This window comes from Heliobacterium mobile (genome assembly GCF_009720735.1).
GTDB lineage: Bacteria > Bacillota > Desulfitobacteriia > Heliobacteriales > Heliobacteriaceae > Heliobacterium > Heliobacterium mobile.
This window is the reverse complement of sequence record NZ_WNKU01000003.1, coordinates 1-57,671: the sequence shown is the minus strand read 5'-3', so window position 1 is coordinate 57,671 and position 57,671 is coordinate 1. Positions and strand designations below refer to the sequence as shown.

Sequence of the window (57,671 nt, the reverse complement as noted above, 5' to 3'; positions counted from 1 at the left end):
GAGTGAAAGATCAGGATTTACCCTTTGGTTGACGGGATTATCAGGCAGCGGCAAAACGACGATTTCCAAGGGTGTCGCAGAAGAACTACGCCATCGCGGTCAACCGGTAGAAATTTTGGACGGTGACGAGGTGAGGGAATACTTATCGTCTGATTTGGGATTCGAAAAAGCCGACCGCGACCGGAACGTGAAACGGATTGGCTATGTGGCTCGCTTGTTGGCCCGCCACGGTGTAGGTGTCATCACCGCTGCTATTTCTCCCTACCGAGATACTCGTAAGGTGATCCGAGAGCTCCATGGGCCTGGATTTCTGGAAGTACACGTGAAAACATCTCTGGAAACTTGTATTCAGAGGGATGTAAAGGGACTTTACAAGCGTGCATTAAATGGAGAGATCCCGCACTTTACCGGCATATCTGATCCCTACGAAGAACCGGAACATCCGGAAGTGGTGATAGAGACGGAAGGACAGACAGTAGCAGAAAGTGTGGCTGTGATTATTCAGTACTTGGAAGAAACCGGTTATATAAAACCGAAAAATGTGAGTGGTATAGCGGTATAGTGGATCGATTCGTACTATCACGATGTAGAAGGGGTTCGAAATATGGACGTATTGGATACAGATTGGCTCATCCTCGGTGGAGGGGCGGCAGGCATCATGGCTGCGATCCGTGCCAAAGAACTGTGTCCGACATGTCGCGTCACCGTCATTGAAAAAGCCAACGTCCAGCGAAGTGGTTGTCTGGCCGCCGGAATCAACGCGATCAATGCCTATCTGAATCCCGGTGAAACGGCAGAAAGTTTTCTTAGCTATGTAAAGGCCGAATTTGCCAACCTGGTTCGAGACGATCTGGTTTATACATTGGCGGAAAGGCTCAATGAAATGACAGACCGGCTCGTCGAGTGGGGGCTTCCCGTCTTCCGGGACGAACAGGGACGGTACTTACGACGAGGGCGAGCCAGCGTACAGATCAACGGGGAAGCTATCAAACCGTTGATGGCGGCGGCCTTACACCAGTGCGGTGCCGAAGTGCTCAACCACCGCGTAGCTACTGATCTCATCGTCATCGATGACCGGGTTGTCGGCGCCCTCGTGTTGAATCTAGCCGATGGAAGCTTTACGGCGGTACGGGCCAAAGGTGTGCTTATCGCCACGGGAGGGGTATCGGGCATCTACGGACCGAATGCCGGAGGAGCGGCCCGGCATAAGCAATGGTATTCGCCATTTAATGCCGGTACCGGCTTGGCCATGGCTGCCCGAGCCGGGGCGGAACTGACCAGCTTGGAGATGCGCTTTATCGCCCTTCGCGTCGCCCATACGATGGCTCCCACGGGAACACTGGCCCAAGGCGTCCGCACACCTCACATAAACCGGCTCAACGCTCATTATTTAAACGATTATACATACGAACAGGTTGCACCGACGACGGCAGAACGGCTTTGGGCAACGCTGCAAGAAGAGAAAAAAGGACGAGGGCCTTGTTATCTCGATACGCGGGGACTCACCTCGGAACAAGGGGAACGTCTGCAAAAAGCATACTTAAGCATGTGTCCGACGCAGGTACTGCAGTGGAGTGACGCTGGGAAAAGACCGGAAGAAATGCCTGTACCGATCACAGGCAGCGAGCCGTACCTCGTAGGAGGCCATGGGATGGCCGGCTTATGGATCGACGAGCGTCGGCGAACCACCGTCACCGGGCTTTATGCGGCCGGGGACGCCGCCGGGGGGGCGCCGAAAAAATACGTCACCGGCAGCATGGCCGAAGGGGCTATCGCCGCCGAAACATTCTTCAATGAGATTCAGGATTGGCGAGAGCCGCGTCCGGATGCCTGGCAAATTGCGGTATGTGCCGCGTTGCAACGGGCAAGACAGCCACTGGAACCAAAGGAGGATTCCACAAAAGGAAACTGCGAAAACAACAACAAAAGCCAGATTCGTCGATTGGAAGAACAACTACAGGCGGTTATGGATCGCTGGGCTGGCGGTCGACCGGCAGGATATGAGTACGACGCCAAGGGTTTGCTCCGGGCACAGCAAGAAGTGGACTATTTAATCGAAGCGGGACGAGAGATCAAGGCTAGTGAGGCCTATGAACTGATGCGTGTTCACGAAGTCTGGGACCGTCTCCTTCTGGCACGGTTACTGCTCGCACATATGCTCTACCGGCAAGAAAGCCGCTGGCCTGTTTACCAAAGCCGCCTCGATTACCCAGCCAGAGACGATCAACGGTGGCGGATATTTGTCAACTCGCGCATACCTGCCCAAAATACAGTAACAAAGATCGACCTTGAGATCATCGAACGGCCTCCGGTAGATTCACACGGAAGAGATGGGCAGACCGCTCTATCCTCGTTCGGAGGTGGTGCAGCGTGACCTTATTGATCAACTCGCAGCGCTGCCGGAGATGCGGTGGACACCCGCGATGTGCCGATGTGTGCCCAGGAAATTTGTTAGTCCTACCTGAGAGGGGTCATATCGTCTCCCGGGAACCGGATGACTGTTGGGACTGTGGCGCCTGTATCAAAGTATGTCCCCAACAGGCACTCGCTGTATCTTTACCCCCGGAAGCCGGCGGACAGGGTTCTACGCTTCGAGCAAAACAAATCGCTGGGAAAATCCGTTGGACCCTTGAACATCCCGACGGTCGGTTGGAAACCATTGATTTGTAAGTGCCCTTGCACAGTGAAGTCATTACACCCCCGATTTAGCACAACGCACACTAAACAGAAGGCTACTTTAAATAACAACATGAGGTGATACCGCAACCATGGAACACCTAGAGCGACTGGAAAGCGAGAGCATCTATATCATTCGTGAGGCCTATCGGAAATATAAAAAAATCGCTATGTTATGGTCCATTGGCAAGGATTCGACCGTACTACTACATCTAGCCCGCAAAGCTTTTTACGGGCATTGCCCCATACCGCTCGTCCACATCGACACAACCTTTAAAATCCCCGAAATGATCACCTATCGAGATAAAATTGCCCAGGAATGGGGGCTGAAACTCGTCGTTGGAAAAAATGAAGAGGCCCTGCGGGACGGCATGAACCCGGAACGGGGGCGCTTAGATTGCTGCACCGCCCTGAAAACAGAAGGATTGCAGCAGATCATGGCCAAACACGAATTTCAAGGTCTGCTCATGGGAATTCGCCGTGACGAAGAAGGATCCCGCGGTAAAGAGCGCTACTTCAGCCCCCGCAACAAAGACTTTGAATGGAACTTTAAAGAGCAGCCGCCAGAATTATGGAACCAGTTCCAGACCGAGTTCCCCGCCGGCACCCATGTCCGTGTTCATCCGTTGCTGCACTGGACGGAGCTGAACGTATGGCAATACATACTGCACGAAAACATCCCTGTCATCGACCTCTATTTCTCGAAAAACGGGAAGCGTTATCGCAGTCTGGGCTGTGCACCTTGCACCGCTCCGATCACCTCGGAGGCGAAAAACGTAGAAGAGATCATTGAAGAACTGAAAAACACCCGCGAGACGGAACGCAGCGGCCGTGCCCAAGACCAGGTTGACGCCTATGCAATGCAAAAACTGCGGGTCAGGGGGTACATGTAAAATGAGCCGGATACAAGAAACCCTAAAAATCGTCATCGTCGGCCATGTGGACCATGGGAAGTCAACACTCATCGGCCGTTTGCTGGCCGATACAGCCAGTGTGCCGCAAGATCGGATCTCTGCCGTTCAACGCCGCTGCACAGAACAAGGCAAGGAAATGGAATACGCCTTTTTGTTAGATGCCCTCGAAGAAGAGCAATCACAAGGCATCACTATCGATACGACTCGAATCCAGTTTCATAGCGAAAAGCGAGACTATGTCATCATCGATGCGCCGGGCCACAAAGAGTTTTTGAAAAACATGATCAGCGGTGCTTCCGATGCCGACGCCGCCTTCCTCCTTATCGACGCACAGGAAGGCGTACGGGAGCAAACCCGGAGGCATGCCTCGATTCTCAAGCTGCTGGGCGTTCGTCAAGTCCATGTGGTCATCAATAAAATGGATCTTCTCGACTACGATCAAGAGTCCTTCGACCAAATTGTCACAGACTGCCAAGCTGCCCTCGCCAACGCCGGTCTGGTGGCCCGGTCCTATATCCCCATCGCTGCCAAATTCGGTGAAAACATCGTTCACCGCTCATCAAATCTGACATGGTACGCCGGTCTGACGATCATCGATACGATGGATGCGTTAACGATCGAACACAGCAGTCACGATGCGCCCGTTCGCCTGCCTGTGCAGGATGTATACAAATTCGATCACCGGCGGATCATCGCAGGCCGCCTGGAGAGCGGAACGCTGAAAGCTGGCGACGAAATCGTCTGCTGGCCCCAAGGCACCCGAACTCGCATCAAGACCCTGGAATCATGGAACCTTTCGGAACCTCCGATCGAACTGGTGCAGGGTTTGTCCGTCGGTGTCACACTTGAAGATCCAGTCTTTTTAGAACGGGGAACATTGATCACCAATAGCGATGCGCCGCCGCTGGTGGGTACTCATCTTACCGCCAACGTCTACTGGCTGGGCCGCAACCCCTTGGTCATGGATCGACGCTACACAATTAAAATTACGACGCAAGAAACCAGTTGCGAGGTAAAGACCATCCATCGTGTCTATGACTCCGGTGATTTGTCGGTCATATCTGTTGAAGGGGGCGTTCCGGCCAACTTCGTCGGTGAAGTCACCTTGGAAGCAAAGCAGCCACTGGCCTTTGACCCCTTTGCCGGCGTTCCCGAAACGGGACGGTTTGTGTTGATGGATGGATATGAGGTATGTGGTGGAGGTATCATCACCGGACTCGCCGGCGAACAATCCACCGATGACCATCAGGAGAAAGAGAAAAGCCCGGCCGGTGCGGCGAAGCCCTTAGTGCTACGAAAAAAATTGAAGCGCAGTATTGTCGTCAATCAATAGTCAATCAGTCGTCAATCGCCCATTACCGCCTATTTAAATAGAGAGTCATCGGCGCATTGGCGTAAAAACAAAGTACGAATAGGGAGGCGTAGGAAGATGAAAGAGGTCCGTAAAGGATGGTTATCCAAATCGGCCGCCTTGATAGCGATCGGTGGCCTTGTGATGAGTGTGGTGCTGACCGGTTGCGGTGGCGGCGATAAAACAGGTGCCGCAAATACTTCGGCAACCTCTGGAGATGGAAAGACTGCCGAGATTGTCTTAGCTGCCTACACCGTTCCGAAGGAAGCCTACCAAAAAGAGATCATTCCGGCTTTTCAGAAGAAATGGAAAGAGAAAACCGGACAGGACGTGAAATTTTCCGAGTCTTATGTGGGCTCTGGAGCCCAAGCGAAAGCGATCGCTTCAGGCTTAGAGGCGGATGTGGCCGCTTTATCGCTGGAAGGGGATATTGATGTGGTCACCAAAGCAGGCCTCATCACCCACGATTGGAAGGCGAAACAACAAAAAGGGATGATCACTCGTTCCGTCGTAGCCTTCGGTGTGAAAAAGGGGAATCCCAAAGGAATTAAAGACTGGGAAGATTTAGCTAAGCCGGGTGTAGCTGTGCTCTATCCGAGTCCTCGTACTTCCGGCGGTGCCATGTGGGACGTGAACGCGATCTACGGAGGAGGTCTCAAAAAGTCTGAAGGCAAGAGCGGTACCCCTGATAAGCAAGCAGCCAAAGAACTGCTGGCGAATATTCAAAAGAACGTCAAAGTCATGGATAAGAGCGGCCGCGAATCGATGACGACCTTTGAAAAAGGGTTAGGTGATGTGGTCGTTACCTATGAGAACGAACTGCTTTTGCGCAATATGGAATCGCCGATCTACGATATCATCTACCCTAACGCGACGATCCTGATCGAAAACCCCGTTGCTCTTGTCGACAAGAACGTCGATAAACACGGCAACCGGGAAGTGGTGGAAGCATTCGTCGATTTCCTCTGGTCCAAAGAAGCGCAGGAAGCTTTCGCGAAATACGGTTTCCGTTCTGTTGACCCGGAAGTGGCCGAAGCCAACAAAGCCAAATTCCCACAACCATCTCAACTATTCACCATCGATTATTTGGGCGGCTGGCCGAAAGTACTCGAAACGCTCTACGGACCGAATGGTGTTTGGACGGAAGTGGCCGAGCAACATCAGTAAAAGTAGTTTCGCAGTAATCAAATGGTTGCGGAACGGTTGGTTTTTACTTGGGAGGGACATCGATGAGAGAACAGCCACTGTTCCGGCGACGTTACGATCTTTCGAAAATGGTCATGGGCAGCGTGGTCATCGGCTATGTATTGTTGTTGATCCTGCTGCCCATTGGGCAACTCGTTCATAGTACCTTCGGGCAGGGGTGGAGCGGTTTCCAACGGGCACTGCTCAACCCCTCCGCTTTATTTTCAATGAAATTAACCATAACGCTAGCGCTGCTTACGGCCGTCATCAATACCGTTGCCGGGACCATTTCAGCCTATGTCCTCGTTCGCTACCCATTGCCGGGGAAGAAGATTCTCAATGCCATGGTCGATCTTCCCTTCGCCATCCCTACAGCTGTCAGTGGTTTAATGCTGTTGGTGATGTTCGGTCCCAAAAGTATCTTAGGGGGAGCTTTACAAGCGAAAGGGATCGAAGTCGTCTATGCGCCGCCAGGTATTGTTCTAGCGATGATCTTTGTGACATTCCCCTTTGTCATTCGATCGGTACAACCGATTTTGGAGGACATGGGTGTCGAAATGGTCGAGGCGGCGAAGATCCTGGGTGCGGGCCGCTGGCAAACTTTTTTTCGTGTAGTACTGCCCACGATCTTGCCGGGCATTCTGTCTGGATTTACGCTGACCTTCTCTCGAGCACTCGCCGAGTTCGGTTCTGTCGTGATGGTGGCCGGCAACATTCCCTATAAGACGCAGACGGCTGCTGTCTTCATCTATGGAGAGATCGAAAGCGGGAACTTGAACAACGCGGGTACCGTATCGTTGCTTTTGCTCATCTTGTCGTTTCTGCTCTTGTTCTATCAGAACTATCTCCTGAATCGCCAACGCTTTGGCTGGTGGCAGCGCTTGTTGGCGAAAGCCGGCATGGGCAGAAAGGGGAAAAACAGTGAATTTGAGAATTGGGCTATCTAGCTTTACCTACCTCTGGTTTCTGCTCATGCTGTTTGGACCGATCGGTGCGCTCATTTGGAGTGCCTACGGGGAAGGTGCGTCGGCCCTTTGGAGGGAACTGCTACGGCCGGAAGCGATTTTTGCGTTGAAACTTACCCTTTTAATTACCGCCATCGTCGTGGTTCTTAACACGCTTTTCGGAATCTTGACGGCACTGCTGATCGTTCGGCATCCTTTCCCCGGAGTGACGATTCTCAACACAATCGTCGATCTTCCCTTTGCTGTTTCGCCGGTCATCGCTGGATTTATGCTCGTTTTACTGTACGGACCGAACAGCCTGATCGGCGCCTTTACCGGTCAGATGGGGTTTAAGATCATCTTCGCTTTACCGGGGATGATCTTGGCGACCTTGTTTGTGACGTTCCCATTCATGGTCCGAGAACTGGTGCCGGTGCTTCAGGAAGCCGGAACGTGGCAAGAGCAGGCGGCTCATATGCTTGGGGCTGGGAACTGGACGACCTTCTGGCACGTGACCCTTCCGTCGATTCGCGGCGGTATCCTCTATGGGATCGTATTGACTGTGGCCCGGTCTCTCGGTGAATTCGGTGCAGTGCTCGTCGTTTCAGGCAACCTGATCAAACAAACTCAGTCGGCGACGCTCTATGTGTATCAAGCGGCGGCTGACTTTAATTCGGCCGGAGCTTATTCGGTTTCGATTCTCTTATGCACGATCTCCGTCATCATTCTCGTGCTCATGGAAACGCTAAAAAAATATGGGGAGGGGAAACGTGCATGAGTATCGAGGTGCGCAAGTTAAGCAAAATCTTTGCAGACGGTCATCGGGCTGTGCAGGATGTGAGTTTTGAGTTGCTCGAAGGGGAAATGACCGCCTTTTTAGGGCCTAGCGGCGGCGGAAAAACAACGATGTTACGGATGATCGCCGGCTTAGAGACCCCTTCCAGCGGAGAGATTTACCTTTCCGGCCGTCGGGTCGATTACTTGCCGCCCCAAGAGCGCCAGATAGGTTTCGTCTTCCAAAACTACGCCTTATTTAAACACATGAATGTCTTCGAAAACATCGCCTTTGGGTTGCGGGTACAAAAAAGGAACTCTGCCTATATCCGGGAGCGGGTATCAGAATTGCTGCGCCGTGTCGATCTGAAGGGATTAGAACAGCGGCTGCCCGATCAGCTTTCGGGCGGTCAGCGCCAGCGGGTTGCTCTAGCGAGGGCTTTGGCAACAGAACCGCGGTTGCTTCTTCTCGATGAGCCTTTCGCTGCCATCGATGCGCAGCTGCGGAAGGAATTGCGGGCATGGGTCCGTAACCTCCAAAAAGAAATGGGCATTACGAGCATCTTCGTCACCCACGATCAACAAGAGGCCCTGGAGATTGCCGACCGGATCGTCGTGTTTAAACAAGGACAGGTCGAACAGTTGGGAACCCCGCAAGAAGTCTACAACAGCCCGCAAACCCCCTTCGTGGCCGGGTTTGTCGGAGAGATCAATCGTTACCAGACAGGCGTTAAAAATGGATTTACCGATTTAGGTGTATTAAAATTTCCGATAAAACATCAAGATGGTCGGAATGTGATCGTCGTGATCCGACCGGAAGATGTAAGCCTAGTCCCTTGGTCAGCCCAAGAAGATATCCAGGCCATGGTACTGCAGACAACTTTTCTTGGCGAGTTCTTTAAAGTCGATTTGGAATTAGCCGATCTCATCCGTATCACTGCCCATGTGCCGAAAAGCCAGGGAATCGGGTTGCATCCCAAAGATCGAGTCGCCCTTCGAATAAAATCGTTCAAAACCTTTGATGGTCTGAGCCAGTTGGAGACGGTTTTTGACCCAACCCGTAGGGCCGTGCAAGAGGAATCCATATTCCCTGTCGGAGAGGCGGTATAATTTTCTCCAGGTAACTCGCGATCAGGCGAATCGAAAAGCTTATTACATCGCTAACATGGGCGAAAAAAGCAACATAGTAGGATTAACAAAGTAAGATCAAGCGTAGGGCCAATCTGCTGGCGTACGCTTGATTTTGCTTTAAAGAATGACCGATTTGCTTGGGAAATGTGTCAATCAACTCAGCCGGCTAACATGCAGTGTCAATTGCGTTTTGATAAAAATTTACTGGTAACTGATTGACGGTTTGCGTGGTCCTCTCTATACTAAACATAGTAAACACATCGGTATAGTTTGCTGACTGGATCTCCAGAGGCCGACTTCTTCCTGACGAAAACCGGGACTTAACTGGTTTTCCGAAATGCAGGGAAAAGGCGGTCTTTTTTTTACGGAAAAAGAAAGGAGCGAAAGAACATGGGAAAGCGATGTAGAGATAAAGCGCATATAGCCACCATATACAAAAGGGCGATTAGGGAGGACACACATGATGCGCATCACAGTAGGGATGAAAATCAGCCTTGGGTTTTTTGTGATTCTGCTGATGGTTATCTTTTTGGGCGGAAACGCCTATTTATCGTTGAGATCGATACAAGGGAATACAGAGGCGATCTTTTGGGCGAACCGAAATAAAGATCTTCAATCTCACATCATAAACGATTATCTTAGTGCCGTACTGGCCGTCCGGGGATTTGTCTCTTATGGAGACGAAAAGTTTTGCCAGCAAGCAGAAGAACATATCTTCGGCAGTCTAGAAAAGCAAAAACAGTTATTAGAAATAGTTCCGCCAGACAGAAAAGAAGATGTGGAGGAATTAATTAGGGTTACGAATCAATATCGCTCTTTACTTCTCGTAGAACTTTTTCCTGTCGTCCGCGCCCAACAAGAACAACTGCAAAAAGGGGATATTGAACAAGCAAAAAAACTCAAAGAGGACACTTTTGCTATCGCTAAGAAAATGATCCCACTCACAGAACATATCACGAAAAAGCTAGAAACTTACTCTGCTGAAAATGAGCAGATCGCCGAAGCAAATATTGCGTCGACACAAGAAAAAGTGACCTTCTATGTGACCCTAGCCTTTATCAGTACGGCCTTGACGACGATCCTCGGCGTCGTCCTTGCATTTATATTTACCCGGATGATTTATAAACCGATCACCCGAATGGTTTCGGGCGCACGACGATTGGCGGGGGGAGACTTACGCCAATCGATGGACATCCTCGGTCAAGATGAATTTGCCGAATTAGCGAGAGCTTTTAATGAGATGCAAAGTGCCCTGAAGAACGTGATCAATGATATTAAATCTTCGTCCACACGATTAAACGAATCATCACTTCAACTGTCGATGGCAGCGGATCAATCAGCGAGAGCTTCCAAACAAGTATCCGAATCCATGGTTACCGTTTCTCAAGGCGCCGAAGATCAACTACACTCCGTCAACGATGCGTCCACTGTCGTCGATTACATTTCCGCTGGTATGCAACAAATTGCAAACCATGTTGGTGAAGTATCCAGTTTATCCAATCAAATGGCCAATCTGGCCCAAGAGGGTGGCAAAGCAGTTAATGCGGCTATTTCCCAGATTGGCAGCCTGGAAAAGACGGTGACCCATTCGGCCCAGGTGGTCAGTCACTTAGGTCAGCGTTCGAAAGAGATTAGCCAAATCGTGGATTTGATATCGGGCATCGCTGAGCAGACAAATCTATTAGCTTTGAATGCGGCCATAGAAGCGGCCCATGCGGGAATCATGGACGTGGTTTTGCTGTCGTAGCTGAAGAGGTCAGAAAGCTCGCCGAAGAGTCCCAATTGGCGACTAAGAAAATCGCGACTCTCATCGGGGAAATCCAACGGGAAACGGTCCTGGCCGTTCAGGTCATGAGTGAAGGAACTCGAGAAGTCCGGGAAGGGACGGAAATCGTCAATCGGTCAGGCCGAGGCTTTATGATTATCGCTGAATTGATTGGAAAGGCAACGCCACAACTGCAGGAAGTCTTTTCGGCGATACAAGAAATGGCAGAGGGCAGTCAGCATATCGTGACTTCCATGGGACAGGTTTTTTCTATCAGCAAAGATACGGCTGCTCGCTCCCAAGCGGTGGCGGCGGCTGTCGATGAACAGAGTGCAGCGATCCAAGAAATTTCCGCTTCGGCAACTCGCTTAAACCGGATGGCCGAACGATTACAGAACACCGTGGACCACTTTCGAATGTAGCTTTTCGATTTATCGTCTCGTCGCTTAAATTCCGTGTAGAGAAGAGCGTTAGGATTACTTAAAAATGGGGTAGCTTTATTACTTTACAGAAAAAGTGACAAGCCTGTTCCACTGTGGAAACAGGCTTGTCTTTTTTAAATGGATCATATTAAAACGAGTATTAAGACGAAAGAGAAGTCTTTGAAGGAATAGATAAACACTAGCCCTGGGCAAATAGCCCGGAAGCTGCCTTCGCCTTTTCTAGGGCTTTGTCCAGTATTTGCTGTCTCTGATCGACGAAATGATCGGCTCCTTCGATGATCACCGAATCTGAAACGTCAACACCGAGAAATGTCAAGATCGCCCGGAGATACCGATCGCCAAACTCGAAGTCCTTTGCCGGTCCCTCACTGTAAACGCCGCCGCGAGCTTGGACGTGAACCGCCTTTTTTCCTTGCAACAAGCCAACGGGCCCTTGCTCGGTATACTTGAAGGTTTTTCCCGCGATACAGATCGAGTCGATGTAGGCTTTCATCCTCGGCGGAATACCGAGGTTCCATAGCGGAGTTACAAAGATATATTTGTCGGTAGCGATGAATTGGTCCGCCAATTCGTTCATATGGGTTACTTTGCGTTTCTCCTCGGCGGAAAGTCGTTCGAAGTCTTCGCCTTTCTGCAGTTTGCCCCAGGCGCTGAAAACGTCTGGATCAATCAGAGGAAGGTCTGTATGGTAGAGATCTATTTCCAAGATTTGATCTTGCGGGGCTTTTTGACGATAGGTATCTAAAAAAGTGCGGCCGACGGTGAGACTCAGCGATTCCTTTTCGGCTTTTGGATTCGCGGTGATATAAAGTACCTTAGCCATTGTCGTCCCCTTTCAAACGAAAGCCATCCATCGTTAGGCAGCATCTTTAATCTACACTCCCTGTCATCGTGCTATTCTGCCAAAAGTGATTGTGGTCCTCTCCTAAACTTGGTGACATGTCCCATTAGATAAAAGAGCAACCGAAACTCATTTGGACGAGAGTCCTCGCAGGGGGATGTTTTTTTATGTCCGTAGATAGGGTGACCTAGGACTTCCTTTATTTGATCTAACAATAACAGGTTGATATTTTATATAATTAAGTTGAGATTCCCGAAAGGAGGCTGCAACCAAGTTTGAATCATTTCACAAAGAAGTCGAATTTCATGCGCTTCGGATTGTTTTTGTGTATGTTCTTCTCCTTGGCTCTGTTTTCAGCCGTCATCCTTCCCGGGCAAGCACAAGCAGCCTATTCCTGGTCAAGAAGCTTGCAAGTAGGTGACCAGGGTAGTGATGTGAAAGAATTACAAATCCGGGTGGCGGGATTTGCGGCAGACTGGCCTTCTAATAGCTATGTCGATGCCGATGGTGTATTCGGGGAACAGACGAAAGCGGCGGTTGTGCGCTTTCAACGGGCCTACGGATTGACGGGGGACGGCGTCGTCGGACCGCAGACAGAACAGGTTCTGAACAATCTGGAAGACAATGACCATTCCACGAAGCATTTTGACTGGAGTGAGTTCTACTCCCAAGACGGCAGCCAGTTCTCCGGCGGTATGGTCAACGCCAGTACGGTGAAAGAGAATGTTCGTCGTATGATGTGGAAGTTAGAAGCCTTGCGCAAAAAAGCGGGCGATCAGCCAGTAATTATCAACTCCGGCTATCGCAGTGTCAGTCACAATACGGCTGTGAGCGGATCCGCTGACCAAAGCCAGCACCAGTTTGGGATCGCAGCCGATGTTGCCGTCGTCGGTCAAAGTGCATCCAAAGTCAGCACACTAGCCAAAACCTGTGGTTTTAGTGGAATCATCATCCACGATGACTTTGTTCATCTAGACAACCGAATCGAATATAACTACGGGGCCACCTTTTGGTGGTGGGAATAGTGAAGCTTTCTTACGCTCAGGGGTTTACCTCTGAGCGTTTTCTCCATTTCAATTACTAAATCAAGGAATTTAAACAAGCTTCTGTATATTCTGACAATTATATTGATGCTGAACTTATGATTTATAATAAATAGTACATAAAATACGAAAAAACGAGCAAAACTGACCTTGTTGGTTTCGCTTTTTATTTTTATAGTGCAAAGAAATGTTAGGTATGGTGAAAGAATTGAAAAAGTGGGTACTCACAATCCTCCTACTGGGTCTTTTCGTTACTCCTTGTCAGGCGAAATCCTTAGATATCGTCTTGGCAGGGAAGGTGCTTCAACCGGATGTTCCCCCGATGATCGTCTCTGGACGTACCTTAGTCCCTTTGCGGATCATATCGGAAAATCTCGGTGCTACGGTGGATTGGTCTTCAAAGAAGCAGTCAGCGATAATCGCAAAGGACAATGTACATATTGAAGTCAAAATCGGCAGTAAAGAAGTTTTGGTCAACGGTACGGCAAAACAAATTGATGTTCCCGCCAGGATCGTCAATAACCGGACCATGGTGCCGCTTCGAGTCGTAGCGGAAATGCTCAACTGTCCCGTATTTTTTGACGCCCAAGATTATCAAGTCATCGTAGGAAAGAGTAGAAACACTCCCTATAAGGTGATGATCGATGCGGGGCATGGCGGTTATGATACAGGCGCTATCGGTCATAGTGGTGTTAATGAGAAAGATGTGGTATTAGCCATCGCTAAAATCGTACAAAACCGGTTGTCGGCAGACCATATCAACGTGGCCGTGACCCGGTCTTCCGATATTTTTGTAGGGCTTCAAGAGCGCGTCGACGCGAGTCAAACTTATCAGCCCGACATATTTGTGAGCATTCACGCCAATTCCTCTGATAATGCCGAAGCAAAAGGCACCGAAACTTTTTACCGCTATGATACCTTTCGCTCCCTGGCGCAGACGATTCAGTCGACTGTCATAGATCGAACCCAGCTTACTGACAGGGGCGTAAAGCGCGGAAACCTTTGGGTGCTTTGCAGGGACGACTTACCGTCAGTCTTAGTAGAAACGGCATTTATCAGCAATCCTACCGAAGAAAAACTGCTTCGATCTCCTGCCTATCAGCAGAAGGTGGCCGATGGGATTATTGTTGGTATAGAGAAATATTTGACTTCTTCAATGTAAAAAGTTCACCAGAATTTCATGGTAAGTAACGAGACGTTTTTCAGTTTTATCGTCAATATCACCAATGCCACTGGAAGAAAAACCCCGCAATTGAGCTTGCGGGGTTTTCTCGTTATAAGGTGCTATATTATTAAAATTCACAGGCCTTTCGTCTCAATTCAGTAAAAACCCAGCAAGAAACAATCCGCCCTATAAACGAAGTTACCCCGCCTTCTGCTGGGCACTTCGAGTTGCAAACTGGCTGTTGTAAAGGTCGGCATAGAAACCGCCTTTGGCGAGTAACTGTCCATGGTCGCCTTTCTCGATCACACGACCCTGATTCATGACCAGAATTAAGTCGGCGTCCCGAATGGTCGACAAGCGGTGGGCGATGACGAAACTGGTCCGGCCTTTCATCAGACGTCCCATCGCTTTTTGTATCAGTACCTCTGTGCGCGTATCGACACTGCTGGTGGCTTCATCGAGAATCAGGATGGCCGGATCGGCCAGCAGGGCCCGGGCGATCGTCAGCAACTGTTTCTGACCTTGGGAGATGTTCGAAGCTTCTTCATTCAAGATCGTGTCATAGCCCTCAGGCAGGGTACGGATGAAGTGATCGGCGTTTGCCGCTTGAGCGGCTTGAATGATCGCTTCCTCTGTAGCTCCTTCCCGTCCATAGGCGATGTTCTCCCGTATGGTGCCGTTGAAGAGCCAGGTGTCCTGAAGGACCATGCCGAAGAGACTGCGCAGATTTCCCCGAACGAGACGGCGGATATCTACCCCGTCAACGGTGATCCGGCCATCATCCACCTCATAAAAGCGCATCAACAGGTTGATCAGTGTCGTTTTACCGGCACCGGTAGGGCCGACGATAGCGACCGTTTGACCGGGTTGGACGTCGATATCCATATCTTCAATGAGCGGTTGGTCTTTTTTATAGCTGAACTTGACCTTTTCGAAGCTGACTTTACCTTCCGGCTGGGTGATCCTTTCAGCTTCGGCTGCCTCGGGAATCTCTTCGGTCTCATCAAGCAGTTCAAAGACCCGTTCGGCCGACGCAATGGTGGACTGGATCACGTTGGCGATATTGGCGGTCTGGGTGATCGGTTGTGAAAACTGGCGGGCGTATTGGATAAAGGCTTGCACATCGCCGATTTGAATTGAGCCACGCGTGACGAGGATACCGCCGACGACACAGACAAGGACGTAACCGATGTTGTTGATAAACATCATCAGCGGCATGATGATGCCGGAGATAAACTGGGCACGCCATCCCGCATCGAAGAGCTTTTCGTTGATTTCGTTAAACTTCCCGAGCGCTTGCGGTTCCTGCCCATATGCTTTGACGATGGGGTGCCCCGTGTACATCTCTTCGATGTGGCCGTTCAGTTCCCCTAGTGTTTTTTGCTGGTTCATAAAATGAGTCTGGGAACGGGTGGCAATGCCTTTTACCACGAAGACGCTGAGCGGTAACGTCAACAAGAGCATCAACGTCATGAGAGGGCTGATCGTCAGCATCATGATGATGATCCCGAGAATGGTCACTACTGATGTGATCAACTGGGTCAGGCTTTGGCTCAAGGTGTTGCTGATGTTGTCTACGTCGTTGACGGCTCGGCTCAAGGTTTCGCCGTAGGCGTTGCTATCGAAATACTGCAGGGGAAGACGGGACAGTTTCTCGTTCACGTCCTGCCGCAGCGCGAAGACTGTCTTTTGGGCTACACCGGCCATGATATATTGCTGCAAATAGCCGAAAAGAGCACTCAGTCCGTAGAGCCCGGCCAGGAGGAGCAGGATTTGGGAGATATAGGTGAAGTCAATCCCAGCACCGGGGACACCGCGAAGCTTCAGCATCAGTCCTTCAAATAGCTTGGTCGTTGCAGTGCCTAAGATTTTGGGACTGACGATATTGAAGAGCGTGCTGAGCATCGCTGTGACAAGCATGGAGAGCAAGGGGATTCGATGGGGAAGCAAATAAGCGCTCAAACGGCGCAAGGTTCCTTTGAAGTCTTTCGCTTTTTGCACGGGCATCCCCATGGGAGGGCCCGAGCCGGGACCGGATCCGGACCCAGGACCGACAGGAGGGCGTGGATTGCTGCCACCTCGAGATCTTGAAGCCCCCATTTTACGTTCTTCACTCATGCGATTTCCTCCTCGGAAAGCTGTGATGCGACGATTTCTTGGTATACCGTGCAGGCTCTCATCAATTCGCGGTGCGTACCGATCCCGGCAATGCGGCCCTCATCCAAAACGATAATGCGGTTGGCATCCATTACGGTGGAGACCCGTTGCGCGACGAGAAGTACCGCAGCATCTTTTGTTTCAGATTTCAGGGCTGATCGTAGCTGCGCATCGGTCTTAAAGTCCAAGGCGGAAAAGCTGTCGTCAAAGAGGTAGATTTGTGCCTTTCTCGCCAAGGCGCGAGCGATGGAAAGGCGCTGTTTTTGTCCGCCTGACAGATTGGCACCGCCTTGGTCGATAAAGGAATCCATGCCGTCGCTCATGCTGGCAATAAACTCGGTCGCCTGGGCCGTTTGGGCAGCACGGCCGATGGCTTCATCGGAAGCCCCATTGTTTCCGTAACGGATGTTTTCGGCAATGGTTCCCGAAAAGAGAAGCGCCTTTTGCGAAACATAGCCGATCTTTTGGCGAAGCTCCTTTTGGCCCATTTGACGCACATCGACACCGTCGATCAGAATCGCACCTTGGTTCACGTCGTAGAAACGGGGAATCAAGCTGAGCAGTGTTGTTTTACCAGAACCGGTACCACCGATGATGGCTGTGATCTCGCCTCGTTTTGCTTGAAAGGAAATATCCGAAAGGACCGGTTGTTCCGCTCCCGGATAGGAAAAAGACACATGTTGAAATTCCAGGGTCCCTCGCCCAGCCTTCTCCGGGACCGCTTGGGTGGCAGACATTGGGTAGGGATCGGTAATGGTTGGGACCGTATCGAGTACTTCCTGGATCCGGGCAGCCGAAACGGAGGCTCGAGGGACCATCACAAACATGAAGGAAAGCATGATCAGAGAGAACATGATCTGCATGGCGTACTGGATAAAGGCCATCAGGTCGCCCACCTGCATGTTTCCGCTGTCGATGCGCAAGCCTCCAAACCAAACGATGGCGATCATCGACAAGTTCATCACGAGCATCATGATCGGCATTAAGGAAGCCATCACCCGGTTTACTTTGATTGCCGTATCGGTCAGGTCCAGATTCGCCTGGGTAAAGCGTTCTTTTTGGTGATCGACACGGTTGAAGGAACGGATGACACGAATCCCCATGAGACTTTCCCGCAGGACCAGATTCAATTTATCTAACTTCGTCTGAATGGCTTTAAACAGCGGAACTCCCTTGCGCGCTACCACCCAGATGGCTGTAGACAGGATGGGGATGACCGCTGCCAGGACCAGAGACAAATGGGCATCCCGGTAAACGGCCATGATGATACCGCCGACACACATTAGAGGCGCGCTGATCATCATGCGCAGCATCATGGTGAGCACCTGCTGCAATTGGTTGATATCGTTGGTCGTCCGGGTGATCAAAGAGGCGGTACCGAAACGGTTGAAATCGTGGAGGGAGAAGTTTTCCACATGGCTGAAAAGGGTGCTCCGAAGAAGCTGACTAAAGCCGGAGACGGTTTTGGAGGAGAAGTAGCTCGCGATGACAGAACATAAGGTTCCTCCTGCCGCGACCAACAGCATAAATGCGCCGATCCGCAAGATATAGGCGTCATCTCCCGTCACGATGCCCAAGTTCACGATATCGGCCATCAAGGTGGGCAGGTAGAGTTCGGAAAGGGACTGCAAAAAGAGTAGGGATAGTACGAAAGTGATATACAGGCGGTATGGTTTAAGGAAACGGTATAGCTTTAACATCGTTCATCCTCTCCCTGTACAGAAGGCCGGTTCTCGGCGGCCTCTTTCGTCGTAAAGTAACGGAAAGCTTGGGTCAGCAAGTCGGCCAGTTGGCGGCTTTCCGCTTCGCCCAAATATTCCACGAGTCCATGAAAAGAGTTCACAAATTCATTACGAGCTTGTTTCGTGACGGTGAATCCTTTTTGAGTCAACCGGATCCGGACGGACCGGCGATCGGACGGGTCCATGGACCGTTCCACCAGTCCGCTCGCTTCCAATTCTTTAATCAGTTGTGTCACTGTCGGAGGGGTAACCTGCAGCAACTGACTGATTTCCGACACTTTCAAGGCGGGTGAATCGGTTTTTTCCCCCCGGAGAATACAAAACAAAAGTTTCACCTCGCTGGGTTTGTACCCTAATACGCTACGTCGATGCCACTCGACCCGTTTAAACTGCATAAAGGCTTGCAAAAGTCTTTGAGCTGTTTCAGTTTCGGTAGACATGATGATCACCTCAGATATTTTGTTCGTTAGATTTTCGGCACAAGGAATTTAATTTGTTAGGCAAACTAATTATATTGTGAATACTGGTACGAAGTCAATCTTTTAAAGACAAAAAGACAGCCCACTCTGTTTTTGGATTTACCAGGAAAGTGGGCAGTCTTTTTGTTTTTTGTCGTTCAGCTTTAGCTAATCAAGAAAAGATAAATAGTACCTAAAAGTTCACAGAACGAACACAAACTTCCTCTATAATCAAACACAAATATAATCATAATCACAATTCTGCACAACAAATTAGACAAACCTGTTGCAAAGAAGAAAGAGGAACGGGTTGGGAACGGAGGGATTCTACCATGTCAACATCGGGAATACCGGAGCCGGAAAAACCATCGAAGCGATTCGGAAAATGGTTTTCTGAAAAGAAAATCGCCCTAGTTACAACGACCGTGCTGCTTCTTGGGACCGGAGCGGGTTACTATTATTGGCAGCACCATCAGGTTAATGAAGCGGCGGTTGTTACATACCGCAATTACGTCGTGAAACGTGGAAATGTGTCGGAAAAGATCTCGGCCTTAGGCACACTCAAACCGATCCGAACCCAGGAGATCAAAGCCAAAGCCGACGGAACCATATTGCAAGTACTCGTCAAGGAGACCGATCTCGTCCAAGCGAATCAGACCATTCTGACGATGGACAACTCGTCATCGCAAGCGCAGGTAGCCTCCCGGGAATCCGGCCTCGCTCAAGCTCGCTATGATTTGAAAAAAGCCTTAGACGGGCCGGAGCCAGAGGAAATCACCAAAGCGGAAGCGACGGTTCGGCAAGACGAAATCAGCTATCAACGCAACTTGGCCAGTCTAAAACGGATCCAGGCCCTTTATGAGAGCGGGGCTGAGACGAAAGATAACTTGGAAAAAGCGCAGGTCGATGTGGATACGAGTGAACAAAAACTGCTGTCCAGCCGCGCCGATCTGGAGACCGTCCGCAAAGGCACGAAGCCGGAAGAGATCGAAGTATTGAAGGCGAAAGTGAAAGAAGCAGAAGCGAACTTGAAATCAGCGATGTCCGATTATTCCGGAACGGAAATCAGCGTTCCTTTTTCCGGGCGTGTACTGGCAATGAATGTGGAAGCCGGTGAGTTCGCGCCCCAAGAGATGGTCATGGCGACGGTCGCCGATTTGAGCATCATTCAAGGCAGCTTTTATGTGAAAGAGATCGATATCGCCAAAGTCAAGCTGGGGATGAATGCCCAGATCACTGTAGATGCGCTGGGGGGAAAAGTCTTTACGGGGAAAGTCACCCGCGTCGGCCAGAACCCCAAGACGATCGACAACATCGTCAACTATGAAGTGCTCGTCGATATTGATAACACCGATGGTGAGCTCCGCTCCGGCATGACCATGTCCGCAGATATCGTACTCAACCAAAAAGCAGACGCCCTAACAGTCCCCCTTGATGCGGTAGTCACGCAGGACGGAAAAGAGGGTGTCTATGTTCCCAGCGACGGACCGCAACCTCGATTCGTTCCCGTAAAAACAGGAATTCGCACCGATACCGATGTAGAAGTGATGGAGGGCATCCATGAAGGCGATAGGATCCTCATCGAAAACAAACAGCGGAAAACGACGACGACCAATACATCCAGCACGAAGAACAACCAAAATAGCCAAAACAAGAACAGCAATAATCCCTTAGGGGGACCGCCGATGGGTGGACCGCCTCCGGGGATGTAAGGAGGTGGAGGCCTTGATTGAGTTGCAGGGCATCCACAAGATCTACCGGATGGGCGCCGAAGAGGTTCACGCCCTCCGGGATGTGAACCTACAGATAGGGGAAAACGAATTCATCGCTATCGTCGGTCCATCCGGTTCCGGGAAATCGACGATGATGAACATCCTCGGTTGCCTGGACTCGCCCACCAGAGGATCCTATTCACTGGCGGGCGAGGAAGTCTCTCAACTGCGCGACGACCAACTCGCCGATGTCCGCAACCGTCGAATCGGATTTATTTTTCAGAGCTTCAACCTGTTGCCGCGCTTGACCGCCTTACAGAATGTAGAACTTCCCATGGTTTACGCGGGGGTACCTGCAGCGGAGCGCCGAAGGTGGGCAGAACGGGCATTAGAACAAGTAGGGCTGAAACAGCGGGCTCACCACCGACCGAATGAGATGTCCGGCGGACAGCGACAGCGTGTGGCCATCGCTCGGGCGATGGTCAACAATCCGGCCATCATGCTCGCTGACGAACCGACGGGAAACTTGGATACGAAGACCGGGGAAGAGATCATGGCGCTCTTTCACCGGCTGCACCGGGAAGGGAAAACGATCATCCTCGTCACTCACGAATCGGAGATTGCCCAGCAAGCTCGGCGGATTGTCACTTTCAGAGACGGCAAGATCGTCGATGATCGGATCAACGAGGTGGCGTCATGATCATCATGGAAAACTTCAAAATGGCGATGGCTAGCTTGCTCTCAAATAAGCTACGTTCCATTTTGACGATGCTGGGCATCATCATCGGTGTCGGTTCTGTCGTAGCCATGATCTCTGTCGGTCAAGGAGCTCAGCAAAGCGTCACCAGCCGCATTGGTTCGCTAGGCTCCAACCTGCTCTACGTCAATTCAGGGCGGGCCAATGCAGCTCCCGGAGCATCTCAGGGAGCCCGGGGCGCCGTCAGCCTCATCACGATGAAAGAATATGAACTGCTTCGGCAAGCGAAAGGCGAATTTATTCAAGAAGTGGTCCCCGAGGTGGGGACGCAGACCACCGTCCAGTACGGAAAGCAAAGCACGACGACGACCATCACCGGTACGACAGCCGACTATTCTCAACTGCGCAATTTCAAACCAGCTGTAGGCCGCTTTATCGACGAACAAGACGTTCTGGAAATGAGCACCGTCGCTGTATTGGGAGATACGGTAGCCCAAGATTTATTCGGCGACGCTGATCCGCTAGGTAAGAAAGTACGCTTTGGCCGAGAAAACTTTACCGTCGTCGGCGTGATGGAACCGAAGCAATCGGGACCGCAGGATATGGGCGACCAAATCTTTGTGCCGATTACGACCGCGCAAAAACGCCTGACCGGGAGCAACAACATCAAACAAATCGTCATCTCCGCCACGTCCGAGAACGCCATGGATTTGGCTCAGGCTCAAGTGGAGACTATCTTAACCCGTAAACTGGGAAGCGCCGACAAATTCACGATCCGCAATCAGCAGGATGTCATCAACACGGTACAGGGAACTACGGAAACTATGACCATGCTTTTGGCAGGAATTACTGGCATATCCCTGCTGGTCGGCGGCATCGGGATCATGAACATCATGCTCGTCTCTGTGACCGAGCGGACCCGTGAAATCGGTATCCGTAAGGCATTGGGAGCGAAACAAAATCACATTCTCTTTCAGTTTCTCGTTGAATCGACCACTCTCTCCAGTGTTGGGGGCCTCATCGGTGTGATCGCCGGTATCGGGATTTCATATCTCATCAGTCGTATTGGTCAATGGACGACATCTGTTTCCCTGCCGGCCGTGCTCATCTCCTTCGGTTTTTCAACCCTGGTAGGTGTCTTCTTCGGCCTTTACCCGGCAAAGCGTGCCGCTTCTCTCGATCCGATTGAAGCGCTGAGATATGAATAGCATTCGATAGATAAACAAACCGCCAGATATTTTTCTGACGGTTTTGTTTATCTGACCTCGTATAAGCCATTGGGATACAACAACTTTCCAAAGAACATCAAACCTACACAGGGAGTTCACAGACTGGACACATAAGTTCACTACAATAAACCCATAAGGTCGGTCCAAGGGGTTACATAGAATCAGTGAAAGGGGCATGCAAGCTGTGGACTCCGTGGAAAAAGGATCGACGAGAGCCTATGTAGAAAAAATAATGCTATAACTGAAATGCCCCATAAGCTTGCTTTATGGGGCATTTCCTCTATGTACTTTGTCGATGAGGAGTAGGCCAATGACACAAAAAAGCATTCTGATCGCTGATGACGAACCGCGGATGCGCAAGCTGGTAGGGGACTTTCTGCGCAAAGAAGGTTTTCTGGTGATAGAGGCGGACGACGGCAAGGCGGCTTTGGACAATTTTTATCAACACAAAGTCGACCTCGTCGTATTAGACGTCATGATGCCCGGCTATGACGGATGGACCGTGTGCCGAGAAATCCGCAAGCGTTCGCAGATTCCCATCATCATGCTGACGGCAAAAACCGAAGAAGTGGACGAATTGTTTGGATTCGACTTGGGTGCCGATGAATATATCACAAAACCCTTCAGTCCACGAATTCTCGTGGCTCGGGTACAAGCTTTATTCCGGAGGAGCGAAAGTGAGCCCAATGCCCTTCGAACCTATGGTACATTGACCATCGACACTGATGGCCGCTTTGTCTCCGTAGAAGGAAAGCGGATTGAATTAACCCAGAAAGAGTATGAGCTTTTGTTATACCTATCGGATCACCCGGGCAAGGCCTTAAGCCGGGAACAAATCTTGAATGCCGTTTGGAATTTCGACTATTTCGGAGATGTGCGAACGGTTGATACGCACATCAAAAAACTGCGCCTCAAGCTGGGCGAAGGGAACAGCCATATCCAAACAGTCCGGGGGTTAGGCTATCGTTTTGAGGTCTCCCCATGAGAGACTCATTAAAACTAAAACTATTTGTCTCGATGAGTCTGCTGATTCTTTTCTTCGTATTCTTTTCCTGGTTTCTGGTCTCCACCAGCCTCGGAAAGTATTACGTCTATCAAAAGAAAAGCAGCCTCTACGACATAGGCAATGAAGTAACCCGCCTCGTTTCTAACAGTATTACCGATGCATGGACGGACTTAGAACGGCTGGAACGGACCAATGGAGTTCAAATCATCATTACCGATGAGAACCAGACGATAAAATATATCTCTCTCCCTCAATTCGGTCCTGGAAATCCATTCAAGGAAGAAATCCTGCCAAAGCCCTTTAATGATCAACCACCGACATCCATGAACAGACCAGCAACACATATAAAAACTCTCGCTGATGCCCCCCCAGCGGTACCGCCCAACGAGATGGATTTACCGCCTGAAAGATCCAATAGAGAATCGCCGACGTCACCACCTCGGGACAAGCGACTGCAACTGTTAATCCAAGCTGTAGAAACCTATCAAAGTTTATTGAATGACGAAAAGGCAGTGATCATAGAACAGTATGATGCTCGGTTGAACGTACAGTTCTTAAACTACATCAAGAGGCTGCCCAACGGTGACTATTTATTCCTTGGCACCCCTTTGACGGCGATCGAAGAAAGCGCCGCTGTAGCGAATCGTTTTTTCGTCTATACAGGGATCATCACTCTGCTCATAGGCAACCTGTTTCTCTATTTTTTTGCCGGTCGAATCACGAAGCCGCTCCTAGAAATGAACGAGATCGCCAAAGGAATGGCTCGCTTAGACTTTCAGCAAAAAGTAGCCTCTCATGGCGATGATGAACTAGGGCAGCTTGCGCAAAGCATCAACTCTTTGTCGGATCAATTGAGCGCATCCATTTCGGAACTCCAAGAGAAGAATAAACAACTTGAAAGCGATATCGAGCGGGAACGGAAAATCGACGAGATGCGCCGGGAATTTGTATCGAACGTGTCCCACGAATTAAAAACACCTCTTGCCCTCATCCAAGGTTATGCCGAAGGGTTAAAGGTGAATGTCATTGAAGATGAAGAGAGCAAACAGTTCTACTGCGATGTGATCATGGACGAGTCTCACAAGATGGACAAACTCGTCAAGGAATTGCTAGACTTATCGCAGATTGAATCGGGCCAAATGCGCCTCGACATCACTCGGTTCGACGCCGGAGCCTGGGCTGCAAGAATGATGGAGAAATACGCACCTCTTTTTCGAGAACAGCAGATTCAGTGGCGACTTGAGACCGAGCCGGAGCTCTATGTGGAGGCAGACCTCACTCGGTCCGAACAAGTGCTCTCTAATTATTTAACGAATGCCATTCGCCATATCGAATCGCCCAAAGTGCTGCAGGTGAAATTGGTGCCCGTCGACGAGAAAATACGGGTATCCCTGTTCAATACGGGCAAACAGATTCCGGAAAGTGAACTCGAAAAGATTTGGACCAGTTTCTATAAGATCGACAAGGCGAGAACCCGAGCCTTAGGCGGAACTGGACTCGGCTTATCGATCGTCTCAGCGATTCAACGGCTTCACCATAACAAGTACGGCGTAGAAAACGTACCGGGCGGTGTGGTCTTCTGGTTCGATCTGAATCGGGCTGTCGATACCAAGGTTTGCGGCAACGGAGTCGACGATGAAGAAAAACCGTTCATGGGCCAGTAGCTCAAAAGGCAATAATGATCGACTTGCGAAAATAATTCTCAATAACGATAATTATTATTGACAATGAGATCTTTTTAGGTTATAGTAAAGACACAATAAATCCACTTCTAACTCCCTAGCGAGAAATTATTTCCTCTGTCTCCAAACGGTATAATCAGGTATTCTTATGGTGGAATCAGAATAAAGCGAAAAATGAGGAGGAACATTTTAATGAAAAAGTTTGCTTGTGTAATCTGTGGGTATGTTCATGAAGGAGACAGCGCTCCTGAATTTTGTCCTCAATGTAAAGCTCCTGCTTCGAAGTTTGAAGAGAAAGTTGCCGGTGTGCTGAAGTGGGCCGATGAACATCGTATCGGTGTAGCCGCCGGTGTTGACGCTCAAGTCATTGAAGGCCTGAAAGCGAACTTTATCGGCGAGTGCACCGAAGTCGGTATGTACCTGGCCATGAGCCGTCAAGCCGATCGCGAAGGATTCCCGGAAGTTGCTGAAGCCTACAAGCGGATCGCCATCGAAGAAGCGGAACACGCTGCCAAGTTTGCCGAACTTCTCGGTGAAGTCGTTTACCCCTCCACCAAGAAGAATCTGGAACTCCGTGTCGAAGCCGAATACGGCGCTTGCGAAGGTAAACTGGCCCTGGCCAAGCGGGCGAAAGAGCTCGGTCTCGACGCCATTCATGACACCGTCCATGAAATGTGCAAAGATGAAGCGCGGCACGGTGCTGCCTTCAAAGGATTGCTGGATCGTTTCTTCCAAAAGTAAACATAATCTGAACAAATAAGGCACCTATACGGTGAATAGAAAACACCCGGAACAGCGGATTGGACCGCGTTCCGGGTGTTTTCTATTTATCTAAATGTGTAAAAGTGTTCACGGGAAGTTCACAAGAAGGACACATTACTACCCTATACTTACAAGTAAACGGGAAATATTTAATCTAAAGGGGGGCGTACGATGAATATCTCATCATTGAGTAATTACAGCAGTTACTCCATCGGTCAAATGAATTATAGCCGTAACAACCAAGTTGCAATGAGCGGGGAACATACGTCCGGTAAAAAACCGAATTTGGATCCCGACATCAAAAACTTCTTGGATAAAATGCGCGACGGCACAGCCACAGATGACGATCTGACAAACATTATGTCCACGTTACAGGCAAAGTCGACAGAGGACACTGCATCAACGACCCAAAGCACGTCCGGTACCGATGACATTGGAAGTTTTATCGATAAACTAAAAAATGGCTCGGCAACCGCAGAGGACATGCAAGACATCATGTCCAAAATGAAGGAACGGGCTAGCCTTGGTTTCCATCAGTCCATGATGAACGGGGGCATGACTTCACTGCCCTTCAATCTCACGGGTTCTGCCAGCCAAGCTGAAAATGGGGCAGACTCAACACTAAAGAGCCTCTTGGACAAAATGCGCGATGGAACCGCGACGGCGGAAGACTTGACGAATGCCATGTCGACTTTCACCAATGCCACGTCCGATTCCACGTCCAGTTCAACGTCAACGACCTCAGCCAGCAGCACCGAACCCATAAAATCCTTCTTTGACAAGCTCAAAGACGGCACCGCTACGGAATCGGATATGAAAAGCGCCATGGATGCGATGAAGAATGAAGGTGCTCAAGGGCACCAAGGGATGCGTCCTATGGGACCTCCACCGCCGCCGCCTCCATCGGGCGATAAATCCGGCAGTAACGATTCCGAAAGCGACGATACTGATTCCGACATCGTCAGTCTGCTAAAAAAGATGCAGAATGGTACGGCCACGGCAGATGACCTCGCTGACACCCTCGCGAAACTAGCCGAAGATGCTACGTATAATACATCAAGTACATCTAGCTCATCCAGCGTGACCGGTACATCGAGTACTTCGGACACATCATCCTCCAAAAATTCCTTTGATACAGATCTGAAGTCATTTATTGAAAAAGTCAAAAAGGGTACGGCTACCGAAGATGATTTAAAAACGATGATGTCGGAAATGAAGGAAGCCCGAGGCCATCGTCCGCCACCACCACCCATGGGTGGGCTTGAACCTGCCTCAAATTCAAACAGCACATCTTCCACGACATCCTCTACGAGCGACCAGGATGATAGTCAGTACTTATCGGGTATGGTCAAGCAACTCTTTGATTCCTATATGAAAGCATATACGAATGGTTCTTACGAGTATCAAAATTCACTCCAAAATCTCATGGTCTAAAAAGAAAGGCAATCCGTTGCGAAACGGATTGCCTTTCTTGATAAACGCCGCCCGTTAGGGGGGCGTTTTTTCACCGGGTTTCGCTCGTTGTTAGGAGCCAATGTGACGGGTTATTGCTTTTACGTCGACGGTAATTAATAGGTAATCGACAGTCTAAGTGTAACGAACCACTCGCATCCTTTTTATGATAAAAAGAGAGAGGATTCAGTGGAGTTGATAGGGCGATGAAAGATAAATCGAAGCTTGGTTACCTGGGTTTTTTAGGATTCTTAGGTTTTCAAGATCTGTGCTGTGTCTTTTTCAGTGACTCTATGAAAGACCTTTCAGTGTTTTTTTTCTCGTTCTTATTGTTCTTTCGTTATTTTTGGGAGGAAGATTGATATATATCGACACTAGATTTCCGATTGCTTACCATTGTCCAGGATGTTACAATAAATCTAGATATATGTAAATGCCCTCGGGTATATCCAAGTAAGAAACGAAAGGAAGAGCTAAAATGTCGGAGTTAGTTTTCCTGCCGGTAATCATTTTACCGCTATTCTATACCTTCCTTTTGGTTACTCATATTTCGGTATGCAGCGCGGTCTATAAAGATACAAAAAAGCTAAGGTATTCCGCCTTAAATATCTCGCCATTTTTGTGGGCTAGTATATCCTTTGTACTCCCCATTTTCGGGATGGTTATTTATTGGCTTATGAATCATTCGGCACTCGCAAGGCCGGAGGACTAAGGGAGATGAACAAATCATACCCATTGGCCCATTCGGTGTTTTTTGGACCTTGATCGTAATTCTCATAGAGACGAAGGCTCGGATAAATATCAAACATCGAAGTACCCATATTTTAGCTCGAAATATGGGTACTTTATTTTTAAAAAGAATTTGGACGGAAAGGAACCTGGAGTAACCCGACGAATAGCAATTCAAATGAGAATTCTTACATATCCGAATCAGGCTTTACCAAAGATGGATGGAGTAACAAGTCAGCCATTTGTGCCTGCAGGAACCCTAACCGACGTAGATAAGCCGTGACCTCCTTGCTCCGTTGGACATGGAGGTTTACGGCTTATTTTTCGTAAGGCATCTTGAGTATCGAAATCTGTCGAAAAAATTTTCCCAACTTAAATTAGCGAAATAGTATAATTATTAAAAAGAGGCGACTGTGAACCTTGGATATCTTATACATAAGTGCAGGTATAGAATCCAATCGAGGACTTTCGACATACCGTCCGACTTGTAGATTTATCGTTTAGCTTAGAAGGCATCTTGAACGGATCGGTAACATCAGTAATTTATGGAGAGAGGAATTTAATACTTGTTGCATTCACTAAAAGCTCGCTGGGAAGAGGACTTTAAGAAACGGAAAAAGTGGATCGCGGCGGCGTTGGCACTCATCATTGCTGCCGGTGCTTGGGGAGTACTCGGGCCAGCGAAAACTTCATCGGGTGCACCTGTCAATGCCCGGGAAGTGTCGACAGGCGATTTTGAGGTTTCCGTTGTTGTCTCGGGCAAAATTGAACCCTATGCCAAAGAAAATATCACGGCCCGTGTCAAGGGACGGCTGGTCAAGGTCTTTGTAGAGGCTGGGCAGACGGTCAAAACAGGAGATGTGTTGGCGCTGATCGACAAAGAAGACATGCTCCGTAAAGAATCAGACGCCCGCATTAACTTGGAAGTGGAGCAGCTTAACCTGGAAAAAAACCGTCAGACAGCTCTCTATGAACTGGAAAAAGCCCGCGAAACGGCAGAGCAAAGCCGTAAAAAGATGGAATTGAACAAGAAAAATCTAGACCGTGTACAGGCGCTTTTCGACAGTGGCGCAGCCACAAAAAAAGAACTGGAAGAGGCGCAGAATACTTATGAAGAAAGCGGCACGCAATACCGTAACGATCGGTTGCGGGCCGATTCGATTGAAGCAAATGATTTGGGTACAGACTTGAAACTGAAAGCGGCTCAGGTCCAATTAAAGCGTCAGGAATGGGAGACGGCTGCTCGTGACTTAGAAGAATGTTCGGTCAAAGCGCCCATGGACGGCATGGTACTGGATGTACCCGTCGACCCTGGCGATTACATATCACCGGAAACGAAGATCGCTGTACTCGGTCGAACCGACCGGCTGAACATTAAAGCGGACGTGAGCGAAGCCGACCTTCCCTTGATAGGCATCGGTATGGCTGCTCAAATAACGGGACCCTCCCTCGGCGAAAAGAATTTGGATGGCAAAGTGACGGTCATCGCGCCTCAGGCAGTGACGAAGGAAAAAGAACAGACCGAAAAGACAACGGTACCCGTTACCGTCGAAGTGGACAACCCCGGTGGAATTGGCCGTCCTGGGACGAATGTGGACATCCGTATCCAGGCAGCCCGGTTGTCCGATGTGCTCACCGCTCCCCATGAAGCCATCCGTGATTCACGAACCGGAAAAGAAGTTCTCGTTGTGCGGGACGGTAAAATCGCCGTCAGTCCTGTCGTTACCGGTTTGGCCAACGATATGATGGTGGAAGTGAAATCGGGCATTCAAGCAGGCGATTGGTTGGTTCTGAATCCCCCGGAGGAACTGCAGGAAGGGACGCCTGTCGTCATTCTACCGCCTGGTGCCCACCCGCCTGCCCAGGAGGCGAAATGATGGCGGCGGAAGGTAATCTCATCACACCGACCGTGCGCTTGGAAGGGGTAGGAAAAACGTACCAGACTGGAACTGTCGCCGTCGAGGCTCTTAAAGAGGTGAGCCTGGATGTCTATGCTGGAGATTATCTGGCGATCATGGGCCCCTCTGGTTCTGGCAAGTCGACACTCATGAACATCCTGGGTTGCCTTGACCGCCCCACGGCTGGCCGCTACCTGCTTGATGGACAAGACGTAGCTACCCTGGATGACCGACAACTGGCCCGTATCCGCAACAGCAAGCTCGGTTTCGTCTTTCAAAACTTCCAACTCTTGCCTCGCGTCGACGCCTTGAACAATGTGGAATTGCCGATGATCTATGCCGGGATTAACGCAAAAGAACGTCAACGCAGGGCCGAGTCGGCTCTCACTCGGGTCGGATTGGTCGAGCGGATGGGCCACAAGCCTAACGAACTATCGGGCGGACAGAAACAACGGGTCGCCATAGCCCGAGCGCTCGTAAACCAGCCCTTGCTCCTATTGGCCGACGAGCCAACGGGCAACCTCGATTCTAAGACCAGCATCGAGATCATGGAGATCTTCCAGGCTCTCAACAACGAGGGAACGACGATTATCATGATCACCCATGAACCGGACATTGCGGCTTATGCCCGAACCGTCGTCACCTGCCGTGACGGCCGAATCACCCTGCAGAGGGGGCATTCGGAATGAACATTCTCGAACTTTTCAAGGTCGCCTTGCAGGGGATCCGCGTCAACAAACTCCGTTCAAGCTTAACGATCCTAGGGCTGGTTATCGGGATTGCAGCAGTGGTGACTGTCGTTACTGTTAGTGAAGCTGGACAGGGATACTTGAAACAGCAAATTCAAAAGTTTGGCTCGACATCATTTACGATATATCCTCGATGGGATGACGATGGGCGAGAAATTGAAATCGAAGACATGACCATGGAAGACGTGGTTGCGATGAAAGAACAGATCCCTGAAATCGCCCATGTCAGTCCCATAACTCAGTTTGACGCCATGCTTGAAGGAAAGAAAGCGAAAAAACGCGCCACCATTACCGGCGTCAACGAGTCTTACTTTTCCATCCGGCAAAATAACAAGATGATTCAAGGGCGTTTTATTAATAACTCCGACGCCGTAGGTGGGCGGGCGGTTGTCGTCGTGAGCAAGGAATTGGCCAAAGAGCTCTTTGGCCATACCGATGTAGTCGGCTTGACTGTCAAATTTCAAGCCCGTACGGTTACAATCATCGGCGTCTATCAAGAGGATAAGTTTGCCTTAGAGCAAGGAAGAGATTTAACGGCCTATGTGCCCATCTCTTTTGCCCAATACGCCTTTGATTTTTCTCGTATCTTTTACATAGAGGCCTCTGCTGAAAATGATAGCGTCGTTGCAGTGGCCACGGAGAAAGCGAAGAGCCTACTCAATCGGCGACACCACACCCAAGACCACTACCGTATCAACAGTATTCAAGACGCCATGGGGGAGATGAACCAGGCAACCAGTATCATTGCCGGTATTCTCTCGGGAGTCGCCGCCATTTCACTTTTGGTAGGTGGGATCGGCGTCATGAACATCATGCTCGTGTCGGTGACGGAGCGTACCCGGGAGATCGGCCTGCGTAAGGCTCTCGGGGCCGAGCGGCGACACATCCTCGTTCAGTTTTTGATGGAAGGTGTAGTTCTTTGTCTCTTTGGAGGCACCATTGGCGCTATTGTCGGAATCGGTGGCAGCTGGATCCTAGCGCGTGCTGTCCATATCGACGCACCCATTTCTTGGACGGGACTGATCCTAGCCTTCACCGTCTCCAGCCTGATCGGCATCTTTTTCAGCCTCTACCCGGCCAACCGAGCGGCCAAACTTGATCCCATCGAAGCGCTTCGTTATGAGTAACGGGCTATTTATAATTTAATGTACATTTCAAAACATTGTTAATGATGTAATGGTTAACTTATGGTTTGTTTGACGATGATTTTAGAATTAAGGATATTGTGTTGCTGAAACATTTATCTGCCTCGATTCGTCGTAATAATAAGAACGATCGACAGAGGAGGATGTTTATGTTCAAACGAACGATTGTAACGACGATAGCTCTATCGCTTTTGGGGAGCACCTGTGCTTCGGCCGCAGCCATACCCGCTTCTCAACAAGAATCGTCCATTTCTAAGGCAGAGCAGTTCGAAAGCTATTTACCCCGAGAAGAAGCTCCTGAAGTTCAGGCAACTCTCGATCCATCTTGGTTTAATTTAAGAGATTGGATTTCTTTACAAAACCGAAGTGATGAGAGAGCCCCTGAAGGCACGCTAGCCAGAGTTGTGACATGCCTCCTAACTCGGGATACGGGAGCACTTGAGCGGCCTTCCGATGCGAATCTCCCTGCCTTTACCCTCGATAAATATTTAACCGAAAACGGCAAAAAGGCAAAAAGCAAACTAGAACAATTTGACGTTTCTTCTCCCTGGCTATATACATTGCACGTCGAAAAGATCGAAAAGCCAAAGGATCAACGTCGAACCTATCGGCTAAAAGGGACCAGCCGTACGTCGCAGGTAGGCGGTATATATCCTGTCGAAATAGCTGTTTCATTAGTTAAATCATCGAACGGGCGGTGGCTGGCCGATGACTTTGATGTGTTCGAAGTAGACCTACCACAAGCGATACATAGTAAAGATTTTTTTGATATCGCTGTTCCTGGCGATTGGTCCGTCATAAAGGACAATCTCCCTGTACCAGTTCTCTCGTTTAAAAAAGGCGAGAAAGATGTGGGAGGCCTACAACCATTGAATTTTCTGCCGGTAAATACTGTTGAAAATCTATACCCTAACCATTCCGAGGTAGCAGAGATGTTAAATAAATATCCGGGAGAGGACCGAGATCTCTACTGGGTCCTGTTGAAAAGAACCCCGCCTGCTGCTGCTCAAAGCCACGAAGTAAATTATGAACGCCATTATTATTTTCTTGATCGAGAACACCACATCGCTTACGATCTGAATTTTGATGCCGGTGCGGTCGATTCAGTTACCGCTTGGCAGGTCGTTAATAGTTTTCGCCTTTGTCCTCCAAATAAAAATTAATCCATGTAACTCTTGACAGTATGAGGTATAATTTAACGTAACCAAGCATTATGCTTGAGTATCCTTAATACATAGGGGGATAAGATCATGGACGCTAAAGAAGTTGTTTGTTTTTGTAAAAAGGTAACCTACGGGGACCTACAAAAGGCGATTGAAAACGGCGCTAAGACTTTTGATAGCGTACAAGAAGTGACCAAGGTCAGCACAGGGTGCAAAAAGTGTACAGACAAAGCCAAAGCCTTGGTCAGTGAACTGCTGGCAAAATAACTTTGAATGAGAAGAAACCGCCTGAAAAGGGCGGTTTCTTTTTTGGCTAATAAGCAAAAGCGACAGACAGTGAAAATCAGATTCACTGTGCTGCCGCTTTTTTTGTTTGTATCTGTTTCTACATGATCATTCGATTCGGTGACCGATTCGTCGAGTTATACCTCTGCGACTAGAGAGACTATCTCTCCGGCGTTGCCTAATTCATAACCACCCAACGATTCCACTTCACGACGGAACTCCTCCGACTGCAATATCTCGATGATGACTTGCAAGCGTTCATCATCGGGTGAGAAATTTAACAGCAGGTCATACTGTTCCTTTGCCACGGGGATAAAGTCTAGCCCCAGAGCCCGGGCAGAGGCTCGAACACCTAAACCGGCATCGGTGGTACCGGCCGCTACCGATGCGGCGACAGCCATATGAGTGCCCACTTCTTTTTCGTAGCCAGCGATTTGACCGAAAGAAATACCAGATTTCTGTAGTTCATAATCGAGCAGCATCCGGGTGCCGGAACCGCGCTGCCGATTTATATAGGAAACATCCGGCCGCATTAAGTCATTTAAATCGTGAATTCCTTTGGGGTTGCCCGGCAACACCATCAATCCTTGCTCACGAGTAGCGAAATGGACCAAGGAACCGGTCATATTCGGCAAATATTTATTCACAAAGCTCACGTTATAACGACCTGTCTGTTCATCGAGCATATGCACACCGGCTATATGGGCTTCATTGTTGCGGATCGCCATGATGCCGCCCATACTGCCTACGTTGGCACAGGTCAGGCTGACATGCTCCAACCGGCGACGCAGGAAAATGCCTAACAACTCGAGGGCCAGATCGTGACTGCCCACGGCTAAGATGGTCTGTTCCGGCCGGCTTTTGCGAAGCATCTGCACGGGTACTGTCGACCCCGCCGCCAGGCCGGATTGGATAGAATCGATCCGGATCATGCCCTGGGCCTTCGTCAGCGAAGAAAGCAATCCGGCGCCCCGACTCAAAAGAGCGGCCACCATTTTACCTTGCACGTTACCGACGGAGACGCGGACATATTCCTCAACGCCCATCGTCGAGGCCACTTGTTTGGTCATAGTGGCCTCGATCTCTATCGTCTCAGCCGGGGGCAATTTTTGCCTAGCCAATAAGATGTCGCGGACAAACAGTTCTGCTGTCAGCATCGCCGATACGGGATATCCGGGTAAACCGATAACCGGCTTGCCTTTGCATAGGGCCAGAATGACCGGTTTACCAGGCTTGATCGCCACGCCATGGACGAGGACTTCTCCCAAATCGGCTAATACATCCGATGTAAAATCATCTCTTCCTGCCGATGTGCCCGCATTAACGATGACCATATCGTTGCATTCCAAACTTGATGAAATGGCTTGCTTGATGGCTTCGCGACGATCCCGTACAATCGGATGTCGATGGGGGTCGCCGCCCCAAGCAGTGACAGCTGCAGCCAGCATCGGTGAATTGACATCTAAAATCGTGCCCGCCCTTAATTCCGCTCGGGTGGCCACAATCTCATCGCCTGTCGGGATAATTGCGACCTTTGGTTTTTGGATCACGTCGACCTCTTCCAACCCCGCCGCCAACAGAGCCGCCATATCGACCGGTGCGATCCGTTGATGTTCAGCGATGACGAGCTCATTGGCGACGATGTCTTCGCCGATGATGCGCACGTGCTGCCAGGGCGCGGCGGCAGCGATGATCTCTGCGGACCCATCTACGAAATGCACATCTTCCACCATGATCACAGCATTTGTCCCGGCAGGCAAAGGGTCCCCCGTATCGACAACATAACAACCACCGGGAGCAAAGGGGGTATCTGGGGACAAGAGCTGTAACCGGATGGGTTCGGTCTCCTGAGCACCAAAGGTATCGGGGGCAAAGACGGCGATGCCGTCCATGGCGGAACCGTTATAGTGGGGCACCGATTGTTTGGCGTACACGGAGCAAGCCGTAACCCGTCCGAGGGATTCGCTGATGATGACAGTCTCCGAAGGTAGATCGGCAAAATAACCGCAACGGGTCAGTGCTTCTCGCCAAAGCATTTGAGCTTGTGGCCGTTGCAGGCAATCTAAGTACGCTTTTTGATTGCGCATCATGGTCACCCTCCTTTACTCCGTGTCCTTGATCAGCAGCACTTCGACCGGATCGCCGTCGTAAAGGCCGCTTTTATCGGCGGGGACGTGCATGATTCCGTCGGACTGGGCCAAGAGATGGATCAGCCCTGACTTCCCGAGAATAGGAATAGCCTTATATGTGCCTTGCTGCCTACGCAGGCGTACATTGATGAAATCATCCCTGCCCGGGGCGGAAGCCACATTGCGCGTAAGCTGCGCAGTCAGACGAACCGTTCCCGAGGCTTCTCTTTGCCCGAAAAGGTTCCCTAGAGCTAGTTTCACTAACTGCTCACAAACGGTCATCGCGGCTACCGGGTGTCCGGGTAACCCAAAAACAGGCACCTGTCCGATCATGCCGAAGATGGTTGGCTTGCCCGGTTTGATGGAAATCCCGTGAAACAGAACCCCCGGGGCGCCTAGTGCATCGATCGCCTTGACCGTATAATCTCTGGCTCCGACGGAGCTTCCCCCAGAGATGATCACCAGTTGCGATGTGGCGACAGCTTGTCCTAAAGCGGTGAAGAATTGTTCATAGCTGTCTTTGACAATCCCCATAGGTGTAACGTCGCATCCGAATTCTGTTAACATCGCCGCTAAAGCATAGGAGTTGACGTCGCGAATTTGCCCCGCCATAGGGATATCCTGGATATCGACCAATTCATCGCCCGTAGATATGACTGATACCTTCACCCGTTTTCGCACAGGGACACGGGCAAAGCCGCAGGCTGCGAGCACACCGATATGTTGGGGGGCGATTCGTTGTCCCTCTTTTAGCAGAACCGCTCCAGAACGAACATCTTCACCGGCGGAAACGACATTCTCTCCCGGTGCAACCATTTTAACTGCTAACAAGGTCTGCGCATCAGGCTGTATGGTCTGTTCCAACATGATCACGGCATCAGACCCCGCTGGCAGCATGCCTCCTGTTGGAATCGCGACGGCCTGGCCTGGAAGAAGCTCAATCGTGGCCGGCTCCCCCATGGATACTTCGCCGACGATAGAAAAAAGCGACGGCGCCGATTCACTGGAACCGAAAGTATCGGCGCTGCGCAGGGCAAAGCCATCGACGGTGGAACGGCTAAAGGGAGGGAGGTTTTCCTGAGCCACGATATCTTCGGCAGCGACCCTTCCTAAGGCATCCAATAAAAAGACGGTTTCAGGAGGCACAACTGCCCCAGTGAGGTTTTGTGTTATAACTTCCTTTGCACTCTGCAGAGGAATGCACTGAAAAAAATCCATTCTAACGGTTCATCTCCGGCAACGCTATTTTTTTGCTTGAGAAGAATTTTGCATAAGTTTATTATGCCAGAACAGACTGGCACAATCCATATCCATAGGATTCACCTCGTTATTATGATTCCATAGGTTTATCACCTTTAGAGCCCTGTCATCAATATCTATTAGACTTGTACGATAATTGGAAAGCAGACTAATTCTTCGACGCCTTCAAAGGAATTTTTCTATTGTTTACAGAAATGGAACAAGAACTTTCATGCTTTGATCCGTAACATAGCACTTGTCCTGTTTGAGAAATAGTCTTCGAGAAATTGATGTCTTTAGTCATCTTTTCTGAAATGAACATTCCTTTGTTCATTGGTTGAAACAGTTATTACTGAAAACAGCGCTCGAACTAATCCGGTTCGTAGGAGCGAAACCAAAGGAGGCCCTCTGTATGCGCTTTTTACATACGTCCGACTGGCACCTCGGCCGCATCTTTCACGGCGTCCACTTAACCGATGATCAGGCTCACCTGTTGGCACAGTTTATCGGGCTCATCGATGATGTCAAACCGGATGCCATCATCATCGCCGGAGACGTCTATGACCGGTCGGTTCCGCCGACAGAAGCAGTGAAACTGCTCGACGAGACCCTGTCCCAGATTCTCATGGATTACAAGACCCCAGTGATCATGATCGCCGGGAACCACGATAGCCCGGAGCGCCTCGGCTTTGGTTCCCGACTTCTCGCCCGGCAAGGACTTCACCTTACAGGACTTTTCGATACATCCCTTCAGCCTGTCACGATCATGGACAAGCATGGTCCCGTTCACTTCGTTCCCGTCCCTTTCGTCGAACCGGCGGTGGTGCGGGAGAAGTGGGGACTGGCCGATATCGCGAATCACGACCAGGCGATGGCTGCGATTATCCAGAAGGTCACTGCAACCATCCCCGCAGGGGAACGCAAAATCCTCGTGGGACATGCCTACCTGACGGGCGGGGAAAAGAGCGAATCGGAACGGCCCTTGTCCATCGGTGGAACAGATATGGTCGATTTTAATCATTTTGATCATTTTGATTATGTGGCCCTCGGTCATCTTCACCAGCCCCAAAGCATCGGTAAACCCCATATCCGCTATTCCGGTTCGCTGCTGAAGTATTCTTTTTCCGAAGTGAACCATAAAAAGTCCATTACTTTGGTCGAAATGGACGATACCGGTAAGACGGAGATTCAATCGTATTCATTAACGCCGCGCCGGGACGTTCGCCGCATCGAAGGAGAACTCAACGATGTTTTGCGAGGTCCCCAGCAGAGCGAATCGAAAGAAGATTATCTGCTCGTCTCCCTGCTCGATACGGGCGCTGTCCTCGACGCCATGGGCCGCCTGCGGGAGGTATACCCCAACGTGCTACATATCGAACGTCCCCATTTGTCGACCGGTGGTGAACTGCGGGGTCCCGCTTCCGATCACCGAAAGCTCAGCGAAAAAGAGCTCTTTTCATCATTTTTTGAACAGGTAACGGGAGAAACCTTAACGGACGAGCAAGGGCTGGTTTTTAGCGATACTGTGGAAGATCTGTTCCGGCAGAAACGGGAGGTGGCTTCCTGATGCAACAGCGAAACAAAAGGATGAAGCAGCTAAAGTGGCCCCACGCTGTTATCGTTGTGGTGGTTGACACCTTTATAAAGCGAAAGCGGGAGCAGGAGGTGGCTGCTCCGTGAAACCTATAAAGCTAACGATGAACGCCTTTGGCCCTTTTGCAGGGACCCAGGTGATCGATTTTACGGAACTAAAGGGAAATACACTCTTTTTGATCCATGGTCCCACCGGTGCTGGGAAAACGACGATCCTCGATGCCATCTGCTTCGCGCTATACGGAGATACGAGCGGTGCCGAACGGGACGGCAAGCAGATGCGCAGCGATCATGCCGACATCTCCGTGCCTACATCCGTCACTTTTGACTTTGCCATCGGGGTCCAACAGTACCGAGTCACCCGCAATCCCGAACAGGAACGGCCAAAACGATCCGGCGGTGGAACGACGACGATGCGCTCTGACGCTACCTTGTGGGACCGGACAAACTGCAGCGACGATGCCGAAACAGGTGTCGTCCTCGCCGCCGGTACGAGCAAGGTGACCGTTAAGGTGGAAAGCTTGTTAGGCTTCGAGAGCAGCCAGTTTCGCCAAGTGGTCATGTTGCCGCAAGGGCAGTTTCGCAAACTCCTGACCTCTGATTCCAAAGAGCGCGAACAAATTCTAGAGGCTTTGTTCAAGACGGAGATCTACCGGCGAATCGAACTGGCTCTGAAGGAAAAGTCGAAAGCCATGGAGTCGGAGATTAAAGACATCCAGCGGCACAAGCAATGGGTCCTTCAGGAAGCGAAAGCCCAGTCGGCGGAAGAACTAAACCAACGGCTGAAAGAACATGGGGAAAATCTCCGGCAGATTCAGCAAGCCGTTCAGCAACATCGAAAGCGGCGGGAACAGGCCCAATCCCATTTGGAAGCCGGAAAACAGACCAAAGAAAAACTCATCGAAAAAGGACAAGCGGAAAGCCATCTTCGTGCTTTACAGGCGAGAGTGCCTGAGATGGAGGGCCGTGGGCGAGAGTTAGAGCGGGCGAGACAGGCTCTGGGACTCAGCGATCTGGAAAAGTCGCTGCTGGGCCGACGGAAAGAAAAAGCAGAGGTCGAAAAGGAGCGGCTCGGTAGAGAGGCGGAACTAAAGGCTACTCGCCAATCTAAAACCGACGCCGAAACAAAGTATACGCTCGAACAGGGACGGGAGCCGGAGCGGGCGGAAGCCGTCCGAGAAGTGGCCCGCTTGGAAGGGTTTACGGAGATCGTCAACGCCCTTGACGGTGCCCGCCGAAGCCTGGCGGCAAGCCTCACAGAAGTAAAGGCGGTAAAGGCCGAGAAAGAACAAAAGGATCAATCCTTGACGGAACTCCTCGCCTACATTGAGGCCCAGACGAATCGGTGGAAGCAGGCGACCCAAGAAGGGGCGAAGGCCAGTGCCTTTGAGGCAGCTTATAACGAACTGACACGGGTCGGGAAGAAGCGCAAAGAACTAGATACCGCGTACAAAGCCCAGGCCGAGGCGATGCAAGAACATGGGCACGTGGAGAAAGAGTATCTTCTCTTGAAAGACAAGGCTACCCAAGCCAAAGAGGAGCTGGCTCAGCTTCGGGAAGCCTGGAACAAAGGGCAGGCCTCCATCTTGGCGGCTTCCCTCTCTGAAAACCGTCCCTGCCCCGTCTGCGGTTCTCTCCATCACCCTGAACCGGCCAGAACGAGCGAATTCGTCCCGTCCCAGCAGGATCTGAAAGATAGAGAAAAGTCCTTCTCCGATCTCGAGGCTCGAAGAGACCATAAGCTCAACGAGTTGCGCGAGAAGGAACGCAAAAAAGCCGCCACGGAGAACCAAGTGGCGGCGCTCAAGGAAGAACTGGGGGAGCAGGCAGCTCTCGACTTAGAGGGGCTGAGAGCTCGGGCGAAGGAAGTCAAACAGGCTTGGGACAAATCGGCCAAAGCCAAAGAAGCCGCAGAGGCTCTGGGAAAAGAACTGGAGACGTTAAAGGGCCAAGAGGCGGCCCTTCGCAAGCAAACAGCTTTATTAGAAGAGAAATACCGAGGCGCCGAAAGCCGTTGGCGGGCTTCAGCGGCCGTCGTCGCAGAAAAAGAAGCGATGGTTCCCTGTGACCTTCGCGACCTAAAAGCACTGCAAAAAGCGCAAATGGAAGCAGTAAACCGGCGAAAGGATCTGGAAGGGGCCCTGGAAAGGGCGAGAAAAGCGGTGGAAGCGGCCCAAGCCGCCTTAGCCAAGAGCGAAACGGCTCTGCAAGAGTCCACCCGCCGATTGGAACAGGTCGATCGTCAACTGCAAGAGGAAGAGCGGACATTTACCGTGCGTTTACAAGAGGCAGGCTTTACCGGTATGGGTGCCTACGAACAGGCGAAACGGCCGAAAGAGGCCATCGATAGGCTCGAGGGGATCCTCAAAGAGTTCGGTGAAAACTTGAGAGCTGCTCAGGACCGGCTCAAACGGGCTGAAGAAGCCGCCCAAGAGCTGACTGAGCCCGATTTGGACGAGCTGATGAAGAACCTACAGGTTGCCGAAGAAGCTTTCGAACTGTCCCGGAAACAGGAGATCGAAAGGGAGAATGAAATCAGCCGGGAAACAGAATGGCTGAAGAACCTCCAGAAGTTGGAGAGTGATTTTGCTGCGACCGAAGAAAAATACAGTGTCCTCGGTCGGATATCGGAAGTAGCCAACGGCACAAACAAGTATGGCATCACTTTTCAGCGTTTTGTCCTGGGGGCACTGTTGGATGATGTCACCGCCGCGGCGACCGAACGGTTGAAGTTGATGAGCCGGGGACGTTATTACCTGCAGAGGACCCTCGACCGGGCCACGAAACGTTCCGCTGGCGGCCTGGACTTGGAAGTTTTCGATACTTATACAGGCCTATGCCGTAATGTGTCCACCTTATCCGGTGGAGAGACCTTTTTGGCGGCGCTCTCACTGGCACTGGGGTTAGCGGATGTGGTCCAATCCTATTCCGGCGGCATCTACCTTGACGCGATTTTTGTCGACGAAGGTTTTGGCACCCTCGATCCAGAATCGCTCGATCTGGCCATGCGTGCGCTTATCGACTTGCAAAAAGGCGGCCGCCTTGTCGGTATCATATCCCATGTGCCGGAGTTGAAAGAGCGCATCGATGCGCGGCTCGAAGTGAAGGCGACAGAGCGGGGCAGTACAGCTGGATTTCGGATTGCCTAAATCGAGTTTAGCTAATACTCAATATCTGGAGTTTGCCCTTATGAATATGTCCATTATGAAGCTCCGCCAGGATCGAGAGGTCCGAAGCGGGGCTTTTTATCTACTGAATATATCAAAATCGTTTTATCATAGCCGACTGTCAATCTAGCGGAAAAATAGATACGGGGCTGCCCCAATGCATATGTTTGGGCCAGCCCCTGTTTTAGCCTGTTGCAGGTTAAGGCATTGTTCATTATTTTTGCGACTTACTTAGGTGAGATTACTGTTCCTTTCACCGATTTGAAGACCCACACGAATGAAGCGGCACAGCCGGGCCGACGCCTCTTTGACCAGTTTTTCGGCACTATGGACGCAGTCGTCTAGACTCATCGGTCCGGGGACGATGCTCATTAGCCCGGAAATTCCCTGATCGAGGACGTCATCAGCCCCTTTTCCCAACCCCCCGGACAAGCAGACCGTCGGAACATTATATTGTGCGGCAATCTTGGCGACACCGATAGGGGCTTTGCCGAAGGCGGTTTGAAAATCAGTTGCCCCTTCTCCGGTGAACACCAGGTCCGCTTGTTTGACCAGTTCAGCGAAATGAGTCGTTTCCAAGACGATTTCCACGCCTGGTTTCAACAGTGCATTTGTGAAAAACATCAAACCGGCTCCTAATCCCCCAGCGGCACCTGCGCCGGGGCGCTCGGCGATGTCTTTGCCGGTGGCCGCGGCAGCGATGGATGCGTAATGGGCGAGGGCTTGATCCAATTCACTAATCATATCGGCAGTGGCTCCTTTTTGCGGTCCGTAAACGGCAGAGGCGCCTTTTGGCCCGCATAAGGGATTGTCCACATCACAGGCGACCCGGATCGATGTCTCAACGAGTCGAGGATCGATGCCGGAGAGATCGATCTTTGCTAAGCTGGCCAAGGCGGCTCCCCCAGGAGGGAGTTCGTCACCTTTTCCGTCGAGAAAGTGAACGCCTAGGGCCTGGGCCATGCCGGCTCCGCCGTCATTGGTAGCACTGCCGCCGATACCGATGATGAACTTACGGATTCCCTGGTCCAGAGCCGCTCGGATCAATTGGCCGGTGCCAAAGGTGGTCGTGATCCGCGGGTCCCGCTTCTCCTTAGGAACTATGGTTAGGCCCGATGCGGCGGCCATTTCAATCACCGCTGTTTCACCATCGCCTAGAATTCCCCAAAAAGCGTCGGCGGTTTGGCCCAAAGGCCCTGTGACTTGCTGCTTGATTATGCGGCCGCCGGTCGCCGTCACCAGTGCATCTACAGTTCCCTCACCACCATCGGCGATAGGGACTTTGTGTACCTCGGCCGTAGGAAAGACGGAACGGATTCCTTGCTCCATAGCTGCTGCGACGGCGACAGCCGATAGACTGCCTTTGTACGAATCGGGTGCTACGATGATCCGCATTCCACAATCACGTCCTTTATCTGCTTGTTACGTTAAGGATTTAATACAATCTTACATCATTTTTGAAACTTCATACAGACAAGTGTCACATTTAGTCTTCTCTTCAAATAACCCTCAAACACAAAACAAGTTACTGGCATATATTGCTTGCAAATGAATGTGTAGGGGGACGATCAAATGCCGTACAATTTCGTTCAATATTATGGTGAGGAGTATTACAGACAAAGATTTTTAGAACATGCAGCTCTCTCTGAACACTATGCCCGACAAAAAATGGCTAATGCAAGTAATTCGCAGGCCTATTATAGATTCGCTGAACTGGAATATTTTCATAAATCAAGAGCACTACACTATAAGAGTTTTTTTATGGCTCAAGTAAGTACGGACTCAATATACTAAACTAAACAACATCTTGGACCGAAGAAAGAGTGCATTTTTCTATGCTCCATATAAAAAGTCAGCCTGCTTCATAAATTTTTCACAAGTTTTTGTTACGCTCCTTGTACTGATTGAAAGGAGTTGAAGACGATGTCAATGACCCATTACATGGAGCTGCTGGCGGTAAATCAACCTTGGAACTTGATATTATTCATGGCAATTCCGGTAATCCTTGCTGAAACCGTTGCGATTTCGGAGTTATTTATCCTCTTTAAGCGTCCGGGATCAAGTGCTCTTCGTATGATTAATAAAACCGCAAGTATCATCGGTGGAATTTACTTCTTGGGTGTATTCATATATCTATTGAACAACGCTGTAATACCGCTTACCACGAGTGGGCAGTGGCGTGGTCCAGCAGACGTAATTGCTGTAGGGTTTTATTTAGCTGGCATCATTCCACTTATGGGTATGGCGCTGCTCGACTTGAACCTGATCGGTAAAAAACGAGATGAAGAGGCTAAACTAAAACTTCACGCCACATTTGTCGCCATTTTTCTCGTAGTCGCCCACATTGCAATGATCTTCGGAATGTTAGACCCAGCTCTACTGATGACCACACCTTCGGCTCACGTCATGCCTCAACATTCCGTGCATTAATAAAGAAATCGCCGGACGATACACAGTCTGGCGGTTTTTTTTTATTGAAGAATAATTATTACTTGAATGGGCTATCAATAAGTTGGATAATGTTAGGTAGACAAAGACACTCAAAGTTTAAATTTTAAAAGATAGTCTTATATTCAGGAGCATGAATTTTGATGGATTACTTTAAAGTTATACTATGTGGAGTTTTATTAACTTCCGCTATATGTACTATTTTGATTTCTGTCTATGCATATAAAAAACATGAATGTAATTCAAAATATTTCTCCTACTTTTGCATCAGCATCACATTTTATTCATTTGGTTATGCGATGGAGCTATATAGTGACTCATTGGATCTCATGATCTTTTGGAACCTCATTCAGTACATTGGTTTGCCGTTCATACCCGCATTTTGGATTATATTTACTTTAGAATATAACAATAAGCGTTTAAGTCGTCTAACAAAAATGAGCATATTTCTGATACCATGCTTAACTTTCCTGTTGCGATATACTAATGATATACATCATTTCTTTTATTTTAGCGTACAACTAACTACAAATGAATATTTTCCAGTACTATATATTCAAAAAGGTCCATGGTATTGGGTCCATACAATGTTTGTGACGGTCTGTTTTATTGTCTCAAACTATCTATATTTTATTATGTATCGAAAGTCAAGCGGAACAATTTCTCGGCAGAGCTTGCTCTTGCTTATTGCCTCATTCCTCCCCTGGATTTCACTCCTTTTGGACTTACTGAATATTTCGCCTCTCAATATTGATTACGGCCCATTTGCAGTAACTTCCTCGGTTATGATATTTTTTATAGCCTTTTTGCGATATCAATTTCTAAATATAAAACCCTTGGCTAGAGATAAGATTTTTGAGTCTACAAGTGTAGGAATTATTGTACTTGACACAAATTACGCCATCATTGATTTTAATCCTTCGGCGGTATCTATTTGTCACGTTTTAAAAGATAATATAATAGGTAAAGATGTACGAGCGATACTAAAAGAATATAATGGACTTGTTGACTCGATTCTTAGTAATGTCGAGTCTCAATTTGATATTAACGAACCTAAGGGAAACTATAAGGTCAATACTGTAAAAATATTAGAAGACGATCGGAGTATTGGATATATCGTCACATTAACTGATATCACAAATTATATGGACATGGTAGAAGAACTTAATCACTTAGCGTCAAGAGATGCACTAACTGGCGTCTATAATAGGAGATGTTTTGTAGAGCTTAGCAAGCTAGAATTAGAAAAATCCAAGCGTTATAGTCGTCCTCTTTCGATGATTATTCTTGATTTAGACTTTTTTAAGCGTATCAATGATAATTATGGACATCAAGCAGGTGACGCTGTCCTTCAATCCGTTGCCGATATCTGTCGGTATTCAATTCGCTCAAACGATATTTTAGGTCGCTATGGTGGAGAAGAATTTATTATCTTTCTCCCGGAAACATCATTAGAAGACTGTCATATGATATCCCACCGAATTTTATCAAATATTGCAGAAACGGAAATATTTCACGAAGGGGAATATATAAAATTCACAGCAAGTATAGGAATCACCGGGGTCAATTCTGTAACTGTAGAAAATTTGGATTACTTTCTAAAATATGCTGATAAAGCATTGTACCAGGCAAAGGCAGAAGGTCGAAATTGCGTACGTTCACTTGTGGTTAATCAATGAGAATCTGTTTTAGCTTAACATTCCTTTTGGATTAAGAGGAGAAACCGCTGGACTATAAACAGTCTAGCGGTTTCTATTTATCGAAGAGTACAAGTCGTGGTACTTACTCTAGCTTTGCTAAAGTATATATTACCAGTATAGCGAAATGAGGTCAAACCTCATCTACCCACTATTGATTTACGAACTCTACTGTCCCTCCAGCTTGTTGTATTGAATTAATAATACTGTTCAGAGAACTACCGGCGTTTCCCCCTAAAAAGGGTAGTCTTAAAATAACGCATATACCACTCGGAGAACTAAGCTCTATTAAGTTTAATAAGTTCACTACCGCTCCAGCCGGAATAAATACTCGAATTAAAGTTCCCGGCAGTTGTGGACAAGGTTGCGTTGGTCGAGTAGTCGGCTGTGTTGAACAAGAACATCCATGATGATGCTGGTGGTGACTATGATGATGTCTTTTTGACATGCTAACCCCTTCTTTCTAACCTTTATTTACCATTGACACTATATTTTACGTTCTAGCGGGCTTAAGCGTTACTATAGCTGATGGTAAAAAAAGCGTGGGCAGTTTACACGGCCGCACGCGATAATTCGATGTTTATTGCTTAGTAAGCACCAAAGCCCATACCAAATCCGGTTCCTAGAATTGCGATGATGATAATTAAAATAGCCAAAGCGACGATACGATTACCAATATAACCACCGGACACTCCGCCACCACCACATGAACTCATAGTAGATACCTCCTTTAGCTAACCTAAAACACTGTTATTGCTGGTATCCCCAACCAATGATCGCAGGATAGAAAGCACCAATAACGATAAGGGCGATAACGAGTCCGATTAAAGTTGAAAAACCGCCAAAACCTCCACCATGAGCACAACCCATAAAAAGGCCTCCCTTCAGTTGAATAAGGCTTTATCTACAATGACATTTTATGGATAAATGGGGATTGTTGTGATAAAAAAAGACCGCTAGGGAGTTAACCCCAGCGGCTCTCGCCAGTTTTTAATTTCTTTGCATAACCTAATCTGTTACAATTAGGTAAAATAAACACAGAGAAGAGCATCGACGGTCACCCTAAAGTAAAACACACTTACTAGCGTAGGGGGGAACTCATGAAGAGATACTTACCGCTTCTTCTTTTTGTCTCATTAATCTTTGTCTTTATTATCGGATTAGACGAGTTAAGTTAATAACGAAAACCGTCTCAGGCTGGAGGCCCCGTCAGTTTCTCAACTGGCGGGGTTCTCCATTTTTGATTGATAGCCAGCTAATATCCGTTTAAAGGCCCCCTTAATCTAAAAGAGAGAAATATTCAGCATATAATCGGGAAAATTAGGAAAAATAAAGAGCAAATGGTTAGCGATTCGGTTTTGGGGTGATTCGATGGCTCAAAGTAAATCCACATTCCTGACGAGCATAATTAAACTCTTATCTTATCATCCCCCACGTGAGAATACATTCGTTTTGCCGGAATCTGACCCATTCGAACAAAAGAAAAAGAAGTTAGCTCGCGAATGGTACCCGAGAAGCAATAAAAGACAGACAACAGAGGATACATTCGGAGAAACGATTAAAAGCCCGCAGAGAATACAAAACAATGATTCTGTAAAGGCTTCCGAGACAATATCCCCTAGCATTCAGGTGAATTTGAAAAAAATAAAGAGGGAATTCAACGTACCGCAAAACAAAGATATAATCATGCGTCCCTTTACGATTAACGGAATGATTGACGCATTTATTGTCTACATCGACAACATGGTTGACAGGCATTCAATTAATATTTCCGTACTCCGTCCGCTTATGAATACACAGCTTACAGTCAACGATAACCAAGTAATCAGTCTTAAAGTCCTATCTGAACGAGCATTGACGGCCAACCAGACCGTATTCACTCAACAATATAATCACGTTATTCAGAACGTATTAAACGGTCAAACCGCTCTGTTTGTAGACGGGGATAACTCAGCCTTACTCATAGAAACCCGAGGCTATGAAAAAAGAAATATTGAAAAGCCTGCTACAGAAGCAACAGTCAGAGGTTCATTAGAGGGTTTTACAGAATCAGTAAACACAAACATTAGTCAAATACGGCGAATAATTAAAAATAAAAACCTAATTCATGAATACATGACGATAGGAGAAACCAGTAATACATCTGTTTCCATCTTGTACCTTAAAAATGTTGCAAATCCTGCAGTAGTTAAAGAGGTTAAACGGCGGTTATCGAGCATAAAAACGGACGCCCTTGGAGGTAACGGATTTACCGAACAATATATTGAAGATCATCCTTTTGCCATTTTTCCGCAAACACTCACGACGGAACGTCCAGATAGAACCGCTTTCAATATCTTAGAGGGTAGGGTAGCCATACTCACAGATGGTGCACCCTATTCGATGATTGTTCCAGTAACGGTCCAATCGATGTTCCAGACTTCTGAAGATTATCATTTACGGTGGATATATGCCACACCACTCCGATTTATCCGGTTCTTGTCCTATTTTCTCACGTTATTGATTCCTGCGATTTATTTAGCCGTAACGAATTATCATCATGAGGTAATCCCCACCGATTTAATTATTGCCATCAGTCGTGACCGGGAAGGAGTACCGTTTCCGACCATCGTTGAGATTCTATTAATGGATTTGTCATGGGAGTTAATTCGCGAGGCGGGCATCCGGGTCCCCGGTGTGATTGGAACCACCCTAGGTATTATTGGAGCGTTGATTTTGGGGCAGGCCGCTGTGGCCGCGAAAATCGTTAGCCCTATTATGGTCATTATTGTCGCCGTTACTGGCCTCGGCAACTTTGCAATCCCAAACTATAATTTTGCTTTTGGACTTCGCGTTCTTCGATTCTTCTTTCTCGCTTTTTCAGGGGTTGCCGGTTTTTATGGTATCGCAGTGGCCATGGTTATCGTCGCAGGGTTGGCTGCCAGTATGAAAAGTTTTGGTGTACCCTATTTAACCCCTTCGTGGCCACGAACAACCAGCAGTCCCGATATTTTAATCCGAGATCCCATTTGGAGACAGGAGTTACGACCCGACTCTATAAACCCGTTGAAAAGAAGAAAACAGCCAAAATTATCTAGAGGTTGGGTCAAAGGGAGTCCGCCTAGTGGCTACAGGGAGTGATCACGCCATAAACCGAGAAAGTAAGATCGGGGTTTACGAAGCGGTATGTTGGGTTGCGATGATGATCGTTCCCAAGGTGATGCTGACGAGTCCAAGAGACGCCCTCGAAGCTGTGGGCCCATCTGCCTGGCTAATGACATCTGTATCTGCGGGGACGGCGTTACTTGCTTTTTTCTTGATTTACATTTTGGCAAAACGGTTTCCCAAAGATGATTTAGTTTCTATTTTAGAAAAAACATGTGGACGTTTTTTGGGTGGATTAATTTCCCTCATCATGGCATCCCTCTTTTTCGCTAACGGAGCCCTGGTGTCAAGAGAATTTGTAGATATGTTAAAGATATTTGCGTTGCCAATGAGTCCACCCGGTTTCTTACTAGCTCTTTTTGGTATTGGAGTCGCTACGTTATTGTACTTGGGCTTTGAAACAGTTAGTCGGACAACCAGCCTTTTTGCGGCCCCTCTGCTTGTTGGATTATTGGCTATTATTCTTTTAGCAATCCCTCTATACCGCCCGTCATTTCTCACACCAATATTCGGTTATGGAATAGATAAAACTATTTTAGTGGGCATTTCTCGAAGTTCAGCCTATGGTGATATCGTGGCGTTAGCCTTCATCTCCCCTACATTACAAGGTGTCAATCACTTAAGAAAGTCAGGAATTATCTCTTTACTTATATCTGGATTGCTTCTCGCTTTAGCTTTTGTCTCGATGAGTTTACTGTCTCCTTACTTCGTGGCTATGGAAAACACCGTGCCCATGCTATTAGTAGCTCGAAGCATTGAGTTTGGACGCTTTTTTCAACGGTTTGAATCCATTTTCATGTTAATTTGGGCCATCAGTTCTTTGCTTCTAGTTACGGTTAATTTGTACCTAGCCTCCAACATTTACTGTAAAGTGTTTCGTATTCATGACGACAGGGTAATGGTTTTGCCCATGACCGTGATTTTTATTACAATAGCCGATTTTCCGCGAGATATGATGGTATTAACCTCAAATTACATTCATGGTTTGAGAACTTACGGTTGGATCATTTACTTTGGGACCCCGTTGTTAGCTCTCTTGTTGGCCTGGATTCGGAGGAAGCAGGGGTAGTTGCATGTTGTTTTCAAAAAAGTTTACATTCTTGAACTGGTTACTCATTCTCTCCATCTTGACAAACGGTTGTTATGATCGCAGAGAGGTGGAAGATATGTCTTACCCTGTCGCCATTGGTTTGGATAAAGGCGTTACCGATGACCTCCGATTTTCTGTTCAAGTAGAAAACGTTGGTGGAACACAAGGCGGAGGAGGAATGGGACAAAGTGGACAAGGACAGGCAACAAAAAACTTTGTCTTTACCGTCGATGCACCAAATCCTTACGCTGGAATGAACATGATAAATACATTTCTTTCAAAGCAGTTGAATTTTCAACACATAAAAATGATTGCTGTATCCGAAGATTTGGCGAAAAGTGGAGAACTTGAAAAGTATTTGCCCGGCATGACCCGTATCGCCCAAATTCGAGAAATCCCGAATCTAGTAATTACAAAAGGGAAAGTGGACGATTTTCTCAAAGAAAATACGATAGTTGTTGGTAGTGAAATTATAAAAGCCACCTATATGGTTATAAACTTGGAAGGCAAAAATACAGAATTGTTTCCGATTGTGAAATTCTTTGATTTTTATACGGCGACAAAATCAAACATGGAACAACCGATCGCAACCTTAGCGAACACCAATTTTTATCGAAATCTTGTCGAATCAGGAGTAGATAATAAGAAATCTAACACTAACGGGCAACCTTACGTAGCCGGAGAATTACCTCGAAGCGGCGGTCAAAAACGAGAATTTTTTGGAACGGCTGTCTTTAGGGGGGGGAAAATGGTAGGGGAATTAAACGGGGACGAAACTCGGTTATTACAGATGATCCGTGGGGACTTTACTCGAAGCTTTATGACGTTCAAAGATCCGTTACAGAAAAACTTCGTTCTGAGTATAGACGTTCGTACGGCTCGCAAACCGGAAATTACCGTAGATGTTCAGCAAGAAACACCTGAGATCCATGTTGTTGTTTCCTTAGAAGGGGATTTAATTGGGGTTCAAAGCCGGATTAACTACGAGGAATTGGAACTAAAATCGATTTTGGAACAAGCGATTGCCAGAGATATCAAACAACAAATGGATGAATTGATAAAAAATGCCAGCAAGACTACAAATCGGATATCTTTCGATTCGGCTATCAAGCCGTACCTCACTTCCTCACTATCGAGGAGTGGGAGCAATACGAATGGCTTATAAAATTCATACAGGCTCAAGTGAATACCGAAGTATCCTTTGTAATTCGAAGACCGGGTTTGATTAGCAAGACCTCACCGATTCAATCTGTGGAAGGAAAAGAATGAGAATTGCTATATTTTTTGCCCTAGCTTTTGTTGTAATACGTACCCTAAGTTATGCGAGATATAGTTGGAAGCAGAATAATCGTACTGCATCGTTCGGGGCAGCCATAATGGCTATCCTAGTTGTTGTGCTACCAATTCTCGGGATTTTTATTACGCAGTGATAGAGAGATGTAAGATCGTCATCAAACCGTAAATCAATGTCGTTAGATTAAACAAGCGTCCAGCCCATAACCGCCGAAGGCTTTTTCGCTTGATATGCCATTCTTAGATGAATAACAAATTTTGGAATAGAAGAGTATAGTAATAAAGAATTCGCACGAAAGGAGGGACCCCATATGGCCGTTCAAGTTGTTAGGATTACGCTGAATGAAGGGGATAGAGCAATCATTCGTGTTCGCTGTCGCCGTCGCCGCAATGGTGGCTAAATCTCAGTAATGTTCAAGACTGCCGGGAGCTACCACTTCCGGCAGTCTTATTACCATTTCATTAATTCAATCACGGAACTTTTGGCAGTACTCGAGACTATCGTTCCGAACATCTACATACAGAGTTTCGTCTATTTGAAGGCTGGCATAAAATACATCTTCTGTTTGACTAATACCTTTTTAGTTATAAAATCAAATTAAATCATTTTTCGGAAAGTAGCTTTTTACTTTTTTTACTCGTTAATAACATAAGCAAGAGATATCGATGAAGGAAAAACAAGCCGTTCGAGCCTTTTCTTCACTTCAAAGGCGAAAAAAATGTCTTAACTTAAAACTCAAAAAGTGCAATAATGTTTTCGTTCCTAATCATCATACTCTGGAGGAGAAGAGTTTGGCTAACGTAACATTTATTGTAACAAGCCGTGTATGCCCAAAATGTAAACGAGAAATATACGAATGGCAATCTTTATGTCCAACCTGTGCCTCCGAAGAAAGTAAGATGAAAAAACCTAGTCATAGGGAGATTATAAAAAAGATCTTAGTCTTGTTTTCTATTATTCTAATGGCTTTATATATGTATAAGTAACCTTACTCCCCTTGGTAGTGTTTTATCGCAACCAAGGCTTTTTTCTTTGAAAAGAAGAAATTACCATTGCCTGATCGAATAATCACTCACCTAACCAAAAGCGTCCGGCCTCACCACGGCCGAACGCTTTTTTCGAATGGACTGTTCGGTATTAACGAAATTTAATGTTATCACCAGACCATAGGTAGCAACCTATATCGTGTTTTAGAACAATACTCTCTATACCCAGGCAATTCCCTTAACAACACGTCTTCTTCGTTTAGAGCCCGTAACACAATTACCGGTATCGACGCAGCAAAAGGTATTAGTGCCCAATATGAACCTAAAGCCATGGGGGTAAATAATAAGATAAGCAATCCTCCCGTATACATTGGGTGGCGAACTACAGCGTATGGGCCTGACAATATTACTGTTTGCTCCGCTTCAGTTCGAATTGTTGCAGAGGCATATCTGTTTACCTTAAAAACCCAGAAGATTAAAGCATAACCTAGCAAGACAATTAAATTCGAAAATATAACAAGCCAAACAGGCACGATAGACAAGTGGTAACGATAATCAAACCCCGGAATTAAAATTCCTATCACTACGAGTAAATTGGCTATTTTCGAAGGACTAACGCAATGATGGATTAACAACCAGTTGTTGTCCAGGGTAAATGATGTAGGGGGGAAAGAGGTAGTTGATGGCAATCGTGAGATTCAACCCAGTGCCAAATCTATTGGAAATGGTATATAGCGAATCACCGGGACGAACGGTATAAAGTATCGACTCTGGCGGAGACAACGGGATGACGATCGCTTGGCCAGGGTAAATAAAATCTAGATCAGGTATACGATTAAACAATAATATGTTATGAACCGTCGTTACGTAATCCCTTGCGATTTTCCCCAAAGTATCGCCGGGCTGAACTGTATAAGTCAACGTTCCAAAAGGTGTTGGGAGTTGGGAAACATGGTAACCATGGTCTGAAGGTTGATACAAAGGAATCCTCCTCATTGATGAAACTTTTCCGTTCATATTATGGATGAGAAGTGTACCTGGTGCTAAAGCAGCTAAACCATGGTCGGGGCGACAGGATTCGAGCCTCGGCCTCTTTACTGTTGCTTCGTCGTCGGACCAATAGACGGTCTAAACCAACAGAAGATCAGACCATTAAAAAGTTATTAATTCTCCGTTTTCTGGAATCCATACTCTATCGGACAGTCCCCGGATATCCAGTGCTCTTTTTATCTCATCTCTCGTTTCTAAGCAATGATTAAAGGCTTCTAAATGAACAACGACGACGTTCATATTTGAAATCTTACGGCATACTTGAATAACATCCTCAGATGTCATTGTTATGGGACCACCCTCTAAAAACTGGGCTGCCCCGCCATATAAAACGCTAATGTTAGGGTGATATTTATTCAGAGCAACTTCGATTTCGGAGCACCAGATTGTATCTCCGGCAAAATATACTTTTGGTTCCCCAGCTGCATCTAATATATATCCCGATACAGGCCCCATTTTTTTAGCCAAATCCCCGGAACCATGTTGCCCACCTGTTCTGATAATATTTATTCCTTCCCATGCAAACCCTTCCCATGCAAACGTTTCTTGCACAGGATATACTTTAGTAAATCCTAAATCTGCTATTTTCCGTTCATCCTCTGGTTGACAAAAAATAGGGATTTTCTTAGGCAATAATCTCGCCGCCCCTTCGTCAAAGTGATCTCTGTGCGTATGAGTTAACAAAACTGCATTGACATCTAGCAATTCTTCGATAGTGACCGGGAGTTCTACGAGAGGATTTTTTTGAGTATTTGGAGAAAAATCTACAGGTGCCATTGATCTTGCTGAACTAAGCATTGGATCTACTAGAAATTTCTTTCCACCATACTGTAGAATCGAAGTGGCATGACGGATTAACTTGATTCTCAAGAACAATCCCTCCATCGCTTTTTTTTGGGTTTTCTCAGTTCATTTTAGGCAGCGAACCTTAAAAATACGATGGATTGATGAAAGGAATTGAGCCATTTTCATTTCATCATGAAAGGATTTGAACTTGAATGCTCGACCAGACCGACCTTGAAATACTTAAACTCTTACGGAAAAACTCCCGAATGCAGTGGAAAGAAATTGGAGAAATTGTTCACATGACTGGGCAGGCAACTTCTAGCCGCATTCGTCGTTTAGAAGACATTGGAATCATAGAAGGCTATACTGTTAAAGTTAACGAAGGAAAAATGGGCCGACCAATTTTAGCTATGATTACAGTGTTTATGAAAAGTAATGATCATAAATCTTTTCAAAACTTTATACGCCAACAAGAATCCATTGTCGAATCTCATCGTATCAGTGGAGAAGGGTGCTATTGGCTAAAAGCCCGGGTAAAGACGCAAGAGGCTCTCGATGAACTGTTAGACAATATTTTACGGTATGGAAACTATCGGCTTCAAATTTCGATTTCCGAGATAACAAATAAATAGTTTTTTCATACACAGCAAAAAAGCCAGGACATCTCATCCTGGCTTTAACTATTTCCTTGCTCTCTAAAACTTTCCAAACCCCGGCAGGCGTTACTTCGGGCGTACGGCCACTACCAAGCATTAGAGACCCCCAATTAAACCATGGTAGGGGCGACAAGATTCGAACCTGCGGCATCTATACTGTTGTATTGTTCAAAACCATTTAATTTTCAGCTTTAGGCATGCCCTTCATCAAATCGTTCATGTCCACGATTTGTACCCCAGCAGGTAACTCGAATTGGCTATCGGGAATGTCGGCGGTTTCAAAATCAATAAAGTCTATTGTATTTAGAGTGCCATTATTCTTAGACTCAACTCGAATCGGCATTCCAAGTTTTTTGCTAATCCAAAGTTTTGATACGGCATCCTTATCTTTAGCTTCAACGACCTTACATGGTTCACCACGAAGATCTTCGTCTCCGATGACTGAATACTTCGTTTCATCGGCTTCTAACTGCTCACCATAATCCAATGGTGTTTTACTCTTTTTGTTTTCAAACTGTGCCATATCCATTTTCATAGCCGTGTTCTGTTCTGGGATGTATGTATAAGCGACCTTTTTAGCTGAATCCACATAAAAAGTACCTTTCATAGCTCCGTCGGACATTTCCATTTTAACTTTTTGTCCCTTCATCCACATTTTTGATTTAGCAAGCTCTTTTCCATCACCTGTCATAACCATCGTATAGGAGATAGTCTTAATATCTTTGGCTTTTGCCAGAAGGGTTTTTAGATCATCCGAAGTGCTTGGGGCTTGAGCTTCTTGATGAGAGGCGCTGCTAGTCTGAGTACTCGATGGTGTTTGTTGCCCTCCGCCGCATCCCGATATCAGTGTGGCGGCTAGAACAGTTCCGAGTAACACCGAAAAGACTTTTTTCAACGCAAACTCCCCCTTCATATTTTTCAATAATATTATGGCACAAATGTAATTCGTTGTAACTAGTATTTGTTTTCAATCCATTTATTTGAACGAATAGAACTTGTAATGTCAATGTATTCAGACAACGTGAATTAGAATAAAAGTCCTATTGACGTCTTTAACGGTAATGAGCCTTACCGGTAAATCAACCGAAAACAACGCCAAAAGCCAAGAACGAACGTCCCTAGTAAGTCCTATGCCTTAGTCGGGCACGTACGGTTTAATGAGGGTTAGACATGAGAGAGGTCCCCCTACTCTATTTGCTTTTACATAATAGATGAGAGTTTTTCGGATGAGTAAAGGAGTTTGTGGGGTAGGAAGGGGTAGATTCCTACAAATACTTTGTGGCAACTAACTCAAAGGTGTATAATCATCTATGAGCAATAAATTAAGTAAGGAGGAGTAGACGAAGTGAAAATCGCAACCAAAATATGGATTGGATTAGTTGCATTAATTGCGCTGATGGCTGGAATTGTTGGTTATAACTATTACCAGCTACATTCTCTTAAAGAAAATATTCTTGAATTGGAGCAGAAAAGAGTTCCTATCGTTCTAGCTGCTAAAGATTTATCTACAGGTTTTGCTCGTCAGGCTGCTGGTATTCGAGGCTACATAGCTACAGGAAATCAGAAGTTTATGGATGAGTGTAATACGTTTATAAAGTTTACGGAAGAGAAAATCGCTTTTCTAGAAAAAGAAGATGTAGACAAACAACTGCTAGAACCAGTGCTCCAATCTGCAAAAAGTTTTAAGCCTCATCCTCCAAAAATGATTGAGCTTTATCAAACCCAAGGTCAACAATCAGCCCTTACATATATGGCGACTATAGCTTCACCTGATAATGCAAAAGTTATCGCCGAAACCAGCAAATACGCAGATTCACAAGTTAAGTTAATCCAGGAATCTGTAATTGAGGTTCGGAACATAGAGAAGCAAATCGAACAAATGTCTGTTATTTTATTAGGTCTTGGAGTTTTATTGGGTGCTATTGTTGGTTACCTGTTAGTTAAATCAATCAATACGGGTATATTCCGGCTTATAGAAACGTCTAAAGTGCTAGCTTCAGGAGACTTAAGCGTTCATATTGACGTAACTTCTAAAGATGAATTAGGACAACTGGCGGGCGCTCTTTCAGAGGTAGTTCACAATACAAGAATTGTATTAAATAAGGTGCAACAAGCTGCTTTCCATCTGTCTACAACTTCAGAAGAACTTGCCGCTTCCGCTGAACAAACAACTAAAGCTACAGAACAAGTAACGGGAAATGTTCAACAGGTCGCTATTGGAGTGACCGTCCAAGTAAAAGGGGTAAATTCAGCTAAAGAAGTCATAGCACACATGTCAAAAGGGTTAGAATCGGTAGCAAAGAACGCAAGTGATGTAAAGATAGCATCTTCAAATGCCTATAAATCGGCTACCCAAGGAAATGAATCCATTGAACGTGCGATTGAGCAAATGGATTCCATTAGTACAGCTGTCGATATTAGTGCTCAAACTATTACCGAATTAGGAGAAAAGTCTAAATCTATAGGGCAGATCGTTGAGGTCATTTCAGGAATCGCCTCCCAAACGAATCTTCTTGCACTTAATGCAGCGATTGAAGCGGCTAGAGCGGGAGAAATGGGACGAGGATTCGCTGTAGTCGCCGAAGAAGTTCGTAAATTGGCGGAAGGATCAAGCGAAGCTGCACAAAAAATTGAAATATTAATTTCCGAAATCCAGCAGGAAACTGAAAAAGCAGTATCCGCAATGCGAATTGGAACCAAAGAGGTAGTTGCCGGAAAACAAGTGGTTCGAGAATCGGGAACGGCTTTTCAGTCTATAGCCAATCTTGTAAATGAGGTCGCCCGGCAAATAGAAGATGTCTCCGCCGCTGTAGAAGAATTATCGTTCTCTAGCAAGGAAATAGTTGCAACCGTAGAGCAAATCCAATCGACATCAGAAAAATCGGCTGCTGAGACCCAAAGCATTGCTGCTTCCTCTGAGGAACAAAATGCAGCAATGCAAGAGATAGCCTCTTCAACTCATATGTTATCCAAATTAGCGGAAGACCTTCAAAAACAGATAGCTGTATTTAAGATTTAGGGTTATATCAGGTACACTTGTACCCACCCCATACCCCACCCCACAGCACACCTATCGAATAGAAAGGCAGTCCAGCCCAGCGCGGCTGGACTGCTTTATTTTTTCAAGGAAAAGGACGGCTGTTATCTTTTTTTGTTCTCTTTATATTGGTAGCATCATCACCGCACAGCCTGACTATATATAATCGAATCAAATAGAGTGCGGCGTACCCGGTTTGTTGAACACACAGGAGTGAGATAAAATAACTCTTGTGGAGGCGAAGGAAATGGCGAAAA

Annotated in this window: 45 protein-coding genes and 2 pseudogenes (2 of these 47 only partly in view); 35 read left to right on the top strand and 12 right to left on the bottom strand. The window is 47.9% G+C overall.

What is annotated here, in order from left to right; genetic code table 11:
- On the top strand, positions 1-6 hold the 3' portion of the coding sequence (locus tag GJ688_RS04410) for a nitrite/sulfite reductase (RefSeq protein WP_170291659.1). 1,413 nt of this gene lie to the left of the window's left edge; the window shows 6 of its 1,419 coding nt (coding positions 1,414-1,419); the start codon falls outside the window, past its left edge; its stop codon occupies positions 4-6.
- Positions 1-562, top strand: the 3' portion of a protein-coding gene (cysC, locus tag GJ688_RS04405) for an adenylyl-sulfate kinase (RefSeq protein ID WP_170291658.1). Its footprint begins 2 nt before the window's first position; only the last 562 of its 564 coding nucleotides appear in the window; its start codon straddles the left edge of the window (only 1 of its three bases is visible, at position 1); its stop codon occupies positions 560-562. Before GJ688_RS04410 ends, cysC begins: the two co-directional genes overlap by 8 nt.
- A gap of 42 nt (positions 563-604) precedes the next feature.
- On the top strand, positions 605-2,374 hold the full coding sequence (locus GJ688_RS04400) for an adenylyl-sulfate reductase subunit alpha (protein WP_155475339.1): 1,770 nt from the start codon (positions 605-607) through the stop codon (positions 2,372-2,374).
- On the top strand, positions 2,371-2,670 hold the full coding sequence (locus tag GJ688_RS04395; protein ID WP_207708752.1) for a 4Fe-4S dicluster domain-containing protein: 300 nt from the start codon (positions 2,371-2,373) through the stop codon (positions 2,668-2,670). The genes GJ688_RS04400 and GJ688_RS04395 overlap by 4 nt, the downstream gene beginning before the upstream one ends.
- 98 nt (positions 2,671-2,768) lie before the next feature.
- Positions 2,769-3,569 (top strand): sulfate adenylyltransferase subunit CysD, encoded by an 801-nt coding sequence (cysD, locus tag GJ688_RS04390; protein WP_155475338.1) that lies wholly within the window; start codon positions 2,769-2,771, stop codon positions 3,567-3,569.
- A 1-nt stretch (position 3,570) separates the two neighbouring features.
- Positions 3,571-4,923: a sulfate adenylyltransferase subunit 1 gene (locus tag GJ688_RS04385; RefSeq protein WP_170291657.1), complete on the top strand. Its 1,353-nt coding sequence runs from the start codon at positions 3,571-3,573 to the stop codon at positions 4,921-4,923.
- 96 nt (positions 4,924-5,019) lie between these two features.
- Positions 5,020-6,108, top strand: a complete 1,089-nt coding sequence (locus GJ688_RS04380) for a sulfate ABC transporter substrate-binding protein (RefSeq protein WP_155475336.1) — start codon at positions 5,020-5,022, stop codon at positions 6,106-6,108.
- A gap of 62 nt (positions 6,109-6,170) precedes the next feature.
- Entirely contained in the window at positions 6,171-7,073 is a 903-nt protein-coding gene (gene cysT / locus GJ688_RS04375) for a sulfate ABC transporter permease subunit CysT (RefSeq protein ID WP_207708751.1), read from the top strand.
- Positions 7,048-7,848, top strand: a complete 801-nt coding sequence (locus GJ688_RS04370; RefSeq protein ID WP_328597312.1) for a sulfate ABC transporter permease — start codon at positions 7,048-7,050, stop codon at positions 7,846-7,848. Before cysT ends, GJ688_RS04370 begins: the two co-directional genes overlap by 26 nt.
- A complete protein-coding gene (locus GJ688_RS04365; RefSeq protein ID WP_155475335.1) occupies positions 7,845-8,954 on the top strand; it encodes an ABC transporter ATP-binding protein in 1,110 nt (369 codons plus the stop codon). Before GJ688_RS04370 ends, GJ688_RS04365 begins: the two co-directional genes overlap by 4 nt.
- Positions 8,955-9,435: 481 nt before the next feature.
- Positions 9,436-11,162, top strand: a pseudogene (locus GJ688_RS04360) (methyl-accepting chemotaxis protein).
- 199 nt (positions 11,163-11,361) lie between these two features.
- On the opposite strand, the gene GJ688_RS04350 reads toward GJ688_RS04360, so the two are convergent.
- On the bottom strand, positions 11,362-12,006 hold the full coding sequence (locus GJ688_RS04350; protein WP_155475332.1) for an FMN-dependent NADH-azoreductase: 645 nt from the start codon (positions 12,004-12,006) through the stop codon (positions 11,362-11,364).
- Positions 12,007-12,299: 293 nt separating this feature from the next.
- Between GJ688_RS04350 and GJ688_RS04345 the strand changes: the two genes are divergently transcribed.
- Together GJ688_RS04345 and GJ688_RS04340 are read left to right on the top strand one after the other, a co-directional pair.
- Positions 12,300-13,049 carry a D-Ala-D-Ala carboxypeptidase family metallohydrolase gene (locus GJ688_RS04345; RefSeq protein ID WP_207708750.1) on the top strand — a complete coding sequence of 250 codons (750 nt, stop codon included), beginning with the start codon at positions 12,300-12,302 and terminating at the stop codon, positions 13,047-13,049.
- A 214-nt stretch (positions 13,050-13,263) separates the two neighbouring features.
- A complete protein-coding gene (locus tag GJ688_RS04340; RefSeq protein ID WP_170291656.1) occupies positions 13,264-14,229 on the top strand; it encodes an N-acetylmuramoyl-L-alanine amidase in 966 nt (321 codons plus the stop codon).
- Between the two features lie 201 nt (positions 14,230-14,430).
- Here GJ688_RS04340 and GJ688_RS04335 read toward each other — a convergent pair whose 3' ends face one another.
- The 3 genes from GJ688_RS04335 to GJ688_RS04325 are packed head-to-tail and all read right to left on the bottom strand — an operon-like array spanning position 14,431 to position 18,571.
- Positions 14,431-16,350, bottom strand: coding sequence for an ABC transporter ATP-binding protein (locus GJ688_RS04335; RefSeq protein WP_207708749.1), 1,920 nt, complete (start codon positions 16,348-16,350; stop codon positions 14,431-14,433).
- Positions 16,347-18,089, bottom strand: coding sequence for an ABC transporter ATP-binding protein (locus GJ688_RS04330; RefSeq protein ID WP_155475330.1), 1,743 nt, complete (start codon positions 18,087-18,089; stop codon positions 16,347-16,349). Before GJ688_RS04330 ends, GJ688_RS04335 begins: the two co-directional genes overlap by 4 nt.
- Positions 18,083-18,571 carry a MarR family winged helix-turn-helix transcriptional regulator gene (locus GJ688_RS04325; protein ID WP_155475329.1) on the bottom strand — a complete coding sequence of 163 codons (489 nt, stop codon included), beginning with the start codon at positions 18,569-18,571 and terminating at the stop codon, positions 18,083-18,085. The genes GJ688_RS04330 and GJ688_RS04325 overlap by 7 nt, the downstream gene beginning before the upstream one ends.
- 350 nt (positions 18,572-18,921) lie before the next feature.
- On the opposite strand from GJ688_RS04325, the gene GJ688_RS04320 reads away from it, so the two are divergent.
- The 13 genes from GJ688_RS04320 (at position 18,922) to GJ688_RS04260 (ending at position 33,080) form a co-directional block, all read left to right on the top strand.
- Positions 18,922-20,301 carry an efflux RND transporter periplasmic adaptor subunit gene (locus GJ688_RS04320; protein ID WP_155475328.1) on the top strand — a complete coding sequence of 460 codons (1,380 nt, stop codon included), beginning with the start codon at positions 18,922-18,924 and terminating at the stop codon, positions 20,299-20,301.
- Between the two features lie 49 nt (positions 20,302-20,350).
- Positions 20,351-21,001 (top strand): ABC transporter ATP-binding protein, encoded by a 651-nt coding sequence (locus GJ688_RS04315; RefSeq protein ID WP_328597317.1) that lies wholly within the window; start codon positions 20,351-20,353, stop codon positions 20,999-21,001.
- Positions 20,998-22,206 carry an ABC transporter permease gene (locus tag GJ688_RS04310; protein WP_155475326.1) on the top strand — a complete coding sequence of 403 codons (1,209 nt, stop codon included), beginning with the start codon at positions 20,998-21,000 and terminating at the stop codon, positions 22,204-22,206. Before GJ688_RS04315 ends, GJ688_RS04310 begins: the two co-directional genes overlap by 4 nt.
- A 331-nt stretch (positions 22,207-22,537) precedes the next feature.
- On the top strand, positions 22,538-23,212 hold the full coding sequence (locus GJ688_RS04305; RefSeq protein ID WP_155475325.1) for a response regulator transcription factor: 675 nt from the start codon (positions 22,538-22,540) through the stop codon (positions 23,210-23,212).
- Positions 23,209-24,897, top strand: a complete 1,689-nt coding sequence (locus GJ688_RS04300; protein ID WP_155475324.1) for a sensor histidine kinase — start codon at positions 23,209-23,211, stop codon at positions 24,895-24,897. Before GJ688_RS04305 ends, GJ688_RS04300 begins: the two co-directional genes overlap by 4 nt.
- 210 nt (positions 24,898-25,107) lie before the next feature.
- Positions 25,108-25,656, top strand: coding sequence for an NADH peroxidase (locus tag GJ688_RS04295; RefSeq protein WP_155475323.1), 549 nt, complete (start codon positions 25,108-25,110; stop codon positions 25,654-25,656).
- Between the two features lie 192 nt (positions 25,657-25,848).
- Positions 25,849-27,111 carry a hypothetical protein gene (locus GJ688_RS04290; RefSeq protein ID WP_155475322.1) on the top strand — a complete coding sequence of 421 codons (1,263 nt, stop codon included), beginning with the start codon at positions 25,849-25,851 and terminating at the stop codon, positions 27,109-27,111.
- Between the two features lie 224 nt (positions 27,112-27,335).
- Positions 27,336-27,491 carry a DUF3796 domain-containing protein gene (locus GJ688_RS21515; protein ID WP_155475321.1) on the top strand — a complete coding sequence of 52 codons (156 nt, stop codon included), beginning with the start codon at positions 27,336-27,338 and terminating at the stop codon, positions 27,489-27,491.
- A 933-nt stretch (positions 27,492-28,424) separates the two neighbouring features.
- Complete coding sequence (locus tag GJ688_RS04280) at positions 28,425-29,735, top strand: efflux RND transporter periplasmic adaptor subunit (protein WP_155475320.1); 1,311 nt, start codon at positions 28,425-28,427, stop codon at positions 29,733-29,735.
- The gene (locus GJ688_RS04275; protein WP_155475319.1) at positions 29,735-30,445 is read left to right on the top strand and encodes an ABC transporter ATP-binding protein; all 711 of its coding nucleotides are present in this window, start codon (positions 29,735-29,737) and stop codon (positions 30,443-30,445) included. Before GJ688_RS04280 ends, GJ688_RS04275 begins: the two co-directional genes overlap by 1 nt.
- Positions 30,442-31,632 (top strand): ABC transporter permease, encoded by a 1,191-nt coding sequence (locus tag GJ688_RS04270; RefSeq protein WP_155475318.1) that lies wholly within the window; start codon positions 30,442-30,444, stop codon positions 31,630-31,632. The genes GJ688_RS04275 and GJ688_RS04270 overlap by 4 nt, the downstream gene beginning before the upstream one ends.
- A 65-nt stretch (positions 31,633-31,697) precedes the next feature.
- On the top strand, positions 31,698-32,813 hold the full coding sequence (locus tag GJ688_RS04265; protein WP_155475317.1) for a hypothetical protein: 1,116 nt from the start codon (positions 31,698-31,700) through the stop codon (positions 32,811-32,813).
- An 87-nt stretch (positions 32,814-32,900) separates the two neighbouring features.
- On the top strand, positions 32,901-33,080 hold the full coding sequence (locus GJ688_RS04260; protein ID WP_155475316.1) for a (2Fe-2S)-binding protein: 180 nt from the start codon (positions 32,901-32,903) through the stop codon (positions 33,078-33,080).
- A 155-nt stretch (positions 33,081-33,235) separates the two neighbouring features.
- Here the strand turns inward: GJ688_RS04260 and GJ688_RS04255 are convergent, their stop codons facing one another.
- Positions 33,236-35,188, bottom strand: coding sequence for a molybdopterin biosynthesis protein (locus GJ688_RS04255; RefSeq protein WP_235910781.1), 1,953 nt, complete (start codon positions 35,186-35,188; stop codon positions 33,236-33,238).
- 12 nt (positions 35,189-35,200) lie between these two features.
- Positions 35,201-36,445, bottom strand: coding sequence for a molybdopterin molybdotransferase MoeA (locus tag GJ688_RS04250; protein ID WP_155475315.1), 1,245 nt, complete (start codon positions 36,443-36,445; stop codon positions 35,201-35,203).
- Positions 36,446-36,878: 433 nt separating this feature from the next.
- Between GJ688_RS04250 and GJ688_RS04245 the strand changes: the two genes are divergently transcribed.
- Together GJ688_RS04245 and GJ688_RS04240 are read left to right on the top strand one after the other, a co-directional pair.
- Positions 36,879-38,033, top strand: a complete 1,155-nt coding sequence (locus GJ688_RS04245) for an exonuclease SbcCD subunit D (protein WP_155475314.1) — start codon at positions 36,879-36,881, stop codon at positions 38,031-38,033.
- 109 nt (positions 38,034-38,142) lie between these two features.
- Positions 38,143-41,208: an AAA family ATPase gene (locus GJ688_RS04240; RefSeq protein WP_155475313.1), complete on the top strand. Its 3,066-nt coding sequence runs from the start codon at positions 38,143-38,145 to the stop codon at positions 41,206-41,208.
- 249 nt (positions 41,209-41,457) lie between these two features.
- Here GJ688_RS04240 and GJ688_RS04235 read toward each other — a convergent pair whose 3' ends face one another.
- Complete coding sequence (locus GJ688_RS04235; protein WP_155475312.1) at positions 41,458-42,621, bottom strand: glycerate kinase; 1,164 nt, start codon at positions 42,619-42,621, stop codon at positions 41,458-41,460.
- 528 nt (positions 42,622-43,149) lie between these two features.
- Here GJ688_RS04235 and GJ688_RS04230 point away from each other — a divergent pair.
- Positions 43,150-43,656, top strand: a complete 507-nt coding sequence (locus tag GJ688_RS04230) for a DUF6803 family protein (protein ID WP_155475311.1) — start codon at positions 43,150-43,152, stop codon at positions 43,654-43,656.
- 161 nt (positions 43,657-43,817) lie between these two features.
- Complete coding sequence (locus GJ688_RS04225) at positions 43,818-45,353, top strand: histidine kinase N-terminal 7TM domain-containing diguanylate cyclase (RefSeq protein ID WP_155475310.1); 1,536 nt, start codon at positions 43,818-43,820, stop codon at positions 45,351-45,353.
- 605 nt (positions 45,354-45,958) lie between these two features.
- On the opposite strand, the gene GJ688_RS20925 is transcribed toward GJ688_RS04225, so the two are convergent.
- Positions 45,959-46,087, bottom strand: a complete 129-nt coding sequence (locus GJ688_RS20925) for a hypothetical protein (RefSeq protein ID WP_268892026.1) — start codon at positions 46,085-46,087, stop codon at positions 45,959-45,961.
- 655 nt (positions 46,088-46,742) lie between these two features.
- Here GJ688_RS20925 and GJ688_RS04220 point away from each other — a divergent pair.
- From GJ688_RS04220 to GJ688_RS04210, 3 genes and pseudogenes are all read left to right on the top strand, one after another.
- The gene (locus GJ688_RS04220) at positions 46,743-48,491 is read left to right on the top strand and encodes a spore germination protein (protein ID WP_155475309.1); all 1,749 of its coding nucleotides are present in this window, start codon (positions 46,743-46,745) and stop codon (positions 48,489-48,491) included.
- Positions 48,475-49,584 (top strand): GerAB/ArcD/ProY family transporter, encoded by a 1,110-nt coding sequence (locus GJ688_RS04215; protein ID WP_155475308.1) that lies wholly within the window; start codon positions 48,475-48,477, stop codon positions 49,582-49,584. Before GJ688_RS04220 ends, GJ688_RS04215 begins: the two co-directional genes overlap by 17 nt.
- Positions 49,585-49,588: 4 nt before the next feature.
- A pseudogene (locus GJ688_RS04210) lies at positions 49,589-50,874 on the top strand (Ger(x)C family spore germination protein).
- Between the two features lie 1,181 nt (positions 50,875-52,055).
- Here GJ688_RS04210 and GJ688_RS20520 read toward each other — a convergent pair.
- From GJ688_RS20520 to GJ688_RS04195, 3 genes are all read right to left on the bottom strand, one after another.
- Positions 52,056-52,418, bottom strand: coding sequence for a methyltransferase family protein (locus tag GJ688_RS20520; RefSeq protein WP_328597316.1), 363 nt, complete (start codon positions 52,416-52,418; stop codon positions 52,056-52,058).
- A gap of 79 nt (positions 52,419-52,497) precedes the next feature.
- Entirely contained in the window at positions 52,498-52,866 is a 369-nt protein-coding gene (locus GJ688_RS04200; protein ID WP_170291655.1) for a LysM peptidoglycan-binding domain-containing protein, read from the bottom strand.
- A 171-nt stretch (positions 52,867-53,037) separates the two neighbouring features.
- Entirely contained in the window at positions 53,038-53,805 is a 768-nt protein-coding gene (locus GJ688_RS04195) for an MBL fold metallo-hydrolase (protein ID WP_155475304.1), read from the bottom strand.
- A 128-nt stretch (positions 53,806-53,933) separates the two neighbouring features.
- Here GJ688_RS04195 and GJ688_RS04190 point away from each other — a divergent pair, with 128 nt between their 5' ends.
- A complete protein-coding gene (locus GJ688_RS04190) occupies positions 53,934-54,353 on the top strand; it encodes an Lrp/AsnC family transcriptional regulator (RefSeq protein WP_155475303.1) in 420 nt (139 codons plus the stop codon).
- A gap of 202 nt (positions 54,354-54,555) precedes the next feature.
- Here the strand turns inward: GJ688_RS04190 and GJ688_RS04185 are convergent, their stop codons facing one another.
- Positions 54,556-55,272: a LolA family protein gene (locus tag GJ688_RS04185; RefSeq protein ID WP_170291654.1), complete on the bottom strand. Its 717-nt coding sequence runs from the start codon at positions 55,270-55,272 to the stop codon at positions 54,556-54,558.
- Between the two features lie 450 nt (positions 55,273-55,722).
- On the opposite strand from GJ688_RS04185, the gene GJ688_RS04180 reads away from it, so the two are divergent.
- Positions 55,723-57,396 (top strand): methyl-accepting chemotaxis protein, encoded by a 1,674-nt coding sequence (locus GJ688_RS04180; RefSeq protein ID WP_155475301.1) that lies wholly within the window; start codon positions 55,723-55,725, stop codon positions 57,394-57,396.
- Positions 57,397-57,671: the final 275 nt, after the last annotated feature.

Coding starts and splice junctions, on each gene's coding strand:
- GJ688_RS04400 (WP_155475339.1), top strand. CDS start 605: ATGGACGTATTGGATACAGATTGGCTCATCCTCGGTGGAGGGGCGGCA.
- cysD (WP_155475338.1), top strand. CDS start 2,769: ATGGAACACCTAGAGCGACTGGAAAGCGAGAGCATCTATATCATTCGT.
- GJ688_RS04385 (WP_170291657.1), top strand. CDS start 3,571: ATGAGCCGGATACAAGAAACCCTAAAAATCGTCATCGTCGGCCATGTG.
- GJ688_RS04380 (WP_155475336.1), top strand. CDS start 5,020: ATGAAAGAGGTCCGTAAAGGATGGTTATCCAAATCGGCCGCCTTGATA.
- cysT (WP_207708751.1), top strand. CDS start 6,171: ATGAGAGAACAGCCACTGTTCCGGCGACGTTACGATCTTTCGAAAATG.
- GJ688_RS04365 (WP_155475335.1), top strand. CDS start 7,845: ATGAGTATCGAGGTGCGCAAGTTAAGCAAAATCTTTGCAGACGGTCAT.
- GJ688_RS04350 (WP_155475332.1), bottom strand. CDS start 12,006: ATGGCTAAGGTACTTTATATCACCGCGAATCCAAAAGCCGAAAAGGAA.
- GJ688_RS04340 (WP_170291656.1), top strand. CDS start 13,264: ATGGTGAAAGAATTGAAAAAGTGGGTACTCACAATCCTCCTACTGGGT.
- GJ688_RS04335 (WP_207708749.1), bottom strand. CDS start 16,350: ATGAGTGAAGAACGTAAAATGGGGGCTTCAAGATCTCGAGGTGGCAGC.
- GJ688_RS04330 (WP_155475330.1), bottom strand. CDS start 18,089: ATGTTAAAGCTATACCGTTTCCTTAAACCATACCGCCTGTATATCACT.
- GJ688_RS04325 (WP_155475329.1), bottom strand. CDS start 18,571: ATGTCTACCGAAACTGAAACAGCTCAAAGACTTTTGCAAGCCTTTATG.
- GJ688_RS04320 (WP_155475328.1), top strand. CDS start 18,922: ATGTCAACATCGGGAATACCGGAGCCGGAAAAACCATCGAAGCGATTC.
- GJ688_RS04315 (WP_328597317.1), top strand. CDS start 20,351: ATGGGCGCCGAAGAGGTTCACGCCCTCCGGGATGTGAACCTACAGATA.
- GJ688_RS04310 (WP_155475326.1), top strand. CDS start 20,998: ATGATCATCATGGAAAACTTCAAAATGGCGATGGCTAGCTTGCTCTCA.
- GJ688_RS04305 (WP_155475325.1), top strand. CDS start 22,538: ATGACACAAAAAAGCATTCTGATCGCTGATGACGAACCGCGGATGCGC.
- GJ688_RS04300 (WP_155475324.1), top strand. CDS start 23,209: ATGAGAGACTCATTAAAACTAAAACTATTTGTCTCGATGAGTCTGCTG.
- GJ688_RS04295 (WP_155475323.1), top strand. CDS start 25,108: ATGAAAAAGTTTGCTTGTGTAATCTGTGGGTATGTTCATGAAGGAGAC.
- GJ688_RS04290 (WP_155475322.1), top strand. CDS start 25,849: ATGAATATCTCATCATTGAGTAATTACAGCAGTTACTCCATCGGTCAA.
- GJ688_RS21515 (WP_155475321.1), top strand. CDS start 27,336: ATGAAAGATAAATCGAAGCTTGGTTACCTGGGTTTTTTAGGATTCTTA.
- GJ688_RS04275 (WP_155475319.1), top strand. CDS start 29,735: ATGGCGGCGGAAGGTAATCTCATCACACCGACCGTGCGCTTGGAAGGG.
- GJ688_RS04270 (WP_155475318.1), top strand. CDS start 30,442: ATGAACATTCTCGAACTTTTCAAGGTCGCCTTGCAGGGGATCCGCGTC.
- GJ688_RS04260 (WP_155475316.1), top strand. CDS start 32,901: ATGGACGCTAAAGAAGTTGTTTGTTTTTGTAAAAAGGTAACCTACGGG.
- GJ688_RS04255 (WP_235910781.1), bottom strand. CDS start 35,188: ATGATGCGCAATCAAAAAGCGTACTTAGATTGCCTGCAACGGCCACAA.
- GJ688_RS04250 (WP_155475315.1), bottom strand. CDS start 36,445: ATGGATTTTTTTCAGTGCATTCCTCTGCAGAGTGCAAAGGAAGTTATA.
- GJ688_RS04245 (WP_155475314.1), top strand. CDS start 36,879: ATGCGCTTTTTACATACGTCCGACTGGCACCTCGGCCGCATCTTTCAC.
- GJ688_RS04235 (WP_155475312.1), bottom strand. CDS start 42,621: ATGCGGATCATCGTAGCACCCGATTCGTACAAAGGCAGTCTATCGGCT.
- GJ688_RS04230 (WP_155475311.1), top strand. CDS start 43,150: ATGTCAATGACCCATTACATGGAGCTGCTGGCGGTAAATCAACCTTGG.
- GJ688_RS04225 (WP_155475310.1), top strand. CDS start 43,818: ATGGATTACTTTAAAGTTATACTATGTGGAGTTTTATTAACTTCCGCT.
- GJ688_RS20925 (WP_268892026.1), bottom strand. CDS start 46,087: ATGAGTTCATGTGGTGGTGGCGGAGTGTCCGGTGGTTATATTGGTAAT.
- GJ688_RS04220 (WP_155475309.1), top strand. CDS start 46,743: ATGGCTCAAAGTAAATCCACATTCCTGACGAGCATAATTAAACTCTTA.
- GJ688_RS04190 (WP_155475303.1), top strand. CDS start 53,934: ATGCTCGACCAGACCGACCTTGAAATACTTAAACTCTTACGGAAAAAC.